The 57395-nt window shown below is 67.7% G+C and carries 52 protein-coding genes and 5 pseudogenes (1 of these 57 running past the window's edge); 22 read left to right on the top strand and 35 right to left on the bottom strand.

All coding sequences use genetic code 11. The annotated features are described in order from the left end of the window. Positions 1-112 precede the first annotated feature (112 nt). Positions 113-505: a YcxB family protein gene (locus tag ACFYWY_RS27260; RefSeq protein WP_389190664.1), complete on the top strand. Its 393-nt coding sequence runs from the start codon at positions 113-115 to the stop codon at positions 503-505. Between the two features lie 243 nt (positions 506-748). Here ACFYWY_RS27260 and ACFYWY_RS27265 read toward each other — a convergent pair whose 3' ends face one another. From ACFYWY_RS27265 to ACFYWY_RS27285, 5 genes are all read right to left on the bottom strand, one after another. Continuing rightward, on the bottom strand, positions 749-964 hold the full coding sequence (locus ACFYWY_RS27265; RefSeq protein ID WP_389190665.1) for a hypothetical protein: 216 nt from the start codon (positions 962-964) through the stop codon (positions 749-751). A gap of 362 nt (positions 965-1326) precedes the next feature. Beyond that, a complete protein-coding gene (locus tag ACFYWY_RS27270) occupies positions 1327-2253 on the bottom strand; it encodes a YhjD/YihY/BrkB family envelope integrity protein (RefSeq protein WP_389190666.1) in 927 nt (308 codons plus the stop codon). Positions 2254-2544: 291 nt separating this feature from the next. Next, the gene (locus ACFYWY_RS27275) at positions 2545-2871 is read right to left on the bottom strand and encodes a sulfurtransferase TusA family protein (protein WP_389190667.1); all 327 of its coding nucleotides are present in this window, start codon (positions 2869-2871) and stop codon (positions 2545-2547) included. Next, complete coding sequence (locus tag ACFYWY_RS27280; RefSeq protein WP_389190668.1) at positions 2868-4031, bottom strand: cysteine desulfurase family protein; 1164 nt, start codon at positions 4029-4031, stop codon at positions 2868-2870. The genes ACFYWY_RS27275 and ACFYWY_RS27280 overlap by 4 nt, the downstream gene beginning before the upstream one ends. Then, positions 4028-4696, bottom strand: a complete 669-nt coding sequence (locus tag ACFYWY_RS27285) for an ArsR/SmtB family transcription factor (protein WP_389190669.1) — start codon at positions 4694-4696, stop codon at positions 4028-4030. Before ACFYWY_RS27285 ends, ACFYWY_RS27280 begins: the two co-directional genes overlap by 4 nt. 86 nt (positions 4697-4782) lie before the next feature. Between ACFYWY_RS27285 and ACFYWY_RS27290 the strand changes: the two genes are divergently transcribed. From ACFYWY_RS27290 to ACFYWY_RS27300, 3 genes are all read left to right on the top strand, one after another. Continuing rightward, on the top strand, positions 4783-6147 hold the full coding sequence (locus ACFYWY_RS27290; RefSeq protein ID WP_389190670.1) for a rhodanese-like domain-containing protein: 1365 nt from the start codon (positions 4783-4785) through the stop codon (positions 6145-6147). After that, a complete protein-coding gene (locus ACFYWY_RS27295) occupies positions 6144-7412 on the top strand; it encodes an MFS transporter (protein ID WP_389190671.1) in 1269 nt (422 codons plus the stop codon). Before ACFYWY_RS27290 ends, ACFYWY_RS27295 begins: the two co-directional genes overlap by 4 nt. A gap of 421 nt (positions 7413-7833) precedes the next feature. Continuing rightward, positions 7834-8082, top strand: coding sequence for a hypothetical protein (locus ACFYWY_RS27300; protein WP_389190672.1), 249 nt, complete (start codon positions 7834-7836; stop codon positions 8080-8082). 108 nt (positions 8083-8190) lie between these two features. Here ACFYWY_RS27300 and ACFYWY_RS27305 read toward each other — a convergent pair whose 3' ends face one another. Together ACFYWY_RS27305 and ACFYWY_RS27310 are read right to left on the bottom strand one after the other, a co-directional pair. Beyond that, positions 8191-9135, bottom strand: coding sequence for a hypothetical protein (locus ACFYWY_RS27305; protein WP_389190673.1), 945 nt, complete (start codon positions 9133-9135; stop codon positions 8191-8193). A 311-nt stretch (positions 9136-9446) separates the two neighbouring features. Next, positions 9447-10058, bottom strand: a pseudogene (locus tag ACFYWY_RS27310) (enoyl-CoA hydratase/isomerase family protein); the annotation flags it as partial. A 310-nt stretch (positions 10059-10368) separates the two neighbouring features. Between ACFYWY_RS27310 and ACFYWY_RS27315 the strand changes: the two are divergent. The 4 genes and pseudogenes from ACFYWY_RS27315 to ACFYWY_RS27330 all read left to right on the top strand — a co-directional run. Next, positions 10369-10683, top strand: a pseudogene (locus tag ACFYWY_RS27315) (helix-turn-helix domain-containing protein); the annotation flags it as partial. A 342-nt stretch (positions 10684-11025) separates the two neighbouring features. Beyond that, positions 11026-11427: a DUF6153 family protein gene (locus ACFYWY_RS27320; protein WP_389190674.1), complete on the top strand. Its 402-nt coding sequence runs from the start codon at positions 11026-11028 to the stop codon at positions 11425-11427. Between the two features lie 124 nt (positions 11428-11551). Beyond that, positions 11552-12169 carry a DUF305 domain-containing protein gene (locus ACFYWY_RS27325; RefSeq protein WP_389190675.1) on the top strand — a complete coding sequence of 206 codons (618 nt, stop codon included), beginning with the start codon at positions 11552-11554 and terminating at the stop codon, positions 12167-12169. A 289-nt stretch (positions 12170-12458) separates the two neighbouring features. Continuing rightward, positions 12459-13202 (top strand): hypothetical protein, encoded by a 744-nt coding sequence (locus ACFYWY_RS27330; RefSeq protein ID WP_389190676.1) that lies wholly within the window; start codon positions 12459-12461, stop codon positions 13200-13202. 206 nt (positions 13203-13408) lie between these two features. On the opposite strand, the gene ACFYWY_RS27335 is transcribed toward ACFYWY_RS27330, so the two are convergent. Beyond that, positions 13409-14215, bottom strand: coding sequence for a hypothetical protein (locus tag ACFYWY_RS27335; RefSeq protein ID WP_389190677.1), 807 nt, complete (start codon positions 14213-14215; stop codon positions 13409-13411). 345 nt (positions 14216-14560) lie between these two features. Between ACFYWY_RS27335 and ACFYWY_RS27340 the strand changes: the two genes are divergently transcribed. After that, positions 14561-15085: a DUF4396 domain-containing protein gene (locus ACFYWY_RS27340; RefSeq protein WP_389190678.1), complete on the top strand. Its 525-nt coding sequence runs from the start codon at positions 14561-14563 to the stop codon at positions 15083-15085. 33 nt (positions 15086-15118) lie between these two features. On the opposite strand, the gene ACFYWY_RS27345 is transcribed toward ACFYWY_RS27340, so the two are convergent. Together ACFYWY_RS27345 and ACFYWY_RS27350 are read right to left on the bottom strand one after the other, a co-directional pair. After that, positions 15119-15490 carry a hypothetical protein gene (locus ACFYWY_RS27345; protein ID WP_389190679.1) on the bottom strand — a complete coding sequence of 124 codons (372 nt, stop codon included), beginning with the start codon at positions 15488-15490 and terminating at the stop codon, positions 15119-15121. A 147-nt stretch (positions 15491-15637) separates the two neighbouring features. After that, entirely contained in the window at positions 15638-15787 is a 150-nt protein-coding gene (locus tag ACFYWY_RS27350; RefSeq protein WP_389190680.1) for a hypothetical protein, read from the bottom strand. 108 nt (positions 15788-15895) lie between these two features. On the opposite strand from ACFYWY_RS27350, the gene ACFYWY_RS27355 reads away from it, so the two are divergent. After that, positions 15896-16486 (top strand): TetR/AcrR family transcriptional regulator, encoded by a 591-nt coding sequence (locus ACFYWY_RS27355; RefSeq protein WP_389190681.1) that lies wholly within the window; start codon positions 15896-15898, stop codon positions 16484-16486. Between the two features lie 225 nt (positions 16487-16711). Here the strand turns inward: ACFYWY_RS27355 and ACFYWY_RS27360 are convergent. The 3 genes and pseudogenes from ACFYWY_RS27360 to ACFYWY_RS27370 all read right to left on the bottom strand — a co-directional run. Further along, positions 16712-17052, bottom strand: a pseudogene (locus ACFYWY_RS27360) (transposase); the annotation flags it as partial. Between the two features lie 324 nt (positions 17053-17376). Further along, the gene (locus ACFYWY_RS27365) at positions 17377-17967 is read right to left on the bottom strand and encodes a hypothetical protein (protein ID WP_389190682.1); all 591 of its coding nucleotides are present in this window, start codon (positions 17965-17967) and stop codon (positions 17377-17379) included. Between the two features lie 257 nt (positions 17968-18224). After that, positions 18225-18701 (bottom strand): hypothetical protein, encoded by a 477-nt coding sequence (locus ACFYWY_RS27370; protein ID WP_389190683.1) that lies wholly within the window; start codon positions 18699-18701, stop codon positions 18225-18227. Between the two features lie 316 nt (positions 18702-19017). Between ACFYWY_RS27370 and ACFYWY_RS27375 the strand changes: the two genes are divergently transcribed. The 5 genes from ACFYWY_RS27375 to ACFYWY_RS27395 all read left to right on the top strand — a co-directional run bounded on the left by ACFYWY_RS27375 (position 19018) and on the right by ACFYWY_RS27395 (position 23841). Beyond that, a complete protein-coding gene (locus ACFYWY_RS27375) occupies positions 19018-19791 on the top strand; it encodes a helix-turn-helix domain-containing protein (protein WP_389190684.1) in 774 nt (257 codons plus the stop codon). 26 nt (positions 19792-19817) lie between these two features. After that, a complete protein-coding gene (repSA, locus tag ACFYWY_RS27380) occupies positions 19818-21212 on the top strand; it encodes a replication initiator protein RepSA (RefSeq protein ID WP_389190769.1) in 1395 nt (464 codons plus the stop codon). A gap of 2 nt (positions 21213-21214) precedes the next feature. Next, a complete protein-coding gene (locus ACFYWY_RS27385) occupies positions 21215-21424 on the top strand; it encodes a helix-turn-helix domain-containing protein (RefSeq protein WP_389190685.1) in 210 nt (69 codons plus the stop codon). Beyond that, on the top strand, positions 21424-22551 hold the full coding sequence (locus ACFYWY_RS27390) for a tyrosine-type recombinase/integrase (protein WP_389190686.1): 1128 nt from the start codon (positions 21424-21426) through the stop codon (positions 22549-22551). The genes ACFYWY_RS27385 and ACFYWY_RS27390 overlap by 1 nt, the downstream gene beginning before the upstream one ends. Positions 22552-23157: 606 nt before the next feature. Beyond that, on the top strand, positions 23158-23841 hold the full coding sequence (locus ACFYWY_RS27395) for a hypothetical protein (RefSeq protein ID WP_389190687.1): 684 nt from the start codon (positions 23158-23160) through the stop codon (positions 23839-23841). Positions 23842-24038: 197 nt separating this feature from the next. On the opposite strand, the gene ACFYWY_RS27400 is transcribed toward ACFYWY_RS27395, so the two are convergent. The 6 genes from ACFYWY_RS27400 to ACFYWY_RS27425 all read right to left on the bottom strand — a co-directional run bounded on the left by ACFYWY_RS27400 (position 24039) and on the right by ACFYWY_RS27425 (position 28873). Beyond that, positions 24039-24314 carry a hypothetical protein gene (locus tag ACFYWY_RS27400; RefSeq protein WP_389190688.1) on the bottom strand — a complete coding sequence of 92 codons (276 nt, stop codon included), beginning with the start codon at positions 24312-24314 and terminating at the stop codon, positions 24039-24041. A 61-nt stretch (positions 24315-24375) separates the two neighbouring features. Next, positions 24376-25578 (bottom strand): IS110 family transposase, encoded by a 1203-nt coding sequence (locus tag ACFYWY_RS27405; protein ID WP_389190689.1) that lies wholly within the window; start codon positions 25576-25578, stop codon positions 24376-24378. Positions 25579-25937: 359 nt separating this feature from the next. Next, the gene (locus ACFYWY_RS27410) at positions 25938-26477 is read right to left on the bottom strand and encodes a hypothetical protein (protein WP_389190690.1); all 540 of its coding nucleotides are present in this window, start codon (positions 26475-26477) and stop codon (positions 25938-25940) included. Positions 26478-27294: 817 nt separating this feature from the next. Further along, the gene (locus ACFYWY_RS27415; RefSeq protein ID WP_389190691.1) at positions 27295-28134 is read right to left on the bottom strand and encodes a helix-turn-helix domain-containing protein; all 840 of its coding nucleotides are present in this window, start codon (positions 28132-28134) and stop codon (positions 27295-27297) included. Then, positions 28131-28661, bottom strand: coding sequence for a DUF6879 family protein (locus ACFYWY_RS27420; RefSeq protein WP_389190692.1), 531 nt, complete (start codon positions 28659-28661; stop codon positions 28131-28133). The genes ACFYWY_RS27415 and ACFYWY_RS27420 overlap by 4 nt, the downstream gene beginning before the upstream one ends. 2 nt (positions 28662-28663) lie before the next feature. Continuing rightward, positions 28664-28873: a hypothetical protein gene (locus ACFYWY_RS27425; RefSeq protein WP_389190693.1), complete on the bottom strand. Its 210-nt coding sequence runs from the start codon at positions 28871-28873 to the stop codon at positions 28664-28666. Between the two features lie 214 nt (positions 28874-29087). Here ACFYWY_RS27425 and ACFYWY_RS27430 point away from each other — a divergent pair, with 214 nt between their 5' ends. From ACFYWY_RS27430 to ACFYWY_RS27440, 3 genes are all read left to right on the top strand, one after another. Then, positions 29088-29378: a hypothetical protein gene (locus ACFYWY_RS27430; protein ID WP_389190694.1), complete on the top strand. Its 291-nt coding sequence runs from the start codon at positions 29088-29090 to the stop codon at positions 29376-29378. A 96-nt stretch (positions 29379-29474) separates the two neighbouring features. Next, complete coding sequence (locus ACFYWY_RS27435) at positions 29475-29831, top strand: hypothetical protein (RefSeq protein WP_389190695.1); 357 nt, start codon at positions 29475-29477, stop codon at positions 29829-29831. 92 nt (positions 29832-29923) lie between these two features. Next, positions 29924-30448 carry an AAA family ATPase gene (locus ACFYWY_RS27440; protein WP_389190696.1) on the top strand — a complete coding sequence of 175 codons (525 nt, stop codon included), beginning with the start codon at positions 29924-29926 and terminating at the stop codon, positions 30446-30448. 444 nt (positions 30449-30892) lie between these two features. On the opposite strand, the gene ACFYWY_RS27445 is transcribed toward ACFYWY_RS27440, so the two are convergent. After that, positions 30893-31249 carry a hypothetical protein gene (locus ACFYWY_RS27445; protein WP_389190697.1) on the bottom strand — a complete coding sequence of 119 codons (357 nt, stop codon included), beginning with the start codon at positions 31247-31249 and terminating at the stop codon, positions 30893-30895. A 244-nt stretch (positions 31250-31493) separates the two neighbouring features. Here ACFYWY_RS27445 and tcmP point away from each other — a divergent pair, with 244 nt between their 5' ends. Further along, on the top strand, positions 31494-32681 hold the full coding sequence (gene tcmP, locus ACFYWY_RS27450; protein WP_389190698.1) for a three-Cys-motif partner protein TcmP: 1188 nt from the start codon (positions 31494-31496) through the stop codon (positions 32679-32681). A 48-nt stretch (positions 32682-32729) separates the two neighbouring features. Here tcmP and ACFYWY_RS27455 read toward each other — a convergent pair whose 3' ends face one another. Next, positions 32730-33476 carry a DUF5131 family protein gene (locus tag ACFYWY_RS27455; RefSeq protein ID WP_389190699.1) on the bottom strand — a complete coding sequence of 249 codons (747 nt, stop codon included), beginning with the start codon at positions 33474-33476 and terminating at the stop codon, positions 32730-32732. A 368-nt stretch (positions 33477-33844) separates the two neighbouring features. Between ACFYWY_RS27455 and ACFYWY_RS27460 the strand changes: the two are divergent. Beyond that, positions 33845-33964: pseudogene (locus ACFYWY_RS27460) on the top strand (VOC family protein); the annotation flags it as partial. A gap of 577 nt (positions 33965-34541) precedes the next feature. Here the strand turns inward: ACFYWY_RS27460 and ACFYWY_RS27465 are convergent. After that, the gene (locus tag ACFYWY_RS27465) at positions 34542-36122 is read right to left on the bottom strand and encodes an FG-GAP repeat domain-containing protein (RefSeq protein WP_389190700.1); all 1581 of its coding nucleotides are present in this window, start codon (positions 36120-36122) and stop codon (positions 34542-34544) included. Positions 36123-36518: 396 nt separating this feature from the next. Next, a complete protein-coding gene (locus ACFYWY_RS27470) occupies positions 36519-39785 on the bottom strand; it encodes an FG-GAP repeat domain-containing protein (protein WP_389190701.1) in 3267 nt (1088 codons plus the stop codon). A gap of 808 nt (positions 39786-40593) precedes the next feature. On the opposite strand from ACFYWY_RS27470, the gene ACFYWY_RS27475 reads away from it, so the two are divergent. Together ACFYWY_RS27475 and ACFYWY_RS27480 are read left to right on the top strand one after the other, a co-directional pair. Then, a complete protein-coding gene (locus ACFYWY_RS27475; RefSeq protein WP_389190702.1) occupies positions 40594-47184 on the top strand; it encodes a polymorphic toxin-type HINT domain-containing protein in 6591 nt (2196 codons plus the stop codon). Further along, positions 47184-47987: a hypothetical protein gene (locus ACFYWY_RS27480; protein WP_389190703.1), complete on the top strand. Its 804-nt coding sequence runs from the start codon at positions 47184-47186 to the stop codon at positions 47985-47987. Before ACFYWY_RS27475 ends, ACFYWY_RS27480 begins: the two co-directional genes overlap by 1 nt. A gap of 119 nt (positions 47988-48106) precedes the next feature. Here the strand turns inward: ACFYWY_RS27480 and ACFYWY_RS27485 are convergent. The 12 genes and pseudogenes from ACFYWY_RS27485 to ACFYWY_RS27540 all read right to left on the bottom strand — a co-directional run. After that, positions 48107-48298, bottom strand: a pseudogene (locus tag ACFYWY_RS27485) (site-specific integrase); the annotation flags it as partial. Positions 48299-48542: 244 nt separating this feature from the next. Next, a complete protein-coding gene (locus ACFYWY_RS27490; protein WP_389190704.1) occupies positions 48543-50519 on the bottom strand; it encodes a DUF3987 domain-containing protein in 1977 nt (658 codons plus the stop codon). Further along, on the bottom strand, positions 50516-51139 hold the full coding sequence (locus ACFYWY_RS27495; protein ID WP_389190705.1) for a bifunctional DNA primase/polymerase: 624 nt from the start codon (positions 51137-51139) through the stop codon (positions 50516-50518). Before ACFYWY_RS27495 ends, ACFYWY_RS27490 begins: the two co-directional genes overlap by 4 nt. Next, a complete protein-coding gene (locus tag ACFYWY_RS27500; protein WP_389190706.1) occupies positions 51136-51288 on the bottom strand; it encodes a hypothetical protein in 153 nt (50 codons plus the stop codon). Before ACFYWY_RS27500 ends, ACFYWY_RS27495 begins: the two co-directional genes overlap by 4 nt. Positions 51289-51478: 190 nt before the next feature. Then, entirely contained in the window at positions 51479-51676 is a 198-nt protein-coding gene (locus ACFYWY_RS27505; protein ID WP_360973820.1) for a hypothetical protein, read from the bottom strand. Between the two features lie 5 nt (positions 51677-51681). Further along, positions 51682-52014, bottom strand: coding sequence for an RRQRL motif-containing zinc-binding protein (locus ACFYWY_RS27510; protein ID WP_389190707.1), 333 nt, complete (start codon positions 52012-52014; stop codon positions 51682-51684). Further along, on the bottom strand, positions 52014-52859 hold the full coding sequence (locus ACFYWY_RS27515) for a hypothetical protein (RefSeq protein WP_389190708.1): 846 nt from the start codon (positions 52857-52859) through the stop codon (positions 52014-52016). The genes ACFYWY_RS27510 and ACFYWY_RS27515 overlap by 1 nt, the downstream gene beginning before the upstream one ends. Continuing rightward, the gene (locus ACFYWY_RS27520) at positions 52859-53470 is read right to left on the bottom strand and encodes a hypothetical protein (RefSeq protein ID WP_389190709.1); all 612 of its coding nucleotides are present in this window, start codon (positions 53468-53470) and stop codon (positions 52859-52861) included. The genes ACFYWY_RS27515 and ACFYWY_RS27520 overlap by 1 nt, the downstream gene beginning before the upstream one ends. Before the next feature lie 172 nt (positions 53471-53642). Next, positions 53643-53882, bottom strand: coding sequence for a hypothetical protein (locus ACFYWY_RS27525; RefSeq protein ID WP_389190710.1), 240 nt, complete (start codon positions 53880-53882; stop codon positions 53643-53645). 44 nt (positions 53883-53926) lie between these two features. Beyond that, positions 53927-54232 carry a hypothetical protein gene (locus ACFYWY_RS27530; protein WP_389190711.1) on the bottom strand — a complete coding sequence of 102 codons (306 nt, stop codon included), beginning with the start codon at positions 54230-54232 and terminating at the stop codon, positions 53927-53929. A 97-nt stretch (positions 54233-54329) separates the two neighbouring features. Beyond that, positions 54330-56372 (bottom strand): hypothetical protein, encoded by a 2043-nt coding sequence (locus tag ACFYWY_RS27535; protein ID WP_389190712.1) that lies wholly within the window; start codon positions 56370-56372, stop codon positions 54330-54332. 114 nt (positions 56373-56486) lie between these two features. Then, a protein-coding gene (locus ACFYWY_RS27540; RefSeq protein ID WP_389190713.1) for a hypothetical protein crosses the window boundary here: on the bottom strand, positions 56487-57395 show its 3' portion. Its footprint extends 24 nt past the window's final position; only the last 909 of its 933 coding nucleotides appear in the window; its start codon lies beyond the right edge, outside the window; it ends in the stop codon at positions 56487-56489.

Genomic DNA, 57395 nt, shown 5'->3' on the forward strand with positions numbered 1-57395 from the left:
CAACTTCGCCCGAGCACGGTTCACTTCGTGTGCGTCCACACCCCCAACATGCCCCCAAACACGACCAAGAGGAAGACCTAACGGAGTCCTACTAGGGGTGCTGCGGTTCACTGTGACCGTCATCGTCATCATGATCGCGTTCCGCTGGCTGATGGCTCTGGGCTTGCTCGGATACGCCAGGCACCTGGGCGAACATCGCGTCACGGTCGACCAATCAGGGATCGGCACTGTGTCCGAGCGCCATACGAACCACACAAATTGGGAGTTCTACGGGCGCTGCGTCGAGGGTCGCCGGGTCTTCGTGCTACTCACCCCAGATGTATGGGGCGCCGGAGTGCTGGTACTGCCCAAGCGCGGCTTGAGCGCGCCGCAGGACACGGAACGCATGCGGGAGTTGCTCGCCGCCGCGCTGATCGACCAGCACTCAGTCCGGGCCGCGCGGAAGAAGGGCTCTGACCAGCCGGAAGAGGGCCCAAGTGGTGCGGGAGCGGTGCGCGATGCATAAATCGGTCTAGACAACACAAAGGCCTGGATTGGACTTCGGCGGATGTTGGTTGCTGCTCCTGCCGGCTACCGCTGTTCCCCGTGACTCCCCGCCCGATCTGGCGCGGTTGTGGCACGGGGAAATCTGATCCGTAGCTCTAGCAGGATCGGTCAGCAACGGTCATACCGGCCGCCTCTCCGCCCTGGAGAGACGTCACCGGACAGCGCGGTCGCTGGGTTGCGGTACGTCCATGCTGCATAGCGCTCAGGCTGAGTCGCTGTACCACTCATCGACGTTGTTGAGCTTCAGCCTCACGTCGGTACGGAAGACGACTCCGGTGCCGACCCACTTCGAGGGGCCGAAGCAGCCTCGGGTCGCGCCGGGACCGAGAGTCGACTGAGCGCAGTCCTCGTCACCACCAGGGATGTTGGTGCTGATCTCGCCCTTGATGCTGACCTTCGCCTTGGACGCGTTCTGCACGACCAGGACGGCCTGTGCGTAGCCGCCCTCGTTAGGCGTGGCCGAGGTGGTGGCGACCGGTCAGGTTGCCGGGTGGGTGGCGCCGTGCACCTGATCGCGCTGGGCGAGGGTGGCCTCGTACAGCGGGAGGGTCGCCGCAGAGCCCCCGCCGACTCGTACGCGCGCAAGTCCAAGCCTCTGGCCACCACGCAGGACGGTCCGGGATGCTCTTGGGGGAACTCGGCACCCTCTCGTGCCTGCTCGCCAACGGCCGATACGAGGCATTGCAGCTAGGCCGTACCCGGTGGGAACCCGGGGAGGGGCCGCCGCGGCTGCGGGCCGCCGCGGGAACGAACGCCACGACCGCCTGAGGCCGAGGCTTTTCAGCGCTGCGGCCGAGAGCGGTGTTCGAGATACAGGCGGCCGACGACAGCTCCGAGGTGGATGACCACTCCCACCGCGATCAGCCAGGACAGGATGATCATGACGACACCGATGGGTCCGTACTTCTCGCTGTTCGCCACGATCCCCGCGGAGAAGTAGTAGGCGGAGAAGACACCCAGGCCCGTCCAGCACACAGCGGTGACGAAGGCCGACGGCAAGAGCGTGCGCAACGGTACCGCGGTGCTGAGCAGCACGTACATGGCCCCCAACCAGAAGCACGTCGCTGCGGCGAGACCGAATAGGCCCTGCAGCAGGGGCGCGTCCAGTGCTCTGCCGACCACGGCCTGCGCGGCACAGTAGGCGAGGAGGGCCGCGAGCCAGCAGAGCCGGGCCACAACGTCCCGCCACCCGCGGCGCGGGACGTCGAAGAGCGTCTGGTACCAGCTCTGCAGAGTGCCGGCGACAGCCACGGCCCCGACAACCAGCATGCAGGCGCTCGTCACTGTGAGGGTGCCCGAGTCCTCGCCTTCCACGAAGAGCGAGGCCACGGCCTCGGCCGCCTCATGGTTGAGGCCCAGCCACTTGGCGACCGTGGTAGCGGCGTCACGGCCCGCTGCGGCCGTGACGACGATGAGGAAGGGGAAGAAGCACAGCAGGGCGAGCGAGGCGAGCTGGAACGAGTTGCCGAGGAAGTCGACCGCCGAAAGCCGACTCCACAGCCCGCCTGCCTGACTCTCTTTCAGTCGCCGCGCCGCAGCCTGCCTCCTTTCGGCCAGGGGAATGCCTCTGCGGGGAATGGGTCCACGTTTCGGGTGCGGGCGGCGACGGCCTGTCATGGCAGCAAGTGAACCCGCTTCGGGGTGCAGCGGCACGCACAGGGCGGGCATGTCGGCGTTCACGTAGTGCCCGCGGGCGGGGCATGACATCGCCGCCCACCTCGGGATGAGGAGGGGCGCGAGGTCGGTGGAGGGGCTTTCGCCGGTGTCCTGCCCGGTTTGGGGTCGAGCATGATCAGGGGGCCGTACGCTTGCCGGCTACTCGGGCAGGTCTCACCCCTCAGACCGGGATGTCAAAGGCCAGACCAGACTGTCGGCTGCTTGCTCCAGTGGCGTGTAGCGTGCGCTGAGGTCGAATCCCCGCAGGGATGGGGCCACTGCCTGGCCGGCTACGTGGACCGCTTCGCCGCGTAACCGCTACGGCCGGTCCGCTGCCATTGGTTACTGCTCTGGGGCGGCGTTCTCGCTGCCCCAGAGCCGCCACGGCGACGTCGGGTGGGTGGGCTTCGCGGTACCGGTGATGGTGAAGGCATAGCTCGGGCCGGGGTCGGCTGTGGACACCCGGCCGAGGTAGGTGTTGCCGGTCAGGTGGCACCACGCGGCCAGGTCCAATGGCGCGGCGGGATCGTCGGCGATCAGGTGGACCTCGGTTCCGGGCGGCGCCTCGGCGATCCGGGCGCGCAAGTGCAGCAGTAGGACCGCGCAGAGCATGCCGGTGCCGTCGATGACCAGGGGCTGATCCCGTGGGGCGGGCGGGGCCGTGGTCATGCGGAGCCCGCGGCGGTGGCGAGCAAGTCGGCCGCGCGATCGACTTCATCGGGGGTGGTCCAGCGGCCGAGGGAGAGCCGCAGGGCGGCGAGGCTGCGGGCATCGTGCAGACCCATCGCACGCAGTACGGGCGATGGGGTGTGGTCGCCGCTGTGGCAGGCCGAGCCGGTAGAGGCAGCGATCTCGGGCACTGCCGCGAGGAGTTCGTGGCCATGTCTGCCGTCAATGCTGATGTTGAGCGTGTTGGGCAACCGCGGCTCGGCGGGACCATTGAGCAGGACCCGGCCGGACAAGGCACCGGTCAGGAGGGATTGCAGTCGGTCACGTAGGTTCCCGATGCGGTGGTGGCCGCCGTTGGCCAGTTCCTCGACGGCCAGCTGGGCCGCCGCGCCCAGGGCTACAGCGAGCGCGACGTTCTCGGTGCCGGCGCGCAGGCCGCCCTCCTGCCCGCCGCCGTAGACCAGCGGTTCGAGGGTGACTCTTTGACGGACGTACAGGGCGGCGATGCCCTTCGGCGCGTACATCTTGTGGCCGACGATCGTCAGCAGGTCGACGCCCAAGTCCCGTATGTCCAAGGGGATTATCCCGGTCGCCTGGGCGGCGTCGCAGTGCAGGAGCGCCCCGTGGGCGTGGGTGATGCGGGCCAGTTCGGCGATGGGCTGGAGGGCGCCGGTCTCGTTGTTGGCGGCCATGACCGATACGAGGACGGTGTGTTCGGTGAGTGCCGCGGTCAGCGCGGCCGGGTCGACCAGGCCGTCGCCGTCGACGGGCAGGTACGTCACCTCGGTGCCATGGAGCCGTTCGAGGGCGTGACAGGTTTCCAGTACGGCCGGGTGCTCGGTGACCTGGGTGATCACATGCGCGTGGTCGGTCTTGGCGGCCAGGACGGCGCCGCGGATGGCGAGGTTGTCGGCCTCGGATCCGGAGCCTGTGAAGACGATCTCCTCGGCTTCCGCCCCTATGAGTGCGGCGACCTGGGTGCGGGCGCGAGCGAGGGCCCGTTGGGGCTCGGCGCCGTAGGCGTGGCCACTGGAGGGGTTGCCGAACCAGGCCGACAGGTACGGGTCCATCGCTTCGGCAACTCTTGGGTCGACCGGGGTGGTGGCGTTGTAGTCGAAGTAGAGCGGGGCGTCGGCGAGGGCGGGGTGCGCGGGGATCACGCGGCGGCCCCGCTGTCCACGGGCAGCTCGGCCAGGCGCCATTCCAGCATGCCGTCGCTCAGCCGGATCGCCTTGCGGCCATGCTCTTGCAACAGGCGTACGGCGTCGTACGCGAGGACGCAGTAGGCGCCGCGGCAGTACGCGACCACCTCGGCGTCATCCGGCAACTCGGCGATCCGCGCGGAGAGTTCACCGACCGGGATGGAGAGGGCGCCGGGAATGTGCCCAGCCGCGTACTCCTCGGCAGGGCGCACATCAAGGACGACGACCTCGCCCGCCTGGGCTCGGGCCAGCAACTCCTCGCGTCCCACCTCCACCGTCTCGTCCGTGCCGAGGTACGCGGTGCGGGCGGCCTCGACGCCGGCCTGATGGGTCTGGGCGACACGGCGCAGCAAGGCGTAGAGGGCGGCGACATCCTCGCCGGCCAGCCGGTAGTGGATACGTACGCCCTCACGGCGGGTGGCGACCAGTCCGGCCTGCTTGAGGGTCTGCAGATGCGCCGAGGTGGTGGTCAGATTCAGCCCCGCCGCCTTCGCCAGCGCATCGACGGTGCGCTCGCCCTGCGCGAGCAGATCGAGCAGTTCCAGGCGCTTTCCGCTGGCCAGGGCCTTGCCGGTGTGAGCGAAGGCGTCGTACAGCGCCGATTTGTGCGTGGCATCTCCCACGGCATCCTCCATAGATCCATGGAATATTGTATCTGTGGGCATGTGCGGTGACCACTCAGCCCCCACCGTGACACCTGGAGGATCTGATGGGCTTCGCCGACGATCACCTGATATCGCTGGTCGATGAGGGGCTGGGCAACAGCGCCTACCTAGTCGACCTCGGCGACGGGCGGGCCCTGGCCGTGGACGCGAGCCGGGACCTGCGCGCCCTGCGCCAGGTCGCTGACCGGCGCGGCCTGACCGTCGCGTACGCCGCCGACACCCACCTGCACGCCGACTTCCTCACCGGCGCACTGCAGCTCGCCGCCCAGGACGGCGCGGCCGTGCTGGCAGCCGCCGCCGGACACCGAGCCTTCCCGCACACCCCGCTCGCCGACGGCGACGAGACCGACCTGGGCGGGCTGACGCTCCGGACGCTGGCCACCCCCGGTCACACCGACGAGCATCTGTCGTTCCTTCTGCTAGACGGTGCCCGCGAGTTGGGCGTATTCACCGGCGGATCGCTGATCGTCGGCTCGGCAGCCCGCACGGACCTGCTCGGCGTCGACCGTGCGGAGGAGTTGGCCCGAGCCCAGTACCACTCGCTCAAACGGCTGGCCGAACTGCCGGACAGCACGGCGGTGTGGCCCACCCACGGCGCGGGCTCCTTCTGCTCCGCACCGCCCGGCGCCGAGCGCACCACCACCATCGCCGCCCAGAAGCAGGCCAACCCACTGCTCGCCGCGCCGGACGAGGACACCTTCGTACGGCAGCTGCTGGACAGTCTCGGCTCCTACCCGGCGTACTTCGACCGCCTGGCCGAGACCAACCGGCGCGGGCCCGCGGTCCTCGGCTCCGCCGCCACGCTTGCCGCGCTCTCGGTGCCCGATGTGCGCACTCTGCTCGGCCAGGGCGCACAGATCGTCGACGTACGCCCCATCGCGGACTTCGCCGCCGGTCACATTCCCGGCGCGATCTCCATCCCGCTCCGGGGCCAGTTCGCCACCTGGCTGGGCTGGCTGCTGCCCGACGACGCACCGCTCGTCTTCGTCACCGCCGTCGGCCAAGACGTCTCCGAAGTCACTTGGCAGGCACTGAAGATCGGATACGAGCGGCTGGCCGGCCATCTCCACGGCGGCATGGCCGCCTGGACCGCCGACGGCGGACAGCAGCAGACCATCGAACTGCTCGCCGCCGACCGCATCGCCGGACGCCCTGTGCTGGACATCCGGCAGACAGCCGAACACACCGCCGGTCACATCGCAGGAGCGGCCCACATCGAGCTCGGCAACCTGACCGCACACAGCGACCAGGCACCGCAGCGCACGGTCGTGGCGTGTGGGCACGGCGAACGCGCCATGACCGCCGCCAGCCTCCTGCAGCGCGCCGGACACCAGGATCTCGCCGTCCTCCACGGCGGACCCGGCGACTGGTCCAAGGCCACCGGCCGCCCCCTGGAGCAGACCGCGTGACCACCCATGCCCCCGGCGAGACCAGCTCCGGCCCACGTCTTGGACTGCGCGCCAACCTCGCCCAGTTCAGCCTGCTCGTCGCCGTCAACGCCCTGGTCGGCGGCATGCTCGGCCAGGAACGCACCGTCCTGCCGCTGCTGGCCGACGACGTCTTCCACCTGTCCGCCTACACCTCCGCACTGACCTATATCCTCGCCTTCGGCACCACCAAAGCAGTAACCAACTTCTTCGCCGGCACCCTCTCCGACCGCTACGGCCGCAAGCCGGTACTCGTCGCCGGATGGCTGATCGCCCTCCCGATACCCGCGATGCTCGCCTGGGGCCCCTCTTGGGGCTGGATCATCGCCGCCAACGTCCTTCTCGGGGTCAACCAGGGCATGACCTGGTCCACCACCGTCATCATGAAGATCGACCTGGCCGGCCCGGAACGCCGCGGCCTGGCCATGGGCTTCAACGAAGCCGCCGGATACGTCGCCGTCGCCGCCACCGCCATGGCCACGGGAGCCATCGCCGACCACGCCGGACTGCGCCCCTGGCCATTCCTGCTCGGGGCCGCCTATCTCGTCCTCGCCCTGGGCCTGTCCACCTTCGCGGTACGTGAGACCCGCGACCACGCCCGCTTCGAAGCCGCCCGCCACCACACCCCCGCCGGCAGCGAAACCGACGGGGAACTGACCACCGGCCAGATCGCCCGCCGCACCAGCCTGAGCGACAAAGCCCTCTCCGCCGCCAGCCAGGCCGGCATGGTCAACAACCTCAACGACGCCCTCGCCTGGGGCATCTTCCCCCTGCTCTTCACCGCCCACGGCCTGTCCATCGCCCAGATCGGCATCCTCGCCGCCCTCTACCCCGCCGTCTGGGGAGCCGGACAGATGCTCACCGGCTGGTGGTCCGACCACATCGGCCGCAAACACCTCATCACCGCGGGCATGCTGCTGCAGGCCGCCGCCATCGCCCTCGTCGCCGCCGGCACCACCTTCGGCGTCTGGGCCACCGCCCAAGTCCTCCTCGGCATCGGTACCGCCTTGGTCTACCCCACCCTGCTCGCCGTCATCGGCGACGTCGCCCACCCCGCCTGGCGCGCCCGCGCCGTCGGCGTGTACCGCCTCTGGCGCGACGGAGGCTTCGCCGTCGGTGCCCTCCTCGCCGGAGTTCTCGCCGACGCCTACAGCCTGACCACCGCCATCTGGGCCATCGCCGCCCTCACCGCCGCCTCCGGCCTCCTCGTCGCGGTACGCATGTACGAGACCCATCCCCGCACCTGACCACCACGCCCCGGAGGTTGCCGTGCCAGAACCCCAACTGAACGCCATGGGCACCGTCGTCTCCGACATGAACGCCGCCCGAGCCTTCTACGCCCGGGCTTGGCCTCGACTTCGCGGTCGACCAGCGGATGCCCACCCACGCGGCACGCGACCTGCCGAACGGCATGCATCACCTCCGCCTGCTCCAGAGCGAGGACTTGGCTCCCCGTACCTTCAGGTGGTCGGCAGCTCACTGCTGTGCCGACGACCTGTCAGTGAAGAAGTTCAGGAAGTCGGCCCATCCCCACCACAGCCGACGGCCTGCCGTCCAAGTCAGCGGTCCGCCACCTCGTCGTGGTCACTCTGGCTGGAGCCGAGGCCAAGGTCCACGGCCTGCTCTTACTCGCGCTCACCGACACCCACGGCAACCTGATCTGGATCTATGGAGGGCGGGCTGCAGCCCGAGTCGATCGGCGACGTCATCACCCGCGCCTGCGAACGCGCCGGGATCGAGATCCGGTTCACGGGCCACAGCCCCCGCCGCGGACTGGCCACCTCCTCCCGCCTCAAGGGCCACGACCAAATCGTCATCGCCAAGCAGGGCGACTGGGCCCCGCACTCCAAGGTGCTCGCCGACTACCTCGAAGTCGTCGACCGGTGGGAGGACAACGCCCTGATCGGCGTGCGGTAGCCGCAGGTCCGATCCGTGGTAAGTCTGGCCGGACTGCTGGAGTCGCCATCGCCACCACCCCCTTGTCTGGGACGGACCGCGCTGGCGCCACTACCTGGCCCGGAGCTCCTAGTTGAGAAGCCGCTCGTCGAACGGGATCGGGTGCCACGTGTCCTTGTTGTTGTTGTACCTGGGGTCGTCCGCGTAGTGCAGTTGCCAGGCGGTCCTTTGGTAGCCGTCCGACGGGATGGTGCGGAACGGCCGGCCCTGGTGGAGCCACTGGGTTGTGTGGACCTCGCCGTCCTGCGCCCAGATGATCTCGGGCACCCAGGAGCAGTCGCACTGTCGGGTGCTCACCGTGAGATTCACCTCCAGCGTCCTGCCGCCGGTGATCTCCCAGGGGAACTGCGCCGTACCACCGGTGGCCACCAACCGGGCGTACTGGCCACCGCCGTCCAGGTCGGCGTGGGCCTGCACACTCGCCGGGTCTCCGCCGCACCCTGCGGTCAGCAGCCCCAGCACCGTGGCCTCGTCCGGTGCGGGCACCGGATTGCGTTCGACCACCTTGATCCGTACCTCCTTGACCACCAACGGCCTGCTCCCCTGGGGCTGGATCCACAGGTAGAGGCGGGTCTCGTCGGGATCGCCGGCGCTCTGGTACGAGACCAGGGCGCTGTCCACCTCGCGGCCTGACACCGGCGGATCCACCAATGCGCTTGGCGGGGTCTTCACCACCCAGACATCCCACGGGCACAGGTACCCCCGGTTGTTCCGGGTGGCGTTGAGGCCTTCGCCCTGGGCGGTTTCTGGACTGACGGAGTCCGTGGACGTGGACGGCGCGACCGAGGCCGATGAGGTGCCGGTTCCAGGTCCCTCCACCGCCGAAACGTTGCCCGGTATCGGGCTCGCTCTCGGCGACTCCACAGTCCGCGGCGATCGCGACCCCGACACGTAGATGGGCGGGTCCTCCCCCTTGACCATGTCAGCCACCCAGGAAAACCCACCGGTGAACCCGAGCCCGACCGCTGCCGCGACGGCGGCCACGACGATGGGCGCGATGACGGTCGTGGCCATAAAGCTGTGGTCTCGTAAGGGGAAGTAGCTCCTGCCACGCTGTGTGCCGGGCTGAACGGTGGGCTGTGTGCCGGGCTGAGCGATGGGCCGTGTTGGTTCGGGCTGGGCGCCGGGCTGGTTCGGTTCGGGCTGGGCGCCGGGCTGGTTTGGCTGGGCAGGATCGGGCTGACTCCGGTTCTCCGTCACGTCTCCCCCGTTGCATAGACCGCACAGGCTAACCAGGAATACGGGGAGAAGCGGGCGAAACCCAGGAGTGCGGCGCTGAAGCGCGACGCTGCCGCTGCTGGATCGCCAGGACGCTGTCCAGCCGGCTAGCGGACCCGGAACGACGAGCGGCGGACGGTGAACAGTTCCGCCTGCCGTTCCGCCGGCAGATTACCCAGCGCGATCAGATTGGGCGCCTGCGCGACCGCTTGGACCCGGGCCGCCTCCCGGGCCGCCCAGACGGCGCACACGGTGCCCTGTACGGCCGCGGTCGGGTAGGAGGCGATGGTCTCGGCGCTGCGAACCGCGGCCGCCAGTTCCCCGCCGGGGGCCGTCAGTTCGGAGACGAGCCTGATCTCGTACGCCCGCTACGCGGAGAGCCGTTCGGCCGTCCCCATCAGCGACATCCGGGCCACCTCGCCGAACGGCATTCGTTAGGCCATGGAGATCGTCTCGTAGGCGCTGACCATGCCGTACGTCGTGTGCGGGTCGAAGAACGTCGCGTCCCGGGAGGCGACGACGAACTCGGCCTCGCCGAGCAGGTAGAACGCCCCGCCGCATGCCATCCCGTTGACCGCCGCGATCACCGGCTTCCACGTGTCGTTGGCCTTCGGGCCGATCGCGATCAGCGGAATGTCGATCGAGTACGGGGAGGAGGGCTGCGGCACCTCCACCGAGCGGTCGATGCCGGTGCAGAAGGCCTTCGCTCCGGGCCCAGTTCGGCGTCTCCTGAGGCTCGTCCGGCCACAGAGATGGGGGCTGACCGTCTAATCGTTAAGAATGTCCGAACTGTGAGTATTGTGCAGTTCAATGTTCCCAGGGTGTTCCCATTGCGTGCCTGAAGGTCTTCCAGAGAGACTCCCTGGAAGACCGGTGTGGCGTGCGACTGCGCCGACGGGTTCGGTGGGTGTGGTCATGCTCGGGTCTTCAGATCGGGGGGGCGGCCCCGGCCTGCGCCGGGGGCCGCTGTGCGGTTCCGTGCGCAGGTGAACTCCACCGCGCCGGGTGCAGCCCCACCACCTGGACCACCACCATCACGAACCACTCACGCGCACCACGCTCGCTGCCCACGCCCGCACCAGCGTCCGCACCCTGACGCGCAGGTTCCACGACGAGACCGGCATCAGCCCCCTGCAATGGCTCCTCCACCAGCGGGTGAACCGGGCGCAGGAGCTACTGGAGACCACAGATCTACCGATGGAACAAGTCGCCCGTCTCAGCGGCCTCGCAACAACCGACTCCCTGCGCCAACACCTTTCGAGACGAACCGGACTCACACCCAGCGCCTATCGCGCTGCCTTCACGTGGCACCCCGGCCGAGAGAACGCCGGCACCATCGAGTAGGTCGCGAGTGACACGACGGGCCGCGTCCATAGCCCCGCCCTCGCAGGCCCATGAATAGTTGACATCCGGGCGACTCAGTGTCGGTAAACGACCGTCTGCCGACACTCGGCACCGTGATTACGAATGCGCAGGTGGGCAGAGTCGGCATCCCGCGTCGGAAGTCAACGTCGGTGAACGGTACGGCCGATAGATTCCGACACATGCTCATCGGCTACTGCCGCACATCGACGGCCGACCAGAACCCCGAATCCCGGACTTGAGGCAACTGCGCGCTGGCGCCGTCCCGCGCCGGCTCGAAAGCAGTCCAGCCAAGATCCCATGAGCTGCCCGTACGATGAGCCCATGACCAGCCGCACCACAGCGAGTCGCCGCCCCGCGGGGCGGTTGTTCGTACTGCTGGTGATGGCGGTGCTTACCGGCATGCTGGGCATGCATGCCCTGGGCCCCCTCGGGACGTCGTCCGCGCAGCGGAACGCCGGACACGACATGGTGATGGCGCAGATGGCGGGCGCACCGCATGCGAGCGAGGGATGCTCGCACACCGATGGCGGGCCGGGTCATCTTGATCACGCGGATGAGGCGTGCGCGGCGGCCGGTATCGGCTCCCCGTACGCTCCGCCCGCACTGACCGGCACTGTGCTGGATACGCCCTTCGCTTCTGCTCCGGCCGCAAGGGCTGCGGCGGCCGCCGAGAGCGGGCGGGCACCGCCCGACCTCTCTGAGCTGCAACTTCTGCGGATATAGAGCGACCCGCACGGCACCCCCTTGCCCGGATGCTCCGGTAAGCAGTGCCGCGCTTTCGCACGCCCTCATGTCTGCGAAATCCGCGCCGCCCTGTCGTGGCTGCGCGTGAAGGAGTTGCACCATCATGCACAACAAGCGTTCCCTCATCCGCCGTACTGCTGCCGTGGCTGCCGCAGCAGCGGCGGCGCTCGTCCTGGCCGCCTGCGGCGACGGCTCGGCCGGACACGACGGCCACGTCACGAAGTCCCCGTCCGCCTCGGCGCCGGCCTCGCAGGGACAGCACAATGCTGCTGACGTCGCCTTCGCCCAGGGGATGATCCCCCACCACCGCCAGGCCGTTGAGATGGCCGACCTCGCGCCGAGCCGAGCCGCGTCGGCTCAGGTGAAGAAGCTCGCCGAGGACATCAAGAAGGCCCAGGGTCCGGAGATCAAGACCATGTCCGGCTGGCTGACCTCCTGGGACGAGGAGGTGCCCGCCGAGGGTGCCATGGACCACTCCATGCACAGCGCAGGCGGAATGATGACGGCCGAGGAGATGGGCCAGCTCAAGGACTCCTCGGGTAAGGCGTTCGACACCGCCTTCATGGAGATGATGATCAAGCACCACGAAGGCGCGGTGGCGATGGCCAGGACCGAGCAGGCCGACGGTGCCTACGGGCCCGCCAAGAGGATGGCCGGAGCGATCATCACCTCCCAGACCGCTGAGATCACGCAGATGAACAAGCTGCTCGGCAAGGACTGAGCAGGCGCCTGTCATCGGGGGGTGGGGGCGGCGCGTGCGCGCTCCCACCCCCGCCGTGCGGAGCGGGTCCTGGCCGCCGACAGCACCGATGGGGCGCGGCCGGACGTCACCCTTGACCAGTGCCGAGCTCCTCCAGCGCGTAGTCGGCGCGGCGCACCGTCGACACACGCACTCAGCAGGCGCAATCGGCGGTGACCAGACCTCGTTCGAGCGAGTGGCGCGATGGTGAAAACCGTCGGCAGCACCCGGTGCGCCTTACGGTGGCTGCTTCCAGGTAGATGGAGGTTGGATGCCAGCTGCAGCATCTGCACGAGGGGCGGACGCGGCCGGCTCGGCAGACAGCGAGTTGACGATCGCCGGCGGCCTCATGGTCGCCGGCTTCCTCATCAACGTCATTGCGACATCGCTGCACCCGTCGGGAGAAGAAGACGATCACCAGGCAATCTTCACTGAGTACGCCGACAGCGACGCATGGGTTGTGGTCCATCTGGGCCAGTTCGTCGGCGTCCTCGTCGCGCTCGGTGGTCTGCTTGTTCTCTACCGCGCCCTGCGCGGCGCCGGCCGCTCCCCTCTGCTCGCGTATTTCGCGGCTGCGGCGACTGTTGCAACTGCTGCGGCCTGGGCTGTTCTGCAGGGTCTGGACGGCGTGGGGCTGAAGCAGGCCGCCGAGGCCTGGGCCGCGGCATCAGGGCCGGAGAAACAGATCCGATTCGCCGATGCCGAGACGGTGCGCTGGCTCGAGTGGGGGTTTCAGAGCTACTTCCGCATTCTGCTGGGGCTGGCCTTCGCCCTTTTCGGGGCTGCGGTGATCGCTGCCCGTCTGGTCCCGGGCGTGCTGGGCTGGGCGGCAGTTCTGGCGGGCATCTTCTCGGTGGTCATCGGGGTAGACGTGGGCTACAGCGGTCTGGCAAGTGGGCTTCAGGATGCCCTGGGCATCGCCTTCTTCGTCGTCGCCTTGGTCTTCGCCTTCGGAGTCCTGATGACCGGAATACGACAGCGCGGTCGGCGATCGAGCCGCGAAACCCCGCAGTGAACAGTGAGGGCACTGGGGCGCGGCGAAGAAGTACGGACCGATGCCAGTGAACGAACCGGCCGTCCAGGCGGTACCGCCCCGGTCCTGCCAGGTCGTGCGGGGGAGTTTCACGCACAGTGCCGTCGCCCACGCCGCGCCGCTTCCTTCGCACCGCTGCATCCGCCCGCCCGCACCCTTCATCGTCCTGGCCGAGGATCGTGGGCGGGTCAGTGGTGCCCGCCGCTGCTGTGGCTCTCATGCCCGGTGTCGGCATCGGGGGCGGCGGAGGTGCGGACGGTGAAGGCGGCGGTGCGGACAGTGCCTTCGTGCTGGAAGTCGAGGAAGAGCCGGTAGGTGCCGTGGCTGGGGGCGGCGGCCATGAAGGAGATGTCCGGCCCGGGTTTGGTCGTGTCGTCGCCGGGCTCGCCTTCGGGGTGGACGTGGAGGTAGGCGAGGTCCCCGGAGCGCAGGGCGACGAGGTGGCCGTAGGCGCCGAGGTAGGGCTCGAGATCGGTGACGGGCTTGCCGTTGCGGGCCACGCTCAGTGTCAGCTTGCTCATCGTTGCGGGCGTAAGCGCACCGTCGAGGGTGACGGTGTAGCCGTCGACTTCGGCCGTGGGCTTCTGCGCGGGCAGGTCGCGGGGCTGGTAGGAGCCGGCGACAGCAAGGTCCGCGCCGAGAGTCAGGGCATCGGCGCCCTTCGGGGTGAAGTCAGCGAAGAGGCGGTAGTCGCCTGCCGCGGGCAGGTTGACGGAAGTGCTCCAGGTCCCATCGGGCCCGAGGGCGGGGTGCAGGTGGTCGAAGGCGTTCAGGTCCCGCGAGGCGATGATCAGGTGCAGGTCCTTGCCGTGGACCTTGATGTAGTCGGTGACCGCCTTGCCGCTGACGTCTGTGACGGCGAAGCACAGCAAGGCCTCCTCGCCGGCCGCGATTCGCAGGGTTTTCAGCTCGAGGGTGTAGCCGTCCTGGGAGACCTGCAGGCCCCCAGGGAGCGCAGTGGTGTGCTCGGCGTGATGGCCGCTGCCGTGGTTCATCGCTTTGCTCCCCTGGCGTGCTGGTGTCGTGAGGTGCCGCTGTCCCCGCCGAGGGGTGGGAAGCCGTGCCGACGCCGTAGACCGAGTCAACGCGGCGCGGCACCGTAGAGGGCCGATCTTGACTCCCGTTTCATGGTCTCTCCTTCAGGCTGCGACCGCTCACGGTCGCCGGCCGCCGACAGCACCGACACCGTCTACGTACCCACCAATCCCGTTCGCACCTGGGCGGTCCTCCACCAGCCGTCCAGCTCTGGGTCCACGACGAGGGAATACCCCCTTGGGGTATATGGTTGAGGGGGTGAGGGCTCGGAAACGAGCCACACTGGATGCAATGGGAGGAAGGTCATGGACCACACCGCTCACCACACCAGCGCCGCGCATGACCACGCCGCGTATGAGGGCCACGGTGCTCCCCCCGACCATGGCGCGAACGCGGGAGCGTCCTGGGGTATGGCGGCGAAGGCGACGTTGCACTGCCTGACCGGGTGCGCCATCGGCGAGATCCTGGGCATGGTCATCGGTACCGCCCTGCTGTGGGGCAACGTGCCGACCATGGTCCTCGCGATCGCGCTTGCGTTCCTGTTCGGCTACTCATTCACGCTGTTCGCGGTCCGCCGGGCCGGTCTGGACCTCAAGTCCGCGATCAAGGTGGCGCTGGCCGCCGACACCGTCTCCATCGCCGTGATGGAGCTGGTCGACAACGCGATCATCGCCCTCACACCTGGCGCGATGGACGCCCACCTGTCGGACGGGCTGTTCTGGTCGGCGCTCCTGGGCGGGTTCGCCGTGGCGTTCGTGATCACCACGCCCGTGAACAAGTGGATGATCGGCCGCGGCAAGGGCCACGCCGTCGTCCACGCCTACCACTGACCGCCGCACCGGCCCGTGGCCGCCTCGCCAAGGTCAGTGCACGGCTTCACGCTGCTGACGGCGGCGGCCGTAGCGGGTCATCCCGCGGGGCTTGAATACCGACAGGGCGGCCGCGGTGAGCAGAGCCACAACGGCCGCGCCCGCGTCCGCGATCAACTGGATCCGCATGCCCTCCAGTTCACCTTCAGCCAGTGCGGCCCGGGCGGCGGCGTCGGCGAGGTGGCCGACCGGCTGCATGTGAACGAGCAGGAGCACGGTGGCGAGCACGGTGATCAGCAGTTTGGCGATCACCCAGTAGTGCCGCAGCAGCCCCCAGAGCGTCCCCACCGATTGCACCACGCCGGTCAGCAACGAGGCGCCGGCCAAGGGCACGATCATGCCCCAGCCCACCAGCTCCATCGCCACGTACGCCCCCCCGGACGGTCTGCGGAGCACCACTGACCAGACCGGCGACAGCGAGGGCGAGGAAGGCCGCAACCGCGCCGAGCCAGCCAACCGAAGCGGTGATGTGCGCAGTCAGCGTGGCCTTGCGAACCCGCGCGGGAAACGGGTTCACGGCGTGTGCCCGGCCATGCCGCCCCCGGCCAGGTGCACGATCACGAACACCATGACCAGGGCGACGGCCACGGCTGCGGAGATCTTCACCCAGCGCGGCGTCCGGTGATCACCAGGCGCTTCAGGGCGAGGGGTCGAGTCGGCCATGGCGTCCTCCCAGGATTCGGCGCGACCTGCCGCGCAATGCTTTTTCAATACAGAGTGTCTCTCTTGCGGCGGAGTGTATCCAGACGGAGACGTCCGTATCCTTGAGGGGTGCCGAAGCTGTGGAACGAGACCATCGATGCGCACCGCCACGCCGTACGCGAGGCCATCCTGGACACCACCACCGAACTGGTGGAGGCCGGCGGGCTGCGATCGGTGACCATGTCTCAGATCGCCGAGAAGACCGGCATCGGACGCGCCACCCTCTACAAGTACTTCTCCGACGTCGAGGCCGTCCTCCTGGCCTGGCACGAACGCCAGGTCGCGGGCCACCTGCACCAGCTGACCCAGGCCGCCGACCAGCCCGGCACCGCCGTCGTACGCCTCCAGGCCGTCCTGGAGGCGTACGCGGCCATCGCCCGCCGAAGCCATGGCGGTGAACTCGCCGCACTTCTCCACCAGGGCCAGCACGTAAGCCATGCCGAACGCCACTTGGCGGACATGGTCCAGGCCCTGATCTCCGCAGGCGCCGACAGTGGCGACTTGCGCGACGACGTCCCGCCCGCCGAGCTCGCCCAGTACTGCCTCCACGCACTGACCGCCGCGGCGGGCCTTTCCTCGAAGGCCGCCGTCCGCCGGCTCGTCGAGGTCACCCTGGACGGGCTGCGCCCGGACGCCGGAATTTCCAGCGCACGACCATGATCAATCTCGCCGGGATTTCCTGTACCTCAACTACTCACATCCGACATTGGCGCCGGGCCCGGAGGCGTTCCACCGCCCTGCGGTCGATGTCTTTGTGGACATATCGGTGACGAGACCCGTGCGCTCGACGACAAGGCGCAGGAACTTCGGTACCGTGTTCGTCCTTCAGGCGACATAGGGCAACGGATGAGATGCGCCATCCATTGATCCGAAACTCAAGGGGTTCTACTCGAGGATGTAGCGCACGTGGGGGCCGCGGAAGTAGCCGCGGACGATGTGGGGCTGGCGCTGGCGCCGGTGGAAGAACTTGCGGGTTTCGGCGGCAAGTTGGGCCTGGTCGCGGGCTCGGCTGTGCATCGGCACACTGCGTTGAGGCCGGCGTTGACCAGCTCGTCGGGGTTGAGTTCGGGTGCGTACGAGGGCAGGAAGTGCAGTTCGACCCGGTCGGCGTGCTCGGCGAGCCAGTCGCGGACCGTTCGGGAACGGTGCGCGGAATGGCCGCCAACGACGAGGTGGACCTTGCGGTCGAAGTGGCCGATGAGCCGATCCAGGAAGCGCAAAGATATCTGAAATATGAGCAATGCCCAGTTCAATGTTCCCAGGGCGTTCCCATTGCGCGCCTGAAGGCCTCCCAAAGAGGTTCCCTGGAAGACCTTCAGTGCGCTGACCTGTAATTTTGTGGTGCCCCCGGCAGGATTCGAACCTGCGACACCCGCTTTAGGAGCGAGGTGGGGTGAGTTGGGCCCTGACCTGGGTATTGCTGGCTTCGGCGCCCGCGACCTCTGTGCCCTGCAGACAGCCGCGGTTCCCCGCGAGTCCCCGCCCGATCTGGCACGGTTGTGGCACGGGGACCGCTGGTCCATTGTTCTCAGATTCGGGCGCGCCTGAGGTCAGGCGTCGCGCCACGCTTCGAAGAATCGATTGCGCTCCTGTGCCGTTTCGAACTCCCGTCGACCGGCCAGTGCAACGCGCCATGCGCTCATCTCTGCGTCCCGTAGCCAGAGCTCGCCCCCGTACCGGCCACTGACGCCGATGGTGCCATTGTCGAGAGCCGAGCCGATGACCTCGGCCACGTGTGTGCGCTGAGCTGGCGTCAGCTCCTCCAGGAAGCTAAGGACGCGGGAGGCGATGCCGCCCTCGTTGCCGTCATGGATGCGGTCGAAGAAGGGACCGCCCATGTTGGCAGGATGGATGTTCCAGGCAGCGCTGCCGCCGGCGTCGCGGATGCGCTCCCAGAAGTCCTTCCCCTCTGTGGTTCCCGGCAACGGGAGTGCCGCGAACAGGTCGATCAAGTGACCGTTGGAGGCATGGCTGTACGCGGTATCGCAGGTTGCAGCAGCGGCGATTCTGGCGACGTGGCTGGCAGTGAGGCCGCCATCTTCCGGCCAGCCAAGCGGGACGTTGAGCTTCTCGACGAGGTGCTGTTCTAGCTCGTCTTGCTCATCAGGCTGTTCGCTGCCGACACGCCGGTTCACGATCACGCTGTCCCCCTGGGGCTGCGGTCCGATACTCGGACCTGCCAGCATGCCAGCGTCGAGAGTCTCGGCGTGGATGGTTTCTGGACGAATTGGCTCTGTATCGCGGGGCCCTTGACTCGACCGGGCGACTGCTTCGTCCCGAGGTCGCTGAGGTCTACCAGGCTGGTCAGGAAGGCAGCGACGACCATCAACGGCTGGTGCTGGTCGGCGTGGTTGATGTACAGCACTGCTGTACAGCAACCATTGCGGAATGTCTCGCGTCAGAGCCTGAGACCAGGGCTCAACAATTCGCGCATGACGACACGGAGTTGGCGGAATGCGTCGTCATACGGGACATGAATGGCCTGCCAGGCTGCGGAGTCGTCGCCCACGACGACGTCGGTCGTGGCTATGGCTACTCGTATCGCCCTCAGCCGGTTGTAGGCCTCGCGTGCAGCGCTGTACACGCTTGGTGGTGCCACCAGGAACAGCTCGTAGTGTGCTGCTAGCAGCTGCTGTGAGCGAAAGGCTTCGACCACTTTGGCGTTCGCGACTGGTGTCGAACCACTCAGCGCGAGAGTCTGTAGCGCAGTCTCGGTCTCGGTGAGCGCCGTGAGGTACCGAACGCACGCTGTGCGTTGCAGTTCTGCCTGATGGTGTCCTCGGTCTCGCCTGGCGCGAAGTGCTTCAACGGCCAGTGTCGAGCCCACACCAAGCGCGCCGCCGCTCAATGTGCTGATCAAGGTCATCCATTCCACACCGCCGACAGTATGAGCTAAACACGGTGAGTAACAGGCGTATACCCAGCGCATTGATGGCCCAGGCAACTCCGATGAGGTTGGTGGAGCGACTTTGGCCGGGAGCTGCTTTGGCGCGAGTGATCATGGCCCCGTAAGCTTCCGGCGCGTCGGGCAGTCTGTGGACCTGCCCGGTAAAGCACGACGTTGGGGCCATGATCTTCGAGGCTCGCGCCAAAGTGGCTGGCTAAAGTCGTGGAGCCGACCGCCCCAGCCACAGCGGGGTTCTCCCCACCACCGTGCCGGCCGATTTCTCTCGCGTTGGCGTTCGCGCTCGGTGCGCCGCCGCCCGGCCGGGGGCAGCCGGGCGAAGACAAAGGCAGCCCCCGAGCCGGGGGCTGCGAACGAGCGGCTGCGTGGTGCGCTGGTCGCGGCGAACGTGACGATTGAGGGTCTGTCTCGTCGGCTTGGTGTTGATCCCAAGTCGGTGGAGCGGTGGATCACTTCGGACCGGACTCCGCACGCCCGCAACGCGCACGCTGCGGCGAAGGTCCTGGGCGCTGATCCGTATCACCTGTGGCCGCGTCTGGACGAGCGTCACCGCTCGACTCCGGCTCCGCGTGATGAGCTGGTGGCCTGCTACCCGACCCGTGGCGCGGTCCCCTACGCGCTGTGGCGCTCTGCCCTTGCCGGGGCGACGGCCGTGATTGATCTCGCGGTGGCCAACCCGCTGTTCTTCGTGGACGCGGTGTGGGACCTGCCCGCGCTGCTGGCCGACAAGGCTGCTTCCGGTGTCCGGGTCAGGATCATCACCCCTGCCGAAGGGGCTGGCTCGATCGCAACCCTGACCGAGGTGTTCCCCTCGTTGGCCGACGTGCCCGGTCTTCGGCTGGCCACGCACACGGGCTTACGGGCCGATCTGCTGCGCGCCGATGACGACCAGATGGTCTCCACCCCTGTGGACGGGCTTACCCCGGCGCTAGCTCCGGTGCTGCATCTGCGCCGTCTGGGTCCGGCTCCGCTGACGAGCGGTTACCTGACCGCCCTCGATCACCTCTTCGCGACCGGCACCCCGATCAGGGCTCCCCGGCTTCGGGCGGTGGCTGCGTGAACCAACTCGCTGTTTCCCCGGCGGCTGTGGCTGATGTCGCGGCCGCTGTGGGCACTGACCCGATCACGCTCGCGGACATGCTGCGGGTCGCAAGCGATCCAGACTTCGACCGCTGGCAGCACCAGGTGCGCCGTACAGGCGGATGTGCAAACCCCATCCATCTGACCGGCTGGACCGTCACGCAGGACAAGGCGACAGGCCAAACCCTGCACGGCTACTCCACCGGAGACGAACCTGGGGGCCGTCTGCGGATCACGTGCGGTAATCGGCGGGCCTCCCGCTGTCCCTCTTGCGCCTGGACCTACGCGGGGGACACCTATCACCTGATCATGGCCGGTCTGGTGGGTGGCAAGGGCGTCCCCAACACCGTGGCCGAGCGTCCCCGTGTCTTCGCCACCCTGACCGCTCCGTCCTTCGGACCGGTTCACAATCGCCCTGCCTCCGGCTGCTGCCGCTGCGGCACTGCCCATGGCGAGGACGATCCCGCCCTGGGAACGGCGCTCGATCCGGAGCGCTACGACTACGCCGGGGCGGTGCTCTGGAACAACCACGCTGGCGCCTTGTGGCAGCGCTTCACCATCTACCTCCGCCGCGAGGTCGCCGCCCGTGCCGGTCTCACCCAAGCTGCGTTTCGAGACCACGCCCGGGTCTCCTTCGGGAAGGTCGCAGAGTTCCAAAAGCGCGGGGCGGTCCACTTCCACGCCATCATTCGTATCGACGGACCGGACGGGCCTGAGTCTCTGGCTCCGGCCTGGGCCACGGTCGCACTCCTTGACGATGCGATCCGCGCTGCTGCTTCGCGGGCCTCGGTTCCGGTGCCTGCTGCTGGCCGCTTCCCCGCGCGGACGCTGCGCTGGGGAACCCAACTCGATGTGCAGCCCATCGGCGCTCTCGATGACCAGGACGACGTCACCGAGCAAGCCGTGGGCGCCTACGTCGCCAAGTACGCCACCAAGGCGGCGGAAACGACCGGAACCCTGGACCGCCGCATCGGGGAATTGCGGGAACTGGACGGACACCCCGAACTGCCGGATCACACCCGGCGCCTGATCGAGGCGTGTTGGGACCTGGACGCGGACTATCCGGAACGGCTGCTCGCGCACTGGTCTCACATGCTCGGCTTCCGGGGCCACTTCTCCACCAAGACGCCTCGCTACTCGACCACCCTCGGAGCTCTGCGCGGCGCACGGGCCGACTGGCGCGCCCAGCAAGAACGCCGGGAACACGGTCTGCCGGACCTCGACCAGGACGATGACACGGCAGAGAGCACGACCCTGGTGCTGGCGCACTGGGAGTACGCCGGGCAGGGCCACACCCCTGGTGAATCCTGGCTCGCCGCCTCCATCGCCCGAGAGCTCAAGGAGAGCCGCGACATCGGCCGTGAGATGAGGGCGGAACTTGAAGCCAAGGGGGAGTGGTGACCATGGACCGACTGCTCACCGTGGACCAAGTCGCCGAACTCCTCGGCACCACTGTCCGGTTCCCTCGGCGGCTCATCGACGAACGGCGGATCACCTTCGTGAAGGTTGGCCGACACGTCCGCATCCCCGAGAGTGCTGTTTCGGCCTTCGTTGCGGCCAACACGGTTGAGCCGGTGACGGTTCAGCGGCCTGGCCTGCGGAGGGTTGCCTGATGGCCAACAGGAAGGGCAACCGCCGGCGCTTTGGCTCGGTCCGGCAACTCAAGTCGGGCCGCTGGCAAGTGCGGTATCGCGACCCTGTCACGGGGCAACTCCGCAGTGCGGAGCAGACCTACGCGACCAAGACAGACGCTGAGGTGGCGCTGGCACACATCGAAGCGGACATCTCGCGTGGGCAGTGGGATGACCCCGACAAGGGAGCCGTTTCGTTCGCCGAGTACGCGGACGCATGGCTGCGGGACCGCAAGCTGGCCGACCGCAGCAGGGAGCGGAACGAGGCCGTGATCCGGCTGCACATAAAGCCGACGTTCGGTGCGGGGAATCTGGCTGACGTCACCACGTCTCGGGTCCGGGCCTGGCGCGGCAACCTGCTGGCCGCTGGCGTGGGGGAGCCGACCGTCGTCAAGGCGTATCAGATCTTGCGCGCCATGATGAACACGGCCGTCGATGACGAACTGATCCGACGGAACCCCTGCCGGGTCAAGGGAGCCGACCGATACGACGTACCAGAGCGGCCGGTGCTGACCGTCGCTGAGGTGTACGCGGTGGCTGATGCCATTGCCCCGCGGTACCGGCTGCTCGTGCTGCTGGCGGCCTTCACCACTCTTCGGTTCGGCGAGCTGGCGTCACTGCGCCGCCGGGACATCAACGTGACCGGGCGCGTGGTCCTGGTCCAGCGGGCTCAAGCGGAGCTGCAGGACGGGAAGCTGTTCGACAAGGCTCCGAAGTCGGCGGCTGGCGTTCGTCCAGTCGCCTTCCCGAACGAGATCCTGGCGGACGTGACCGAGCACCTGGAGCACTACGCGGGTGCCGGCCGGGATGGACACGTCTTCCTCGGACCCCAGGGCGGTCGACTCCGGCGCAGTAACTTCCGGGACGACTGGACCAAGGCGCGCACGAGCGCGGGCATCACTGCTGACGTTCACTTCCACGATCTGAGGCACACGGGGAATACCTTGATCGCCGCTGGCGCGAGCACCCGTGAGCTGATGACGCGCATGGGCCACAGCACCGCGCGGGCCGCGCTGATCTATCAGCACATGACGAACGACCGGGACCGGGCCATCGCCGACCGGCTGGGTGCGATGATCCGCCAGCGGCAGGGGGAAGCGGACTCGTAGTGGACTTTGTGGCACGTGCGTGGCACGGCCGCGATCATGCGAAAGGGCCAGTTCAAGAGGATCAAGCCTCTGAACTGGCCCTTACCGGTGTGCCCCCGGCAGGATTCGAACCTGCGACACCCGCTTTAGGAGGGCAACAGGATCCGTAGCCCGTGGCTCCTACCTGCTTCTTTCGTCTTCAGGATGACACCTGGGGTGCCTGGATGTGCAGGTTTCGCCTGTGGTTCACGGCTAGAAGCACGGCTACGCGAGCGGTGCCGCGGAACACGCGGAACCATGCTGCGCAGGCTGAAGTGCGGCACCGTGACGTCGGAGTCCTGTCGTAGCCGACAGGCTGATTCGGAGTTGGAACGCCACCAGCCTCGGCGCTGCCTTCTCGTACTTGCCCGGGTCCGACTCGATGAGTTCCACCGAAGTGCGAGACCAGCGGCGTCGAGGTCGGTGGAGTCTCAATGGGCGAGTCAAGCTCGCCGCGATCTTGAAACCGTCATGGCGGCGATGTCACCGTGGCGGGCGGGGCAACAACCTTTCGCGGTCTCGGCCGGTCGAACAGGCGGCTACGAAGGATGGCGAAAGGATCCGGCCGTGGGGAGAAGGCGATGGACATTGGCGCTGCTCGCCGTGGGCGTGTGTGTGCTCGCCGTGCCGGCGGGGAGCCGGTCCTCGGGTCCGCCCGGGGTGATGGACACCAGGGGATTCCGGCTGGATCCTCCTGTGGCCTTTGGCGACTTCCGCATGACTGAGGGGTACGAGGGCTCGTACGTCGGTGTGGTGGAATGCGCTGGCGAGCCCGCGGACTCGGACTGCCTCTGGAAGGCCCGGTCGAATATGGCGAGTCCCGGCATCACTCCCGAGGACGCCGACAGGATCGTCAGGAATGCCACCGGGACGGGTGCCGACTACATACGGCGGAGTGAAGCCCCGGAATCACAGAACACACTCGTCTTCAGGGGTCTGCAGGGTGAGATCCGTGACCCCGAGGGGGCGGCCCGGCGCATGATGCGGTCGATCGAGCGGAACGAACAGGTGCCTTTCCTGCAGGGCTCGCACACGGAATGGTCAGGCCCCGCCCAGGACTTCCGGATCGACAGTGCCCCCGGCGCTGTGATGATCTGCCGGAACAGCCAATACAGCGAGCTCTTCGAGACGGAGATCGTGTCATGGATGGAGGCGATCTGTGTCTGGGCGGATCAGAGTACGGTGGCCGCGATCAGAGGCTACGACGTAAGTCTCGATGAGTTGGCGGTCCTCACCGCTGAACTCCACCGCACAGCACGTGTACGCGGGTGAGACACCGGGCTGGCCGTGGAGAACTCCGGCGTTTCTGGCCGGGGCCTGCGCCGGAGGATGACGAGGGCGAAGAACAGGACAGATGAGGAACGCGTAGATCTGCGCGGTCCGATCTACAAGGCGTTCCGCACAAATCTCGCGGTCGGCGGAGACTTGAATGACCGAGTCAAGGAGCCCCTGGGGGCGGCTTCTGGCTGTCAGAGCTCTTCGCTGGCAGCGTGGAGTAGGTCCATCGCTTGGTGGTGGAACTCGCGCTCAGCCTGGCGGCAGGGGGCGGCGAAGAACGCGCTTTGTGCCTCGGGAAGTTTGCATTCCAAGACGCTCATGGTGACCAACACGGCATCGACGCCGTGGCAGTTGTGGTCCTTCAGCCACTGCTGCAGCGCGTCGGTGTCGTGTGTGGCTTCCCAGACCGGTCGGGCTGATTCGAGCGTGGCTGCGATGCGGGCTGATCGTTCTGGTCCGATGCTCACTGGCTTGCCTCCTGGTTCGACGGAGGTTACCGGTGAAGCCAGTCGGATGCTGAGGCCCTTGTCAGGCCGGCCGGGCGAGTGGTGGCTGGGTGGAGTAGAGCCGTCCGTCCCGGAGCAGTGCCCAGAGGACGTTGACCCGTCGGCGGGCGAGTGCGATCACGGCCTGGACGTGCTTGCAGCCTTCACCTCGTTTCTTGAGGTAGTAGTCCCGGTTGGGGCCTTCGCGGATGATGCTGGTCTGGGCGGACAGATAGAACACCCGGCGCAGGCGTCGGCTGTAGCGCTTGGGTCGGTGGAGGTTGCCGGTGCGTCGACCGGAGTCCCTGGGAACGGGCACGAGGCCGGCGGCGGAGGCGAGGTGGCCTGCGTCGGGATAGGCGGCCATGTCACCGGCGGCGACGATGAACTCGGCGCCGAGGATGGGGCCCATGCCCGGCAGGGACTCGATGATGTGGGCCTGCGGGTGGGTGCGGAAGGTCTGCCGGATCTGGTGGTCGACGTGCTTGAGCCGCTCGACAAGTGCCAGGAGCTGGGCGGCAATGTCCGCGACGATTCCGGCGGCGACGTCCTGGCCCGGCAGCGTGGTTTGCTGAGTCTTGGCGGCTTGCAGTGCGGTGGCGGCCACCGAGTCGGGGTTGCGCACGTTCCGGCCTGCCAGCCAGGCAGTGAGGCGGGCCTGGCCGCGGCGGCGTAGGGCAGCCGGAGTTTGGTAGCCGGTGAGCAGGATCAGTGCGCCTTTGTGGTCGGCGTAGTCGAAGGCGCGTTCCAGTGCGGGGAAGATGCCCGTGAGCACATCGCGGAGCCGGTTGAGCATGCGGACCCGGTCAGCGATCAGGTCGGATCGGTATCCGGTCAGCAGGGCCAGGTCCGCGGCAAGCTGGGCCGGCACGTCGATAGAATCGAAATCGCGCCGCAGTCGGGCGGTGTCGGCGATCACGTAGGCGTCGCGGGCGTCAGTCTTGGCTTCACCGCGGTAGGCGCCGGACATGCGGTTGACCGTGCGGCCGGGAACGTAGACGGCCCGTTGGCCGTGGGCGGCAAGTAAGGCCAGAAACAGCGCGGATGCGGTGCCGGCGATGTCCACGGCCCAGTGCACCTCGTCCGCGAGGTCAAGGATCTCGCCGAGTGCGGTCAGAATCTCGCTCTCGTCGTTGTGAACCTTCCGGCTCCAAGCCGTTGCCCCGGTGTCGCCGACCGCGACCAGCCAGTGATGGGCTTTACCTGCGTCGATCCCGACCCAAAGCCGGGTCTGATTGTCGGTCATGTGCGTCTCCTCAGCGTCGGGCAGCATGCCGTTCGGTCCGAGGAACGCCCGCCGTCAGCTCCGTAAACAGCGACCAATTCGCACATCTCAATCAGCGGCCAGGGCGTCCCGGAGAGTCGGGCGGCCACTCCACCGGAGCCACGCGTGGGCAAGCGGCTTTAGAGCCACACCCGACTCTCCCGGACCGCCGAACAACTTACGGAGCGGCTTTGGCCGGTGTCCTGCCCGGTTTGGGGGCGTGCATGATCAGGGGGCCGTACGCTTGTTCGGCTACTCGGGCAGGCTTGTCCCCTGCCTGCAATGTGTCGGGGGTAAAGCCGCCCCTTTATGCACCCAGTTGCAGAAATGCCCACCGCGCCCTAGCTGGACGGCTCGGGAGGTATCTCCTCCAACGCGCCGTGCTCGTCCAGGCTCCAACGGACACCAGCATCGTCAGTGAAGAGCAGACGTCTCAGCTCTCCCCGAACCGGCTCTGGCGTTGCCGAGAACGAGAAAGTTCGCCCAGCACCTAGGACAGGAACGGGAGTCACCTGCCGATCGCCGGTCCTGCCGAAGTTCATGCCAGGGGCGAAGAAGATCTCTGCGCCAGAGTCAGCAGCCTGCGTCCCGAACATCATCTGAACGTCGCGCAATGGTGCGCCACTGCCATTCCACACCCGAAGTACTGGGGACCGCGTGATCTCCACCAGCTCGGCTTGAGCGCGGCGTCGGCTCTCGGCTACGGCCCGCAACTCAGATCGCTCCAGCGCGAGGGTGGCTGACTGCTCAGCGATGAACTGTTGCTGTTCACCGATCTGTTGCCGCTGGCTCTTTAATGTCCCCCAGGCGCAGTAGGCCGCGATGGCTGCGAACCCGCCGGCTATCCAGGTGGGCGCGTCGCCCATGTCGATCGGTGCCATCCCCGCAGCGTAGATGTGCGACGGCCCCCGAGCGCGGACACGCGCATGTGCTCCGGGGGCCGTCTGCGGCCCTGGCCTGCCCCAGGGGGACGGGTGGCAGGGCGGGGCCAGCCCGCTGGTGCCCGATCGGCGACGGCCACCAGCGGGAGATCATCGGCGGCGCCTCACCCTGTGGCAGGAGCACCCGCACCGCAGCTCCTCCAGCGGCTTCTCCCACACCGGGCCGCCCGCAAGGCGTATGACGCGAGGGCCGGGGCACTCGCCGCACTCGCCGATCCGGCACGCTGGCGCCTTCCCGTCCGCAGCCACGGCGGTGGTGGTGGTGGTGGTGGTGGGCGCGGTCACTGTGGCTCCGGTCCGCGGTTCGGCCACTCCATGAATCCGATATGGAAGTAGTGGGGGCCATGGTGTCCCGGGCTCAATGTGCAGCGGGTCTCGGTGCCGGGCTTCCGGATCCAGCAGTAGCAGGGGATTACGACGCGGCCAGGGGTGGTGTACGGCACTGTCGCCATCGCTACGCCCCCGACCACATAGCCGTAAGCAGTGCCACCTCTGCCGCCGCTGCAGCATGGTCTCGGCACGGCTCGCACGCCGTGACGCGGATCGGCGGGCCGGACGATGTCTCAGCCATCAGCACGCCAAGAGGGGCGTTGGTCGGGCCGCGGTGCCACTGGCACCACCGGGACGTTCCCGCTTCGGAGGCCCCCGAGGGGCGGGTGTTCGGGTCCATGGCCAGGACCGTAGGCCGGACTGTTTCTCAGAATCCGGCGTGTTTCTCCGTGTTTCTCATCCGCTCCGGCCTGTTGCGGGATGTTGCTCAGGCAGCCATCAGCGACGACCGGGCGCGGGCGATGATCCGATGGGCATCCCGCCCGCGGACCGCACCCGCGGAGAGCGCGTCCCACACCTTCCGGTACAGGGCGACGTCCTCCGGGGAGTCGAGCCACATCTCCGCGTGCCAGGACTCGGCGATGACGAGCCGGTCATCGTGGATCCAGAAGTCATCGCCCGCCGCGACCCGTACATCCGCGGTCAGCGGGATGACGCCGAGCTCAACCGTGCTCAGGCCGTTCACGGACATCAGCCGGTCGAGCTGGTCAGCGAGGACGGCAGGCGAGCAGATACGCGCGAACAGCGCCGATTCGCCCATCAGCAGCCGGTACCTCTTGCCCGGTACGTACAGGCCCTCTTGGCGGCGCAGGCGGGACGTCACCCCGGCCTTGATGTCGCGCGTCACGCCGTGCAGCTCGGCGTACCGGGACAGCACGGCACGCGCGTACTCCGGGGTCTGGAACACCCCGGGAACGACGGATGTGAAGCCCCGGAACATGGTGGTCCTCTCGTGCTGCGCGCCGAGCGCGTCCTGCACCGCGCGATGCCCGCTGGCCAACTGCCGCCGCCACGAACGGTACGTCGACTCCAGCCCGGCCAGACGGCCCCGGAGCTCCGCCGCGGATTCGGGCCGGCCGACGCCCGCGGCCCACGCATCGAGGTCGGCGCCGGTAGCGGTCTGCTTGCCGTTCTCCAGCTTCGAAATCTTCGACGGTGCCCACCCGCACTCTGCGGCCAGGGCCCGGACGGTGAGCCCGGCCTCGGTGCGCAGCTCGCGTAGCCGCGCGCCGAGGGCTCGCCTGGCCTGCTGGTAGTCAGTGCTCACACATCGGAACGTACCCGCGCGGAGAACGTCTCGTACCGCTCCGCGTAATGCCAGGCTGCATCGCGTGCCTGGCAAGCGAGGGCGACCGCTTGCGGGTCGGTAGTCAACCCCATGCGCCGCTCGGCGTCCTCCCAGTTGAAGACGGCGAGGATGCGGGAGTCGAAGAGCCAGAAGTCGAAGGCCGGCAACTCGAGCTCATGGGCTCTCGAGCGGAGCATGTACCGGATGTCCTCGCCCGCGGCAAGGTTGTCCGGGGTGGTCGCCAGTAGGTACCGCTGGTTGTCCGTGGCGGGCTCGTCGACCAGCCGCACACGCTCGATGCGCTTGCCCGCCGCGGTCTGCGTACGGGCGTTGGCGAACCAAGGTCCGTCGGTGTCGCTCGGCGGGGCGATGCCGACGAGGAACTGGCGGTACTCCTCGGTGCCCTCGTCGGCCGCGTAGGACCGTCGGGTCTCCAGCCGCCAAGCCGTGTGCTCGAAGCCGTGCCGGAAGAAGTCGAGGATGCCCGCGGCGGGTACGACGTCCAACGTCACTCCTTCGGCGCGAAGTTCACGAGGAGAGCGCGGTCGACAACGACCAGCGACTCACCCTCCAGCGGGTTCGCCATCTGCGCGAGCACCTCCGGATCGGTCACGGTGTAGCCCTGCACGAGGATCTCGCCAGTCTCAACGTCCTCGTACAAGGTGGGGCATTCGCCGGTCTTGGAGTTGGTGCCGAGCATCCGCAGCGTGCGCGACATGGGTGTCCCCTCTCGTGGTCCGGCGAAATGCCGGGGTGTGCACCGTAGTTCCGTGATCAAGAAACACGAAAGAGCGCCCCGCCCGAAGGTGAGACGCGGCGCTGCATACATCACAGGGCGGCCGGGTCCTCCGCGGACGGCAATGGCACGCGGAAGGCCGCGGCCAGCCGCGGACCAAAGCCGCGGCCTGGGGCAAGCGCTACGCTTTCCAGACATGAGCAATCTTCGAGAGTCCGCGACCCTCACAACGGACGAAGGCCGGGAACTCCCCGTCACCGCGAACCTTCACAAGGGATCCGCTGGCCTCCATACGGTCTGGAGCGGCACTCTTTCCGTGCCCGCCCACGAGCGTTCGACCGAACTCCTCAACCTGCGGCAGGGCCGACTTCGCTTCGAAAACGGCCAGGAGGCAGCGTTCATCCGGCCCGACACCTCCGACTGGCGGGGCTCCCCCGCGGGCCTGTTCCAGATCACCATTGAGGGCAACGGCGACGCTCCGTTCTGACGGTGTCCAAGCAGCAGGGGGCATTCGAAGTTGAGACGCATAGCGATCCTCAGTGGCGTACTCGCCGCCGCCATCGGAGCGCCTCCGCTCTCGGGTTTGTTCCTGGGAGACCGGGCTGCCGCCGCGGCACTGACGTTCGTGGGCGCGGTGCTCACCCTTGGCGGCCTGACGTGGGGCGCCAAGAACCTACGCTCCGAGTTCGTCGACCTGCGCGATCGTCTCGAACAAGCTCAGACTCTCAATCTTTCCGAGCTCCCTCGGGAGGAGCGGGATGCTCAGCGGAACGCGATCCTGACGCCCTCTTCGACATGGAATGACGTGCTCTACATGAGAGAGCTGATCAGGTTCCATGTCTTGCAGCAGGCCGCAGACAACATCGGCATGCCCCTGGGATTGACGCTGCTCGGTGTACTTGCTGGCACCGGGGCCAGTGTCTGGTCCCTGTGGCTGTGATCGGCAGGGCGTGTACCTACTAGGGCGTGTATCGAAAACGGATCTTGAGTGCGCGACCTCCTTGGCGGGCCTGCGAAACTCGCTTCTCCTTCGTGGCGACGGGAGCGATGATCTCCGCGAGGCTCGATGAGGGGCAGGTGAGCATGGGCGACCGACGACCAAGGCTGGTACTCCTGTGTGGTCTTCCCGGTGCCGGGAAGACCACGATGGCAAGGAGGCTGGAGCGCGAGCTGTCCGCTGTGTGTCTATGCCCGGACGAGTGGCTTGCGGGGCTGGGCTTCGACCTCTTCGACGGTGAGGCTCGGGACCGGGTCGAGCGGCGCCTGTGGCAGCACGCTCAGGAGCTGCTGGTTTCCGGTGCCGTTGTGATCCTGGAGAACGGTTTCTGGGAACGGGCGGAACGTGATGAAAAGCGGCTCCGAGCCCGCAAACTCGGAGCCGACGTTGAACTGCGCTACCTCAAGGTGCCGATGGAAGAACTGAAGCGGCGCATCGCTCTGCGGAACCAGGAGCCAGGCTCGGTCGTGCTGACGACCGAACTGCTCAGAAGCTGCCAGAGTCAGTTCGAGGCCCCGACACAGGCCGAGCTGGACCTGTTCGACTCGCCCCTGGCCTAGGGACGCCCCCTGATTCCCTGTCACGTCGTCAGCGGCAGTAGGGGCAGCGACCTCGCTCGTCAAGGTTCTCGGGATGCGTATGCCCACAACCAGCGCAGTCGAGGGGATCTTCCCGGTACGGCTCGGGCGCCCCGTAGACGAACGACCCTCCTGCTGGGGTGCGGACGGGGTCGTCATCTTCGCAGTAGTAGTAGTTCGGTGCCCTCGTAAGGTCGCCCCCGGGCAGGTCGTACTGGGCGTACCAATCCTCAATCGAGTCAGCCATGTGCGTGCCCCCTCGGTTCGCACTTCGCGCCATTGCCGCCCCACAGCCAGGACGAGTTCCGCGGTCGCGTCACAGCCCTGCGGTCATCATGGCCGCCGTCTGCCCAACATCGTCAGGAATTGGGGAAATTGCACTACCCAATGCGCTACTCAGCCTGCCGCCACGATCCGGCCTGTCTCTCAACCTTGGTTGCCGAGCGGCATGTGGCGGGCCTCTCGTCGAATGCGGGCCGCGATCCGCTGCGCCGAGCGGGCCCGCCGCGCAGCAGCGCCGGTGATGTGATGGGGGATGGCCTTCGGCTCACCGCGGTGGTCCACAAGGAAGCTGGCCTTGTGAGGCAGCGGCCGCATCTGGGCGGCGTCGTAGCAGGTCTGCCAGGAGATTGAGTGCCCGGACGGGGGACAGCAGAAGTCGGCGTGCACGGTGGCCAGCAGGTAGTGCGTGGCATCAGAATCTTCGCCGGCGAGGGGAGTCTCGTACGGCTCGGGAAGCACGCGTCCGATGAACTGTGCTGCGTTGACGCGGCGGTAGGGCATGACTCCTCCAAGGAGTTCTCGGCCCCGCGCCCTTCATCACAAGGTAGACGCCACCGCTGACACTCCTCCCCTTGTGGTTCTGTTCGTGAGTTCTGGTGGACAGAGCCACTTGGCTCTGTCCACGCCAAACTCTCGCGCTGGCCGGTACTGACAGGCGCGGTGAGTCCCGCCCCGGTCTTGCTTCGGCTCCGCGCCGTGCTTCACCATCTGTGATCAGGCGGATACTGCAGACCTGGGGGTGGGGATGTCGTCGGGTACAAGCGGGGACTACTGGGCGGACAAGGCGCTGCCCAGCGTGTTCAAGCACGATCTTCTCAAGCGGTATCTGCCGCAGTTCGGCGGGATGACGGGCACACGGTCGCAAGACAAGCGCGTGGTCTACCTCGACGGATACGCGGGCGAGGGCCGCTACGAGAACGGCGAGCCTGCATCCGCAGAGATCGCGCTGGGAGCCGCCTCATACCTACGCAACCAGGCCGGGCTGACACTGGAGTGCTTCTTTTCCGAGCCCCAGTCGAAGTCATTCGACCGGCTACACGAGGTTGTCCAGCAGTACCTGGCTCGAGGGGTGCAGGCACACGCCCACCGCGGCGAGGCCGACAGCGTCCTCGACCAAGTCGTCGAGCGGGCCGTGCGAGAGCCGCTGTTCCTCTTCCTTGACCCCTGTGGACTTGTCCTGCCGCAGAACCGGCTCGTCGACCTCCTCGCCCGGAAGCGTCGGGGCAAGTGGCCCCCGACCGAGCTGCTGATGAACTTCAGCATGATGGCCGTGTGGCGCCTGGGCGGGCACGTCCGCTCCCCGAAGGGTAACGAGAAGTCGCTCCAACGGTTCGACGAAGTGTGCGGCGGGACGTGGTGGCGGGACTACTTCGCCGATGCGATGGCATCTCGCGATAAGGATGGTGCGGCCGAGGACGCGATCGAGGCGGTGGCGGCCGAGTACGCCCGCCTTCTGGAGCGGCGTACCGGCATGCTGGTGCAGTCAGTGCCGGTGTCGCACTCGCCTCGGAAGCGAGCGGTGTACCGGCTGGTGTTCGCGACCCGCAGCTCTTACGGCCTGTGGGTGTTCGGCGACGCCGTCGCCCGGGCTCGTGCGACGTGGTGGCAGACGCTGGAAGAGCGCGAGGAGAGCGACGACATGGCGCTGTTCTCGGAGGCCTCGGTGACGCGCCCGGATCCCAAGGAGATCGAGGCCAAGGCGAAGCCTGTGATCGCCGAGAACCTGGCCAAGCTGCTTGTGCGGACCCAGCGTCCGGTCAAGTTGGTCGACTACCCCCTGGAGATCTTCGGGCCCTTCTACGGCCAGGTCACCGACCCGGTGGTCCGTCAGGCGGTACGGCTTCTGCACGAGCAGGGCAGGACTCCCAGCGACGGGGTGGGGGTGAAGAAGACCCGGGACATCGTCGTATACCCCGGGAACCTCGCGGCCTGACCCCTCTGGCCAGGCCCCGCCCGGGCCCGGCCCATCGAGCGGTCGTGGTCAGGCCACGACCGGCAGCGGCATCTGGTCCCAGGCCCGGCCCTCAAGGAGTCGGCCGCCGGCCTTCGGGGTGCGGCCGCCCCACTGCTTGAAGAAGAAGGCGACGCCAGCGTCCTGGCAGGTGTCGCGGACTTCGGTGACCCACCGCTCGTCGAGCGGCCGGTGGCCCGGGCCGGACTCGCCGCCGGCGATGACCCAGTGGATACCGTCCAGGTTCAGGCCGGGCAGCGGCCCCAGCAGCGGCTCGCAGGACAAAAACCGCACGGCAGCGGGAACCTCACGCAGATCGTCGACGCGCACCAGCTCCTTCGCAGTCTCCACCGAAACACCCATCCAGAGGTTGTCCGGCCAGTCGAGCTTCGGGGCGACCTGCCGAAGTCGCCGAGCCCGCTTCGTGAGGACCTGGTAGGTGTGCTGCGGCGTATCCGCCACGACCTGGAAGACCTGGCGGACGAAGTCGAGCGGCACCCGGGCGTGGAACAGGTCGGACATCGAGTTCACGAACACCGTGCGAGGGCCCTTCCACCCGTAAGGAACGTCCAGCGAATCGGGATGAAGGGTGACGTCGAAGCCCGGCCCTGAGGTACGCGGATCACCATCGTTCTGGTACTTCGCCGCGCCCATGGCCTTCAGGCGCTTCGCCAGAGTCAGGGCGTAGCAGTTGTCGCAGCCGGAAGAGACGCGGTCGCAGCCGGTGGTCGGATTCCAGGTCGCCTCGGTCCATTCAATGGCGCTGCGGTCGCTCACCGGTCTCCTCCTGCCATCTCACACGTGGCGCGCCGCCCGGGACGGTCGCGGCCTGCCTAACGATGCCCCCTGGGCTGGGACACCGGGGCACGTACGCAGGTATCCGCACGTACTCGATCGCTTCTCGTAAACTCACGTATCGAACCTACATTTGGAATCTAAGGGCTGTCCCGTAACTGATCTTTAGCGTCAGGGTCGTTGGTCAGGACTGGATCGCGGGGACCACCGGTGGGCTCCACGACAGTCGCGTCGTTCTGTGGCCTGTCTGGGTTGATCGTTTGGCGTCCAAGGCGACCCAGGGCGCGATGAGGGGCGGGCTGATCCACCTGGGGAGACGTGCGGCAGAGTCCGCCTGCTACGGTGCGCCGATGTCAGCGATCAAGAAGTTCCAAGTCACCTTTGACTGCGCAGAACCTGAGCGTCTCGCTCGCTTCTGGTGCGAAGTGTTGGGGTACGTCGTACCGCGGCCCATTGAGGCGCATCGCGGACCCATACACCGCGCCCCGGTGCGGCATCCCCGAGTGCGGGTGCGGTCCAGGGTTCTTTCGTGATCACCTCGAAGAGATGCTGCACGCGTTGCCGAGGAAGTCGGCCCGGGAGCTGCGCAAGCTCGTGTGGGCTCTCGACAACAAGATCCTGGCCCGAGCGAAGTTTGTCCGCGCCGACTCTCCTGACACCCCGTGGTGGCGAGATCAGCTCTAGCGATCCGACATCAACGGCTGACACCAACAGGTGCGAACGAGAGCGGTTGCGCCTGGAGGCCATCTTCTTGATCCCATCGGCACCGGTCAAATGAGGAGGCCGGCCCCTGGTGTGCGGTGGCGGGGCCCAGCGGGGCCGTACCCAGGGTCTGTCGTCGAAGTGATCTTGGTTCCTGGACCATGGCTGGGCGGTGCGTCGCCATGATTCCGAAGCAGGGTCGTGCCGCAAAACGTCGGCCTTCACGGCCACTGTCGGGGGCGTGAAGGCCGACGTCATGCTGTGTCCCGTATGTCACCGACGGTGTCGGGTGACGCTAGGCGGCGCCCAGAGAGGACTGCCGGTCGGTCGCCAGCGGCCGAGTGGTCAGATCAGGGTGTTGTAGATGTTCCAGCCTGCGCCGATTTTGGTGCGGGTGGCGAAGGGCGTCGCCGTACTGCCGATGCCGCGGTAGAGCCAGAGCGTCCCGGCGGTGTCGCGGGCGACGAGGTCGGGCTTGCCGTCGGCGTTGAGGTCATCGGTGGCTACCAGCTGGCTGTAGATGTTCCAGCCGGGACCGATTTTGGTGCGGGTGGCGAAGGGGGCCGTCGCGCTGCTGGTGCCGCGGTAGAGCCAGAGGGTGCCGGTGGTGTCGCGGGCGACGAGGTCGGGCTGGCCATCGCCGGTGAGGTCGACGGTTCCCGCGAGTTGTTTGTAGATGTTCCAGCCGGGACCGATTTTGGTGCGGGCGGCGAAGGGCGCTGCGGCACTGCCGGTGCCGCGGTAGAGCCACAGGGTGCCGGTCGTGTCGCGGGCGACGAGGTCGGGCTTGCCATCGGCGTTGAGGTCACCGGACCCGGTGAGCTGGTTGTAGATGTTCCAGCCGGCGCCGACGCGGGCGCGGGGTGCGAACGGCCCGCCGTCTACGTTGCGGTAGTACCACAGGACGCCGGAGGAGTCGCGGGCAACGAGGTCACCGGCGGACCTGTCCGCGGACAGCGGTGACAGTTTCGTCAGAGCGTTGTAGCCCTGCCAGCCGCTGCCGATCAGGCTCCGAGCGCGGAAGGGCGCGGTGGCGTTGCCGGTGCCGTGGTAGAGCCACAGCTTGCCTGCGCTGTCGCGGCCCAGGAGCGTGTGACGCTCGCGCACGGGAAGTCCGTCGACGGCGAAGGCGGCGTCTGCCGTCAGGTAGTCCTGGCCCCAGGAATAGACCTTGTAGCGTGCATGGGCGTTGATGCGCCAGCTCTCGGTGCCGGGTGCCGAGGTGAGGGTGTAGGTGATGTCGGTGTCACCGGGCGTCAGATCGCACTGGATCAGGACGATTCCCATGGTGAGCGACTCGGTCTTGTGCGTGCACTGGGCGGACTCGCTGGCGGTCACCGCGGTGACGCGGATGTCGACGCCGTGGCTGTCCCAGCCGTACTGGTCCGGCGCGGGGCCGAACCACAGGTCCAAGTGTCCGCCATCGACCGCGTGGACGTGCAGTGTCTGGGGCGAGGTCTTGCCGGCCTCGATGTCGGGGGTGTTGAAGGCCAGCGTGTTCTGGGCGACGTGCTCGGGCGTCTTGACCGTGAACGTGCCCGCTCCGTGTGTGCTGTCCTCAGGCGTGGCACCGGCGGTCTGGGCGGCCTGAATCGCGGCGGTGAGGTCGGAGCCGGCTGGTGCGTAGACCGCGCCGTAGTAGCCCATGGTGTTGTGGGGCGTATCCGGTGACACCTTGACGAGAGGTCCGGCGTGGCCACCGGTGCCGCCGACCCTGCACAGGTATACCGCCGTGGCCTGCGGGGTGGGCTTGCAGACTTCCTGTGTCCCGAAGGTGACACCTGCGGGCAGGCCGGCGCCGTCACCGGCGGGGCCGATGAGAGGCTTGGTGGCGAATGCGTAGACCATGGTGCCGTCCAGGTAGGCCCCGGGCATGGCCGCGTTGGCCCCCCAGGTACTCGACGGCCGCAGGACGACATCGTTCACGTGAACGATGTCGAGATCCTGAGCGGAGGCCGGTCCCGCTGGGATGCTTGCCGCGGCTGCGACCAGTGCTCCAAGGGATCCGCCGACGGCCGTTATGCGGCCGAGGCGTTTACGTCTGAGCATGTGTGTCCTTCAGTGAATGGGGCGGCAGGTGTGCTGCCGCGATGGGACGGCCATCGGTGATCACGTGCGCTGTCCGGTCGGCATTTGGCTACCGGACGGCGATGCTGTGGGCCGAGGCATCGTCGGCTGCCTGAGACGTGAGGCTCGGGCACCAGGCGACGCCCGGCGAGGGGCTGTTCGGGCTGTTTGCGGGGGTGCTCCTGGAGGTATGCCAGGAGCACCCCATCTCGCGGCTCGTGCCTGGTGGCGGGTGGGGGTCGGCACGAGCTTCTTCTAAAAGATGCCGGTGATGAGCGTGGCCCAGGCGCCGAGACCGACTAGGCGGGGGCTTCGGTGCGTGGTGGGTCCGCCGGGGTAGAACAGCAGGCAGCCGGTGGGGCAGGTAGTGGTTTTGGCTGCGCCGGTGTCGTCGACGTAGGGGACGCCGAGGTCGGGGTCGGCCGGTGTGGTGGCCCACAGATCGCCGTAGGTTTCACCGGTCTTGGGCTGGAACTGCCGGTAGGTGATGTCGGTGCCGGCGTCGGGGTCGCTGTAGGTGGCTGTGGTCACCGTTCCCTGCACGTTGCCGGGGGAGGCCAGGCGAGGGCGGATATCCCAGTCGCCGTTTCCGTAGATGGACCGGGTGCCCAGGGAGTAGACACCGCTGGTGATCTGGCCGGGGTAGAGGTAGAGCTGGCCAGTGGCGGGGTCACGGGCGACGATGTCCTGGACGCCGTCGCCGTTCTGGTCGCCGACAGCGAGGTTGGTGTAGTCCTTCCAGCCGGCGAGGCCGAGGTTGACGCGGTTGTGCAGATCGAACGGCTCGGTCTGCTTCTGCGAATGGGACTGTGCGTCGCCGATGGTGTTGCCGGTGTAGAGCCACAGCGCGGCGTTGGTGCAAGAGTCGTCTGTGCATTCGATGGTGATGAGGTCGTTGCCTCCGACGTGGCCGTCGATCGTGTTGCGGTCGATGTCACCGGGCATGATGATTTGCCGGAGGCGGCGCCAGTCTGTGGCAGTGTCCACGCTCGGGTGGGCCAGTTCGGTGCGGGTGTCGAAGGCGGGGGTGCCGAGGCCGGTGCCGCCGTAGACGTAGAGCTTGTTGTCGCTGAGACGGACCACGAAGTCTTCGTAGCCGTCCGGCTCCGCGGTCGGGCTGGCGAAGCCGCGGAGGTCGCCGCGGTGTGCGATGAGGGCGCCGGTCCAGCCGCCGATTCCGACGGTTTGGGCGGCGGCGACCTTGCCGGTGCCGTCTCCGGCGTACAGACGCAGCTTGCTTTCGTTGTCGGTGGCAACCATGTCGGTGTAACCGTCGCCGTTCAGGTCCCCGGGCAGATCGGTGCGGGCAAGGCCGGTGCCGGGGTCCTTCCCTGCGGCGTAGACGAATTCGGACTTGCTGGTGCTGAGGGTGACCGCGTCGACCGTGTTGTCGAGGGGGGAGTGGTTGTCGGCGGTGTCGTAGGCGACCACGTGCAGCGTGCTGTTCGGCCAGCCGGTGGGAATCACGTCGATGGTGGCGGTGTGGCGGTCGGCTCCGACGTTCACCCAGGTGCCGTTGTGGCAACGGGTACTGGAGGCGGACAGGTATCCGTCCATGGACCAGCAGAAGCCTGCGACGTCGTTGGCGGAGTTGTAGAGCTTCAGCTGGACGCTCTCGCGGGCCGGGTACTTGTCGGTGGCTTGATTGGCCGCTGTGCCGTCGGTGTTCGTCACTGTGACGGCTTCGATGGGGCCGCTTCGGTCGACCGTGAAGGCGCAGGGGGCGGTGTAGTCGCTGGTGGGGCCTTCTCCGTCCTTGGCGCGGACCCTCCAGATGTATGACCCCCCGTTGGTGAATGCGTTCCAGGGCACGGTGACCGAGGCCGTCTGGCCGGTCGACACGGTGTCGGTGTTGGGCTTGCCGTTCCAGTTCACTGGGGTGCCGCCGGGGGTGGTCACGGAGAACTCGCCGGTGACCTTTCCGCCGTCCTTGTCCCGGAGTGTTGCCGTGAGAGCGAGGCCGCTGTTGCCGATCACGTCACCGCATGGCACTGGCTTGTTGCCGTCACCGCCCGGACTCCAGGAACCCTCGTAGGCCTTGGAGCTCAAGACCTCGGGCTTGTAGTTGTAGGTGACTTCCAGAGCAGGGCTGTTGGTGAACCGCTTGAAGCTCTCGGTGTCGCCCTCGTAGCCGCTTGCGGCGCGCAGGCCGAGGGTCAGCGTTCCCCATCCGCCATCGGCCGCCTGCTGGACGTAGTTCGTCAGCGCGGTGGAGCGGTAATCGTGTCCGAGATTGCCCGCACAGTAGTAGGGGTTGCCGTGGGCGTAGGAGTCGGAGTCGAGATTGGCCGCCCAATATGAGTTGTTGGTGTTCCAGGTGGGCGTGGTGGTGATGCCGTTGGTGGACCACAGCTCGGTCGGCCCCGCGGCCGCGGGGTCGCATCCCCAGGAATGCGTCTCGACCACGGCGAAGGTCGCATCGAGGATGTCAGCACCTGCCAGGCCGTTGGTGTTCATCGCGAAGAACGACCGCGTCCTGCCTGTGCCGTTGAAGCCCACCCGCGGCTCGTCGTTGGGTGTTCCGGAGTGCCAGCCGGACCCGTTCGGGTACGCCTCACCGGGGGTCGCCGAGTACACCACGGCCCATTTCTCCCGATAGCCACCGGTGAACGGCGGATCCACCACCAGCGGGAACTGGTCCGCGGTGGCCAGTAGCGTGGGGTCCGGGGTCAGGGTCAACGTGTTGCCGGAGATGTCGACGCCTACCGGCGCGGTCTGCGGCTGATCGCCGGTGTCCGCAGCGGCTACGCGTGCCCCGGCGGCCTTCGGCTGCGCTTCGGCGGCGGTCGGCTGCTCCCACATCTTGGGGCGGGGGGCGCTGAAGACGACGTTGCCGGCCGCGTCTTTGGCGGTCAGGTTGTCCCCGGCGTCGTCGGCGAGGGTGACACCCTTGGTGGCGATGCCGAGTTGGATGCTCTTGAGCGCGGGGTTCGCGGCGGCCTGTGGGGTGTTGATGATCAGGTGTTCGGCGAAGCCGTCGACTTCGGCGATGACCTTCAGGTCTACGTCCGGCAGCACTGACTTGTACAGGGCTGTGTTGCCATCCAGGACCGGCTGCGGAAGCGCGCTGGGCCAGGACAGCGACAGACTCTTGCTGTCCTTGGTCATAGTCGCCAGCGGGCCGGTGCCGCCGCCGGAGAAGGTGATGCCGAAGGCCGGTGAGGCCGGTCCGATCGTGCCGTCGGCGTGCCGGACGATCGTGGCGTCGGCCTTCTTCCACACTCCCTCGTAGCGGGACCACACGGGGGTGGAGTGCTGGCGGCGGGTGGTGGTGCCGTCGGGGTTGGCGAAGACCTCCGCGGTCTCCTCACGCCGGTCGAGGATCTCCACGCGCTGCCCGGTCTTCGCGGCGATGGCATACGCCTCGACTTCGGAGGCGGGAGGGTTCGGCGGGGCGCTGTCTTCGGCCACGGCCGCGGTGGGAAGAGCCAGGGTGGTGACGGCCGTCAGCGGGAGTCCGAGGGCGAGAAAGAACGCTATGGGGCGTCTTCTTCTGCGGCCCGTCGTGTGCGGGTCAGTCATGAGGCGCCTTTCTGGAGCGCATGCGCATGGTGCCGGAGACTCGCAGACTATTCACACTGTGTAGCATTTCCCAAGCACTTTGGAGACAGGGAGCCTTGGGCAAGTGAAAGCAAACCCCCGGACGTTCTCATGGCGTGCAATCGGTGCTGGGTTACGTCCCTTTCACCCCGCCTAGACGCTTCTGCCCTGATCGAGCTCTTGATCCAGGACAATCCACTCCGGATCGACTTCGTTGGCCCTCAAGGTCCCGTCCGCGCCGAACGATGCCCGTTTTGAACCTTGTGCAATGGCCATCAAGTCGGCTTTGCTTTACGGGTTCTTCATAGGATGCAGGTCTAGGGGTGGGGTTTTCATGGCGTTCCGCCGTGGCTTTGGCATGCCGTTTTCCGCTCATCCGCTGTTGCGGTTGCGCAGTGCACGCACCACCTCAGTCGGCCTGCTCTCCGCGGCTCTGAGCCTGTCGCTGCTGTCTGTGCCCGCGTCGGCGAAGCCCGACGATGGGTTCTCGCTGCGGCCGGTGCAGAAGACTGCCTCGGTGCCGGGCAAGGACCTGGTCGTCAGCCGCTCTGTGAAGCTTGCGCCGTCGCAGCGTAGTCAATGGCATCCGCGGGGGAAGATCGCTTGGCCAGCTGCGGGGCAGGCGGAGGTTGCGGTGCCTGGCGCCCCGGACAGCGCAGCGAAGGCCATCGGCCATCAACGGGTCCAAGCGGGGTCACTGCCAGTCCGTATCGGCCGGCCAACCTCCGTTGCTGCCCGGGCCAATGCCGGTAACCGCACCGCTGGAACCGCCAGCTCTGACCGGGTGCGGGTGACGCTTGCTGACCGCAAGACCGCGCAACGGGCCGGGGTCCAGGGCCTGTTGCTGTCGATCCAGCCGGCAGGGGCGGCCGCCGCAGGTGCGACTGAGGTTCAGGTCGACTACACGAGCATCGAGTCGGCATTCGGCGCAGGCTGGTCCTCGCGGCTGCGCCTGGTCCAGATGCCTGCCTGCGCGCTGACCACCCCCGGCAAAGCCGCTTGCCTAAAGGCTGTGCCACTGGCGACCAACAACAACACGAAAGCTCGCACACTGACTGCGACCGTTGCCTTCCCGACCAAGGGCAAGGCCAAGCAGTCAAGCATGGCTGACACGAGTAGCAGCACGGTGGTGCTGGCAGCCGTGGCGGCAGCGGATGGCGGGGAGGGGTCGTTCAAGGCGACCTCGCTGTCCCCGTCCGGGTCGTGGTCGGCGGGCGGGAACTCCGGTGCGTTCGGCTGGAGTACGCCGCTGGGCGTGCCGTCCGTCCCGGGTGGTCTGCAGCCGAAGGTGGCGCTGTCGTACAGCTCTTCTGCGGTGGACGGCCGCACGTCGTCGACGAACAACCAGACGTCGTGGATCGGTGAGGGCTGGGACTACTCGCAGGGGTTCATCGAGCGTAGCTATGCCGGTTGTGAGAACGACAAGCAGGGTGGTAACAACACGGAGAAGGTCGGCGATCTGTGCTGGAAGTCGCAGAACGCAACGCTTTCCCTGAACGGCACGTCCACCGCCCTGGTTTGGGATGCGGGCAAGAGCGTATGGAAGCTCGCCGACGACGACGGCTCGCGCGTGGAGCGGATCCTCGGCAGCTCCCCGAACGATGTCAACGGTGACGAGGACTACGAGTACTGGAAAGTTACCTCGCTGGACGGTACCCAGTACTGGTTCGGCAAGAACCGCCTGCCCGGGTGGACCAGCGGCAAGGAGGAGACGAACTCCGTCTTCACTACTCCGGTCTACGGCAACCACAGCGGCGAGCCCGGCCACGGATCGGACTTCGCCTCGTCTGCGGCAACGCAGGGCTGGCGCTGGAACCTCGACTACGTCGTTGACCCGCACCACAACGCCATGGCCTTGTACTACTCCAAGGAGACCGGTTACTACGCGCAGAACCTGAAGGTCGATGACCCGGTCTCATATATCCGTGGTGGGTACTTGAGTCGCATCGACTATGGCCTGCGCGCCGGTGCCGTTCCTGCGACAGTCAATCCGGCGGGCCGGGTGACGTTCGGTGTGGCGGAGCGGTGCCTCGCGAACTGCGGCACTTTCGATGCGGACCACGCCATGAACTGGCCGGACGTCCCGGTCGACTTGGACTGCTCCGCGGATAAGCAGTGTTTGAAGCCGTCGCCGTCTTTCTGGTCCCGGAAGCGGCTGACCGACATCAACACCTTTGCCCTGCAGGGCAGTACAATGCAGCCGGTCGATACTTGGACGCTGGCCCAGTCCTTCCCGGCCACAGGTGACGTCTCAAAGCCGGCGTTGTGGCTGGAGTCGATCCAGCACACGGGCAAGGCCGGCGCCCTCGCGGACCTGACGTTGCCGAAGACCACCTTCGGCGGGACGCCGATGCCGAACCGTGTGGACTCGGCCGAGGGACGGCCGCCGCTGAACAAGTACCGCATCACCCAGTTCACCAGCGAGACCGGCGGCCAGACCCTCGTCACCTACAGCCCCACCGAGTGCACCTCCACCAGCCTGCCGTCCTCCCCGGACCAGAACACCAAACGCTGCTACCCGTCCTGGTGGACCCCGGACGGCGCGGTCGACCCGGTCAAGGACTGGTTCCACAAGTACCTGGTCACCCAGGTCATCGAGGACGACACCACCGCCGGCACCGGCTCGCCGTCGAAGACCACCACCTACGAATACGACAACGGACCGAACTGGCGCCGCGAGACTTCCGAGTTCGCCGTTGACAAGCATCGCAGCTGGAGTGTCTTTCGCGGCTACGGCACGGTCCGCACCCTGACCGGCGCCACCAACCGCACCAAGGCCGAGACCAGCTACTTCCTCGGCATGGCCGGTGACACCCTCACCGACGGCAGCCCCAGGCCCGCCGCCAAGATCAACGGCATCACCGACCGCGACGACTTCGCCGGCCGACCCGCGCAGACCCGTACCTACGACAAGGACGGGACTGGCGGCAAGGTGGTCGCCAAGACCACCTACACCCCGTGGGAATCCGACCCGACCGCCACCCAGAACATCACCGGCATCACCGACCCCGACAAACCCGGCACCCCCGGCCCGGTGCTGCCCGACGCCGTCGCGCGGCATGCGGGCACGGTCACCGAGGCCGCCAGCACCCTGCTGGACGACGGCACGACCTGGCGCACCCTGACCACCACCCGCGTCTACGACCCGGTCTACGGTCTGGTGACCGCCGAGGGCGACGACGGCGATACTGCCCGCGGCGTGAAGCCGAAGTGCACCCGCACGCACTACGTCACCCCCGACACCACCAACTGGCTGATCTCCTACCCCTCCCAGGTCACCACCGTCGCCCAGGCACCCTGCGCGCTCGGCTACCTCAATCCCGCCGTCACCGGATCCACCCGCACCTCCTACGACGGTCAGGCATCCGGCGTCGCCCCCAACCCGGGGCAGGCCAATGTGACGAAGACCGAGCAGGCATCCAAGCTGGACATCAACGACCAGTTGGTGTGGGAGACCACCACCCAGACCGCTTACGACCAGTACGGGCGAATAGTCTCCGCTGCGGGTCAGGATGGTCGGCCCGCCACCACCGCCTACACCCCCGCCACCGGCGCCCAGCCCACTACTGTCACGGTCACCAACCCCAAGGGATACGGCACCACCACCGCCCTGGACGGGCTTCGCGGGCTCACCTTGAAGGTCACTGACCCCAACCAGCGCGCCGCCACCGGAGAATACGACGCGCTCGGCCGCCTCACAAAGGTCTGGAGCGCAGGCCGCGCCACCACCGCCAACCCCAACGCCACCTTTGCGTACAACATCTCCGCCACCGCACCGTCCACCGTGACGACGAAGAACCTGTACGAGAACGGCACCTGGGGCACCAGTGTCGCGATCTACGACTCGCTGCTGCGTGAGCGCCAGACCCAGATGGACGCGATCGGCACCACCGGCCGGACCGTCACCAGCACCTTCTACGACACCCATGGCCGCGCCTTCCAGGCTGATGCCCCCTTCTACAACGACCAGGCCGTCTCCACCGCGCTGCTCACGGTCACCCCGAACCAGATTCCCAACTCGGTCCTCACCGAGTTCGACGGCCGAGGCCGTCCCACGGCCACGGTCACCCTGTCGCTGAACGTGGAGAAGTGGCGCACCACCTTCGCCTACGGCGACACCTGGACCTCCACCGTCCCGCCGGCCGGCGGCACCGCGACCCTCGCCATCAACGACATCCGCGGCCGCGCTATTGAGGGACGCCAGTACAAGGACCGCAACCCGCTCATCGGCGCAGCCGCCAGCCAGTACGAGAAGACCACCTACGCCTACGACCGGGCCGGCAATCTCGAGAAGGTCACCGACGCGTCCAGCCGCAACTCGTGGACTTACACCCACGATCTGCGTGGCCGGCGGACCGCCACCACCGACCCCGACAAGGGCGCCAGCAGCATGGCCTACGGCGCCGACGGTCGCATCGAAACCACTACGGATCCCCGCGGCACTCTGGCCACTACCTACGACGAACTCGGCCGCAGGACCAGTCTGCGCACTGGCTCGGTCACCGGCAGCAAGCTGGCCGAGTGGACGTATGACACCGCCACCGGCGGCAAGGGCCTGCTCGCCTCCTCCACCCGCTACGACACATCCGTCACCCCGGCGGCCGCATACAAGACCGCTGTGACGGGCTACGACTCCGCAGGCCAGGCCACCGGCACGACGGTGACGGTGCCGTCGGTGAGCGGTGAGGAGAAGTTCGCCGGCACCTACACAATCGCCGCCACCGTCACCCCGGTCAGCGGACTGCCCGCCACCGCCGCCTACAGCACCGGCAACACCAACGCCACCGCCGCCCTGCCGGCCGAAACCGTCACCAACCACTACGGCGCCCAGGACCAGCTCGGCATCGTCGACGGCACCCTGTCCCAGGTCTACCTGCGCGGCGCCAGCTACACCCCGTTCGGCGAACTCGCCCAGGCATCCCTCGGCAACCTCGGCACCCGCGTCATCCAGACTCTCGGCTATGACACTGTCACTCGCCGCCTCGCCTCCTCGGTCGTCGACCGCGAGACCTCCAACCCCCAGACCTTGTCGAACATCAAGTACACCTACGACACGGTCGGCAATGTCACCCGGATCCGCGACGACCAGAACGACGGCACCATCGCCGACGACCAGTGCTTCGCCTACGACTGGGCCCGCCGCCTGTCCGAGGCCTGGACCACCGCGGATGCCTGCACGACCAAACCGGTCAACGGAGCCGGCACCCCGGCCCTTGGCACCGTAGACCCGTACTGGACTAGCTGGACCTTCACCAATACCGGCGACCGCGCCTCCGAAACCCAGCACAAAGCCGGCTCCATCACCGCCGACACCACCCGCACCTACACCTACCCCACCACCACCGGCGCCGCCCAGCCGCACGCCGTCCGCAGCGTCACTGCCACCGGCGGCGTCACCGGGGCAGACAACTACCAGTACGACGTCACCGGCAACCTCACGAAGAAGACCCCCGCCACCGGAGCCGTCCAGGACCTCACCTGGAACCAGGAAGGCAAACTCGCCACCTCCACCATCTCCGGTGCAACCACCAAGTTCCTCTATGACGCCGAGGGCACGCGCATCCTCAAGCGGGAACCAACCGCGACCACCCTGTATCTGCCCGGCGGCCAGGAACTCGTCCTCACCAAGTCCACCGGCACCCTGGCCGGCACCCGCTACTACACCGTGCCCGGTGGCTCCGCCATCCGCACCAGCAGCGACGGCAGGGTCCGCCTCCTGGTCGCCGACCACCACGGCACCAACCAACTGTCCGTCAGCGCCACCACCCTCGCAGCCAACCGCCGCAAGCAACTCCCCTACGGCGCCCCCCGCGGCACCGCTCCCACCTTCTGGCCCGGCCAGAAGGGCTTCGTCGGCGGCGACATCGACACCATCACGGGCTTCACCCACATCGGTGCCCGCGACTACGATCCAGCGACCGGCCGTTTCATCAGCGTCGACCCGGTAATGGATCTGACGAACCCCCAGCAGATGCAGGGGTACTCGTACGCGAACAACACCCCGGTCACCTCCTCCGACCCCAGCGGTCTGTTCTGCGACGGCTGCGGCGTCGGCAACCCCGACACGGTTTGGACGCCCGGCAATGGCCCCGGCTGCACGCACTACGCCTGCTACGACGACGACGGGAACGTAGACACCAGCACTCCCGTCAAGGGCGGTGGCGGCTCGGCCCCACCGGGAGCTCCGCCCGCGCAGGGACAGCCCACCATCGGGGGTGTCAAGATTCTCACTCCGAAGGAGATGGCTGCTCGGGGAATCCTGACACCTTTTAACACCTACCAAGAGGCCATCCACATCTGGGCAGTCGGTCTCTGCCAAGGAAGTTCCGCGGAAGACAACGGCGCATTCTGTAAGGCGGCGAACGAAGTTGGCCTACTCGACCCGGAGAAGCCATGGGTCGGAGTCGCCATCGCAGTTATCGGCGGCTGCGCTCTGGCAGCGACGGCCTGCCTCCGCCTCGCTGCCGAGACCGTAGAGAACGAGATACATTTCGCCGCGGGAGGATCCCTCGGCGCGGGCGCAACCCTAGCTGCATTCGGCAGCAAACTGAGAGGCCTGTACGGCAGACTCGGATCCGAGAGTGGTCGGGCTGCGCCCGGCGACACAGCGGCGCTGAGAAGGCTCCTCGGTGACTGCAAGTGTTTCCTCGCCGGTACTGACGTCCTCATGGCTGATGGTTCCACGAAGGACATTGAAGACATCGAGGTCGGAGACGAAGTCCTTGCGACGGACCCTGCGACGGGGAAGTCAGGCAGCCGCAAGGTCTCACGCCTGATTCGCACCGAAGACGACAAGTACTTCAATGAACTGACGATCGCGACCGACGACGGACCCCGGAAGCTCATCGCCACGCATGAGCATCCCTTCTGGTCCCCCTCCGAGAAGCGGTGGGTCGAAGCCGGTCAACTCCAGCCGAACGCGACACTCCTCACGGACGATGGCACCACCGTCACCGTGACAAACAACCGCCCGTTCACCAAGCACGCGCGCACGTACAATCTCACAGTTGAAGACCTTCACACGTACTATGTGCTGGCGGGGAATACGCCGGTGCTGGTGCATAACTCGTCGTGTAGCACGTTCGGATTCAAGGATGCTCCGACCGTGCCCGGGGTTTACACCATCACGATGAAGGATGGCAAGGTGTATGTTGGGTCCAGCTCAACCAACATACACAGTCGCGTGCATGCTGCTTTCAATTCAGACAAGGCGGCCGTGAAGTCGGCGGGTTACACGACGAGCGACATTTCCAACATATCGGTGAACGATATGTCTGGCCATTCCTGGAAAGCGATCAGGGAGCAAGAGCAGTCGGTAATGGATCAATATGGCGGCGTGGGTGGCGGTACGCTTTTGAATCGCCGAAATGAGGTTCCTTAATGCGGGCGGACTATAGTGTCCTGAATTGGCGAGCCGACGAGTCGATCGATGAGCGTGAACTCGGCCAGCAGTATCAGTCCGGAGAATTCAACGGATTGTTCCTCCGTGCGAGCGGAAGTGTGCGGCTGGGCAGCCTTGATTTCTTGTCCGGCTTGCCGGAGCTCAAGTATCTGGAGATTGAAGGCCATGTCGCCGATGACTCGCAGGCTTTCCAAATCGCTGGACTCCGCGAACTGGTGCTCCTCACGAGGGGGCAAGTGGCGATCCCTGCAGTCCGGAACGTATCTCTGGCGGCGTTGGCGCTAGATGATCGGGCGGGCGCAATTGACCTTGCAGGGTTTCCCGCCCTGACGAGATTGACGCTTTGGTCATCCGGTAGGAGTGATTTGGGATTCCTGAGGAGTGCGCCCTGGATCTCGTCATTCAAGCTGGAGGGCGTGGGGCAGATTGTGGATCTTCGCGGGTTGGAGAACTGCACGAAACTCGACGACCTGGAGATTCTTGAGGCGCGCGTTGAAAGCCTCGCCCCTCTTCGAGGCCTCCAAGATCTGCGCCGGTGCTGGCTGATTGGCGGAGGGGAGTCAATTCAGCCTGAGCCGCTGGACTTCAGCGCTGTGTCAGCTCTAAATAATCTGGAAGAGCTCAGAGTTACGTACGGGGGGGAGGTGCGATCGGTGGCTCCGCTTCTCAGTATGGGTTCCCTGCGTGACCTTCGACTTAGGGGAACCAGGGTCGTGGCAGGTGATTCAGGCTTGCTTAGTGAACTTCCGGATTCGGTAAGAATCGTTGGTCCGGAGGAGTAACGATCCGCGCCAGCAGACGGTCGGTCACTTGAGGCAATGACCTTGAATGCAGAAGCCCCACCCAGAGTTTGTTTCTGGTGGGGCTTCTGTGGTGCTTGACGGCAACGCTGACGGCAACGTCAGCGGACGACGATTGCGGTGGGTGAGGAGTCGGGGCCGTCGTCTTGGTCGCCGAGGACCTGCCCCAGGGTGTCGATGGCCTGACGCTGGAGTCGGAGTCGGACGTGGGCGTAGACGCCGGCGGTGACGCCGATGTGGGCGTGCCCGAGGAGTTCCTTGATGACGACGAGGTCGGCGCCCTGTTCCAGGACGGGGCACGTACGCAGGTATCCGCACGTACTCGATCGCTTCTCGTAAAGTCACGTATCGAACCTACATTTGGAATCTAGTGCCTGTGATCGGCACGGTCGATACGACCGGTGCGGACCCTCGTGACTGACCCTGGCCCTCATCGCACCCTAGAAGCCGAGCAGCCAGCCCGGCAGCCCTCAGCGACCGTCCCGCCTGCAGTTCGTGAAGAGAGGGTGGGGCCGTGCCAATGCCTAGCTCCTTCAGTCATCGAACTGAAACGCCGTCTGTCTCCGTAGCAGAAGGATGCACGCGGAATACCGCAGCCGGTTGTCGTCCCCGCACTCCAGCTCGCGCCTCGAGAAGGCGGCGAACGTATCCGTGCTCCTCGAGGAGCCTCAGCGCTGGAGCGGCGGAGCTTACGGTGGGGAAGGCGCGGCGCCGAGCCGTGACGAGTTCGTGGGCTTTGAAGCTTGTCGTCTTCGTGCGGCGGATCCAGTCGAGCACCAACTCGGCCTTCTCGGTGTTCTCGTCCGCTTCCATGCGGTCGAAGGCCGCGAGCGCGTGGGCGGTGTAGTACTCGCCGATCACGGTGGCGCGCTCGATCGTGGATGCCTCGATTGCCTCGCCCCAGCCACAGGCGGCGCGGTCGCCGAGGTGGAGGAGGCCAGCGATGCGGGCCACGGCACCGACGTACTTGCCCGCCCAGTCGTCGATGTGGCCCAGGGCGCCGTCTGGGCGGAGCTTGGGCTCGATGTCTTGCTGCAGCTTAATGATGGCTTGGTCGGCAGGGCTGGAGCACTTGATAGTCGCCGCTTCGGGAAGGTCCCTGAGCGTGTTGATCAGCATCGTGAGGCGGGATTCGTAGGTCCTGGCCGTCCTCTCCGGCACAGGGGGAACAACCACTTTGCGGTAGCCGACGGTTGAGGCTGGGAGCGCGAAGAAGAAGCGGGCCATGAGCCCTCGACCGCGGGCGCCAGGGGTTTGGGCGAGGTCGGTCAGGACGGTGGGCTGGAGCGTGATGCCGATGGTGAGAGCGGGCTTCTCCGCGAAGTCAGTGTCACGGGTGATGCGTTCGGCCCTCAGGCGTTCTCCTTTGTGGCCCTTGAGGAAGACGCCGAGGTTGGGGCGGGAGCTGTAGCGGCCGGCGATGACGTCGAAGAGATCGCCCTCCGGAGACAGGACGCCAAGGCGGCCGTGGGCGGCCAGCAGCTTGGTCAGGGTCTCGGTGGTGAGGTCGTCGTCAGCGGTCAGTCGCGGGACGGGGGGCACGGTGATCGCGTCTGCCTCCATCCGGAGCCCGGCAGCCTCCGCGACGAGGGAGGTGGCCGCGGCTGAGTCGTCGGCCTTGCGTGCCTTGAGCATGATGGCTTCGGCGCGGGCCTCCGCCGCTTCTTTCTCGACCGTGGCCTCGATGATGGAGGTGCGAGCACCCTCCTGTAGGGCCGACTCAATGTCGTAGATCGGGCGGGTCATGGCGGCGAAGACGTCCGACTTGCGGGAGGCCGGGGGCATCGCGACGACCAGGTACAGGTTCGTCTGCTCGACCCAGCCGTCACGGATCTGGACATGGACGCGGCCGCCGGCGGCCGTGGACAGTGCGGCGAGAGCCATGGTCGCTGCCATGTCAGGTGGAGTCTGGGTGAACTCGGCTACTGCGGCGACCTGTTCGGCAATCCAAGTGGGCAGGGCGTCCACGGGAAAGGTGGGAAGCGGGCCTTGCTGGCCAAGCGGGGTCGGGGCGGGCCAGCGTTCCTCGATGTCCGTGAGATCGAGCGCCTGGCGCGCTGTGGCGATCAACTCGTCGTGGTCTTCGCCGGTTTCTCGCGCTGCTTGGATCAGCCGGGTGCCGAGTTCGGCGATCTGCCGTCGCTTCGCGTGTTCTCGCACGATGGTCGCGTAGTACTGCCCGGAGCTGGTTGTTGGTGCGGCCCCGTAGAGGGTGTGGAGGTAGGACGCCCCACCGACGCGCTGCAGGTCGCCGGCCCTGGCCAAATGGTCGCCGAGAACGATTGGGGCCGGCGGGATTCCAGCCGCTACGAGAACCAGGATCGCGCGCCAGATCGTCTCGTGGGCGGGCCGGTAGAAGACCGCAGGGTCATGGCCGAGCTCTTCCTCGACCTCGGCCAGGACCGCAGGGTCAGCCATGACAGCACCGATGACGATCTGCTCGGCCTCGATGCTGTTCGGCGCCTCCGTCATCGGGATGACGTTGTCGCCGTGGGCGTGGTGGGGCGTGCTCACGCCGCTCCTCTCAGTGCTGTGGTGCTGTCGCTGGACCACGAGTCGGCGATCCATGCGGGCAGTTCGGTGGGCTCGGCGTCGTGGACGACCGTGAAGGCGCCCCAACACGTGGGGCTGCCTGCGGCCGGGATGTACGAGCCGGCGGTGTTCAGGGAGATGTGCCAGCCGAGCGGGCTGTTGGGACCGGGCGAGGAAGGCGGGCATGGGCCGTGCGGGTGCTTGAAGTACAGGTGCGTCCCGCCGAAGGGAGTGCGCACGGTGTACGTCTCTGCCGGGTACGCGGCTCCGTGCCGTTCGGCGAGGACGGCCAGGACGTCCGCGCCGTCGACGACCCCGGGCAGCTGCCACTCGGGCGGGGCGGGCAGTCCTCGCGTCGCCGGTACGAGGTTGAGGACGACCAGTCCGGAGAGACAGGGCACGATGCCGACCCCGAAGGCGCCCGCGCCCCAGCACCGGCGGATCCGCTCGGGGTCGGTGGTGGCACGGTCGTACCAGTCCCGTACAGCCGGAGCGAGGCCGACGACCTGCAGAGGGAAGACGCGCCAGCCGCGGGAGGCCGCCGCCAGAGCGGCGGCCTCCAACTCCGCCCAGTCCTGGGTGCGGTGGTCCTTGCCGGTCACAGCCGGACCTCGACGTAGACGCGGACAAGGGTGCTCTCGCCGCGCCGGTTCGGGTACGGCTCTGAGGCTTCGACGACGGTGACGACCTGGCGGAGGCGCTCGACGAGCTCGGCGGCCTCTTCCTCGGTGGCCATGAGGCGGAGCTTCACTGGGAACCTCCTGAGGTGGGGAAGAGCTCGGTCTGTCCGGGAGCGATCAGGCGCGCTGCTCGAGTACGGGCGGCGGTCGCGGCGTGCAGGCCCGCGTCGTAGGAGAGGTGGCAGGGCGCGCACACATTTGTGCGGTGACCGGCCTCCCGGCGCGGCGTGGGCTCACGCGCCGGGAGGGGCGAGTGGGAGGTCAGGCGTTGTCGAGGCGGTGGCGCGCGATGAGGAGTGCCAGGAGGTCCTCGTCGTTGGTCTGGCCGACGTACGAGCCGGAGGGGGACCAGGCGTGCCACCAGAACGAGGTGGTCCGGCGGTAGTCCTCGGCGGTGAGGGCGACGGTGTAGCCGTTCAACTCGCCGGTCTCGACAGGCTGTCCGAGGGTCTTCTTCACGGTGTTCAGCTCCTTTCGGAGGCGGAAGCGGTGTGGCAGTCGAAGCAGTGGCCGTAGCGGCGGGGCAGGCAGTAGCCGACGTCGCGGCGGCAGTCGGGGCAGAAGCGGCGGGCGGCCAGGGCTTTGGCGAGCGCCTCGATCTGGGGCCAGGTCATGAGGCGCTTCGGCTTGGCCTGGCGGCGCAGGTAGAGGTGGGCCTCGCGCCTGCCCTTGCGCCAGACCAACCGGGCCACCACGGGCCCGCCGGGGCTCAGCCGCTCGGCGGCGAGCTGGCGGCGGGTCGCGTAGATGCATCGGTCGGCCTGGTTCCAGGCGAAGACCGGTAGCCCGCCGGCCACTACGCGGCCTTGTCGCGTGTGGGGTTGGCCCAGCCTCCGAGCAGGCCGCGCACGTAGTCCGTGCTTAAGCCGACGCGCTTGGCGATCTCGGCGGTCGAGGTGCCGAATGAGGCCAAGTGCTCGATCTCTTCCCGCCGTTCGGCCGAGGAGATCGCGCGACGAGCGTCCTGGTGCGGCTGGGCCTCGGGGTTGTCGAGCGTGTCGTCGTCCCAGGCCATCGGCGGAGCCCAGCCTCGGGACGATGCGTACCGGCGGGCGCGCCCCACCTGCGCCGTCTGCACCCCGTGCTGCGTCGGGTCGGCGTCCCACCAGGTGTCGTACAGCTCGGCGACGCGGCGGGCGGTGGAGGCGAGCACCAGGTGCTCGTGGAGCTGCAGACCCTGCCCGTGGCTCCCGAGGGCCCGAGCGATGTGCACCTTGGGCCAGCCGACGGAGACCAGGGCGCGGATGCGGCGCCAGGTGCCGGTGGCGTCCACAAAGGCGCCGTCGGCAAGGAGTTCGGCGGAGTAGTCGATGGCCAGGAGGCGCTCGGCAGTCTCTCGGCGGATTCGCTGCGCGGGCGGGCGACCCTGGCCCGGGACGCCGTACAGCAGCTTGTTGATCGTGCCGTTCGCGACGCCGGAGACCTTGGCGATACGGCGCCACCCCATGCCCCGAGCCATGAGCTCCCGGACGTGCAGGCGGGCCGGCTCCGCGTCGACGTGCGGCTTCCAAGTCCCGTACGCCTTCTGCCGGGTGCGGATCTGCTCGTACTCGCGGTGCGCGGTGCGGCACTCGTCACAGCGGCAGCCGTGGACGCTGTAGCGGGCCCGGGTGGCGTGCCCCGGCAGACGTGAGCCGGGCATCACCGCTCACCTCGCAGGGCGGAGACGATCGGGCCCGCGTGCTGGTTGATGCCGCGGGTCATGGCGGTGACGGTGCGCTTGGCGTCGTCGATCAGGCCGTGGCCGCGGGTGTGCTCCTGCGGGAGCAGACCCCAGCTGGTGTCCACCACCAGCCGTACGACGGTGGTGGTCAGCAGGGCGGGTCGCTTCGCGCTCGGCTCGTACCGGGTCGCGTACGAGGAGAGGTAGTGACGCTCGGTGTCCCAGTCCTGCCAGCCGAGGGGGATGTCGCGGGCCGCCCGCAGGTCATGGCAGTAGAGCGGGACGTGGATGTCGAGGAGGAGGCTGCCGTCACCGTCCTCGGCGAACGTCGGGATGATGCCGCGCAGGTCGTCCCGGATCTCGACGTATCCCGGGGACATGACCGGCGAGGTTGCGACCTTCCAGGCCGCCGCCGCGAACTCGTCGGTGGGCAGCGGCTGGTCGGGCCGGTCGTACTCGTGGAACGAGGAGAGGCGCTGGTTGAGGTAGGCGCCGTACCGGGAGTGGCCGTCGGACGCGTTGCGCTGGTCGTGCTCGTCGTCGACGAGGGCGAGCGTCGTCGGGCTCCAGGTTTCGGTGGTCGCGTGCATGATGGACGTACTCCTTCGCACCGCTGGGTGGTTGAGGGGTTCTGCGGGGCGAGGCCGTTGCTGTAGGAGGCTGGCGGTCTCGTCTCGCGTTCTGCTGTGGTGCTGGGCCGGTCTGTCCGGTCCGCCGCACCGTCCCGGCGTCGCTGGACGCCCTGGACGGCACAGCGGGCCGTCAGTCCCTGGCCGACTTGGTCGGTGTGGGTATCGGCCTGACCGACTCCGTCCCGGGCGTGCTCGGCGCCGTGTGCGAGGGCTTGGGGTCGGGCTCCACGTGGGCGTCGCTCGCTGAGGTGCTGAGCTGGTAGCCGAGGAACAGGCCGGCGATGAGCAGGACCACGTGTCGGTGGCGCTTCCACCAGCTGGGCTCGGCGGGTTCGCTGAGTACGCCGATCACGCGTGGCGTCTTGGCCATTCGGGGGTCTCCCAACGGGTTCGTGTAGGTGAGGAACATGGCGATCACCTGCGACCCAGACCGATGGTGATGCCGCCCACGCCGCCGACGCCGAGGCTGGAGAGCGCGACGGCGGTGTGCGTGGCGGCGTCCAGGAGGGCGGCGAGGCCGTAGAAGCCAGCGCCGCTGGCGGCGATGACCACGGAGGGGCCGAGCCAGCGCCAGGGGTCGCTCTGCGGGCGGTGGTGGCCGGTGCAGGAGCAGGGAGTGGGCGAGGTTCGGGCGGGGCCTGCAGCGTTCGAGGTGAGGTACTGGCTCGCCGGGATGTGCCCGGCGTCGGCCTGTTGTGTCGGGTGGGTGGGACGCATCATCCTTGACTCGCTTCCTGTGATGGGAAGTTGCGGGTCCCGGCGCGTCCTGCCAGGGATTTGGGCCCGGGGCCCGCGCCTTCGCGATGGCTGGTGGCTGTTACGCGGCTTCGCCGATCGAGCTGGTGTCGTACTCGGTGTGATCCGGGTGGGCCCACACGCCGCTGCCGAGGGCGACCACGCGGCCCTTCCTCTTGAGCCGGGTCAGAGCGTTGCCGATGACGCCGACGGGAACGTTGAGGTCGCGGCTGATGAGCGCCCGGGGCGCGGGCTCTCCGCGCTCTTCGAGGTAGGTGAGGATGTCCTCGCCCGTCTGCGCTGTGGCGGTCATGGACTCGGTCATGACCTTCTCGACGGCCTCGACCGCCTTGGGCCTCGCCTCGCCGGTGGCGGTGGTGTTCTCCGTCTCGGGGAGCGGGAGTTCTTCGCCGTGCAGCCGGGCCTCGGCCCGCTCGGCGCGCGTGGCGTACACCTTGCCCGCGGCTTTGACCGACGTTGCCTCGATGACCGTGGTCTCGCCCGTGGTAGCCCAGTGCACGACGTCCTCGACGAAGTAGCCGCGGAACTGGGCCTGCCGGTCGTCCGGGCCGTTGAGGTAGCCGAGGCCGGCGGTCTTCGAACCGTCGGGCCAGTACTTCGGGAGCTGGGAGGGGCGTACGTCCCAGCCGTTCAACGCGATCGTGTCCGAAGTGGTCGACGCGGTACGGAAGATGACGACGTTGCCGGAGTGCAGCAGCTCGCGGATATCCGTGGACTTGTCCTCGCTGCCGTAGTAGCTGGCCTTCGGGCCCTGGAAGACGAACCTGAACTTGATTCCGCACTTGCGGGCCATCGCCACGAGCTCGAGCACGAGCGGTACGGCTCCGGGAAGGGCGAGGACGCGGTGGGCTTCCTCGACGGTGATGGACAGCAGGGGGTCGGGGTCGCCGACGATGAAGTTGTCCCGGCCGATGAGCTCGCGGCTCTTGTCGTCGGTCCACTTCATGCGGGAGTAGCGGGCGGAGCGCTCGTACATCACGCCGCGGGCGGCGTGGAGCATCTCCAGGCCCTCCTGGGCACTGTGCGCGAACCAGTCGACCGCGTTGTGCTGCCAGCGCGGCAGGGACTGCCCGCTCTGCGGGTCGCAGACCCAGGAGACGATGTCGGGGTGGTGCCGCTCGATGGACAGCAGCATGTCGACGAAGCGGGACTTGCCGCCGTCGGTGGTGCCGTAGACGACCGAGTGCTTCGGGCCGCTGTCCGGCCCCCAGAAGGCGTAGTGGGTGGGGGCGCCGTCGTAGAAGGTACCGACGGAGGCCCATCCCGTCTTGTCGTCGAGGACCTGCGGGCCGGGGAACGACACGGTGTCGCGCAGCGGGTGCTTGGTGAACACGGCGATGGTCGCTTTGCGCGCCGAGCCGCCGATGACCGGCTCGACCATGACGTCCTGGACGCCGAGGTCGTAGACGCCCGCGATGTCGCCGGCCGCCGAGGCGGCCTTCTGCCAGGTGTTGCCCTTGCCGCGGGGCAGCACGATGGTGCCGGTCCAGCCGTAGTCGGTGGTGACGACGTCGACCAGCTCGGCGCCGGGCAGGATGCTGTCCGGGCCCTTGGCAGAGACGTACTGGTTCCACAGCAGCATCTGGTCGGTGAGCGCGGGGACGTCGGCGGGGGCGGTGCGGTTGCGCTTCCACCAGTAGCGACCGAACACGACCGTCCACGCAGTGAGCAGACCCGGGTAGGAGGAATCGCCGAACTGCGGGCCGCCGGTTGCGGCCATGGCGGTCACGAGGCCCGAACCGGTTGTGCTGGCGGCCGCGGCCCACACCATGTCCCGGCGGGTAGGCAGCTTGCGCTTGTACTTCGGCAGCGGGCGGCCGTCCCACTTCGCCCAGATGCCCGTGGTGGTGGCCATCCCGACGCCCATGGCCGCCGCGGTCTTCCAACCGTCGGCGGGCACGGACAGGAGACCACCGGAGGCTGCCATGGCGGAGACCGCGTACAGCGGGGCGAACGGGCGGCGCTTGTCGTAGAGGAACCGCGCCGTCTTACGGACGGCACGCTCGGGCCACTCCTGCTTCCGGCGGTTCTCCTTCGCGGTGCCGGCGGCGGGCGCGTCGGTCTTCTCGACCTCGGTAGTGACCGGCACAGTGGTGTGAGCCATGCGCGTCGTCTCTCCTCAAGTTCACGAGCCGGTGATTCAGGGGGAGTTGCGGGTGGTGCGGGCGGGCACGGGGGGATAGCGGCCCTCGTGCCCGCCGATCCATGAGCGGCCTGGCTACTCGGGGGTGTAGGCCTCGCGCTTGGCCATCGCGGCGGGCGCGGCGGCGACGGCCTCGGCGATGCCGCCGTGGCGCTTGTGGACGTTGTTCGCCGCGTCGAGGGCGACGGACGCGCCGTCGGCGGCTGACGCGAGGTAGTTGCGGGCGCCGGTGAGTTGGGCCGTGATGGCGTCGCGGAGAGCGGCGATCTCGGCAAGGGTCTGGTCGTCGAATTCGAGAGCGGTGGCTTGCTCGAGGACGGTCTCGATGGCGCCGAGCATCTGGGCGGCCCGGCTCTCGATCTCGGTGGCCTCCTCCTCGTTGGTGGTGGACTCGGCGGCGATCTGCGCGAGGGCCCGCTTGAGGGAGCTGACGTTGAGGACTTCGCCGATCTTGGTGATGGCCATGGGGGTTCCTCCTATTGCGGTGGTGGTTGCTTCGGTGGCGGTGGAGCCGGTGTCGGGGGCGGGGACGCCCCTGAGGTGAGGGGTGTCCGGCTTCGGAGCCGTCGCCGAGGTGGGGGCGTCCGGAGTGGCGGCCGTGGGCTCGGCGGGTGCTGGCTCCGACGGAGAAGGCGGAGCCGTAGGCGGTTCGGGCTTGGCAGGGGGCGCGCCGGCCTTCTTCGCCTTACGGCCCTCGTTCCACTCCTCCGCGCGGGCCTTGCCCTTTGGCCAGCCCTTCGTGAAGCCGCGGCCGAAGTCGCGGGTCAGGATCCAACCGCCGACGAGGGTGGTTCCGGCGAAGGCGCCGGCCTTGATGCCCCAGTCCGAGGACTTGCCGGTGGGCTTGGTCTTCTTTCCGGCCCGCTTCCTGGCCTCGGCCTTGCGGTGCTTCGCCTTCTTCGCCTTCTTGACGCGCTTGCGGTAGTCCTTCCGTACGCCCTCGATGGCGTTGTGCACGGCGCTGCCGATGCCCCAGGCGAGGGC

It is taken from the genome of Streptomyces sp. NPDC002870 (assembly GCF_042888505.1).
GTDB lineage: Bacteria > Actinomycetota > Actinomycetes > Streptomycetales > Streptomycetaceae > Streptomyces.

Bases quoted from the DNA above. Each gene is read 5' to 3' on its own strand.
- ACFYWY_RS27270 (WP_389190666.1), bottom strand. From the start codon at position 2,253: ATGTCATGCCCCGCCCGCGGGCACTACGTGAACGCCGACATGCCCGCC.
- ACFYWY_RS27275 (WP_389190667.1), bottom strand. From the start codon at position 2,871: ATGACCACGGCCCCGCCCGCCCCACGGGATCAGCCCCTGGTCATCGAC.
- ACFYWY_RS27290 (WP_389190670.1), top strand. From the start codon at position 4,783: ATGGGCTTCGCCGACGATCACCTGATATCGCTGGTCGATGAGGGGCTG.
- ACFYWY_RS27300 (WP_389190672.1), top strand. From the start codon at position 7,834: ATGGAGGGCGGGCTGCAGCCCGAGTCGATCGGCGACGTCATCACCCGC.
- ACFYWY_RS27305 (WP_389190673.1), bottom strand. From the start codon at position 9,135: ATGGCCACGACCGTCATCGCGCCCATCGTCGTGGCCGCCGTCGCGGCA.
- ACFYWY_RS27320 (WP_389190674.1), top strand. From the start codon at position 11,026: ATGACCAGCCGCACCACAGCGAGTCGCCGCCCCGCGGGGCGGTTGTTC.
- ACFYWY_RS27325 (WP_389190675.1), top strand. From the start codon at position 11,552: ATGCACAACAAGCGTTCCCTCATCCGCCGTACTGCTGCCGTGGCTGCC.
- ACFYWY_RS27330 (WP_389190676.1), top strand. From the start codon at position 12,459: ATGCCAGCTGCAGCATCTGCACGAGGGGCGGACGCGGCCGGCTCGGCA.
- ACFYWY_RS27335 (WP_389190677.1), bottom strand. From the start codon at position 14,215: ATGAACCACGGCAGCGGCCATCACGCCGAGCACACCACTGCGCTCCCT.
- ACFYWY_RS27340 (WP_389190678.1), top strand. From the start codon at position 14,561: ATGGACCACACCGCTCACCACACCAGCGCCGCGCATGACCACGCCGCG.
- ACFYWY_RS27350 (WP_389190680.1), bottom strand. From the start codon at position 15,787: ATGGCCGACTCGACCCCTCGCCCTGAAGCGCCTGGTGATCACCGGACG.
- ACFYWY_RS27385 (WP_389190685.1), top strand. From the start codon at position 21,215: ATGGACCGACTGCTCACCGTGGACCAAGTCGCCGAACTCCTCGGCACC.
- ACFYWY_RS27390 (WP_389190686.1), top strand. From the start codon at position 21,424: ATGGCCAACAGGAAGGGCAACCGCCGGCGCTTTGGCTCGGTCCGGCAA.
- ACFYWY_RS27405 (WP_389190689.1), bottom strand. From the start codon at position 25,578: ATGACCGACAATCAGACCCGGCTTTGGGTCGGGATCGACGCAGGTAAA.
- ACFYWY_RS27410 (WP_389190690.1), bottom strand. From the start codon at position 26,477: ATGGCACCGATCGACATGGGCGACGCGCCCACCTGGATAGCCGGCGGG.
- ACFYWY_RS27425 (WP_389190693.1), bottom strand. From the start codon at position 28,873: ATGTCGCGCACGCTGCGGATGCTCGGCACCAACTCCAAGACCGGCGAA.
- ACFYWY_RS27430 (WP_389190694.1), top strand. From the start codon at position 29,088: ATGAGCAATCTTCGAGAGTCCGCGACCCTCACAACGGACGAAGGCCGG.
- ACFYWY_RS27445 (WP_389190697.1), bottom strand. From the start codon at position 31,249: ATGCCCTACCGCCGCGTCAACGCAGCACAGTTCATCGGACGCGTGCTT.
- tcmP (WP_389190698.1), top strand. From the start codon at position 31,494: ATGTCGTCGGGTACAAGCGGGGACTACTGGGCGGACAAGGCGCTGCCC.
- ACFYWY_RS27470 (WP_389190701.1), bottom strand. From the start codon at position 39,785: ATGACTGACCCGCACACGACGGGCCGCAGAAGAAGACGCCCCATAGCG.
- ACFYWY_RS27480 (WP_389190703.1), top strand. From the start codon at position 47,184: ATGCGGGCGGACTATAGTGTCCTGAATTGGCGAGCCGACGAGTCGATC.
- ACFYWY_RS27515 (WP_389190708.1), bottom strand. From the start codon at position 52,859: ATGCCCGGCTCACGTCTGCCGGGGCACGCCACCCGGGCCCGCTACAGC.
- ACFYWY_RS27520 (WP_389190709.1), bottom strand. From the start codon at position 53,470: ATGCACGCGACCACCGAAACCTGGAGCCCGACGACGCTCGCCCTCGTC.
- ACFYWY_RS27525 (WP_389190710.1), bottom strand. From the start codon at position 53,882: ATGGCCAAGACGCCACGCGTGATCGGCGTACTCAGCGAACCCGCCGAG.
- ACFYWY_RS27530 (WP_389190711.1), bottom strand. From the start codon at position 54,232: ATGATGCGTCCCACCCACCCGACACAACAGGCCGACGCCGGGCACATC.
- ACFYWY_RS27535 (WP_389190712.1), bottom strand. From the start codon at position 56,372: ATGGCTCACACCACTGTGCCGGTCACTACCGAGGTCGAGAAGACCGAC.